Here is a 56810-nt window from a genome sequence, read left to right as displayed (position 1 = left end):
CACCTTGCGCGTATGCACGGCGAGAATCTGCCGGCGTCCGACCAGGTCGGGACGGTCGATCGCGATGTGGCGGTCGAAGCGCCCGGGACGCAGCAACGCCGGATCGAGCGTTTCGGGCCGGTTCGTCGCCGCGAGCAGGATGACGCCCGCATTGGCCTCGAAGCCGTCCATCTCGACGAGCAGTTGGTTGAGCGTCTGCTCGCGTTCGTCGTTGCCCGAAACGGGGCTTGCGCCGCGCACCTTGCCGAGCGCGTCGAGTTCGTCGATGAATACGATGCACGGGGCCTGGCGCTGCGCCTGCTCGAAGAGGTCGCGCACGCGCGCCGCCCCCACGCCCACGAACATTTCCACGAACGAGGAGCCGCTGATGGAGAAAAACGGCACGCCTGCCTCGCCCGCGAGCGCCTTCGCGAGCAGGGTCTTGCCGGTGCCCGGCGCGCCGACGATCAGGATGCCTTTGGGTATTTTTCCGCCGAGCCGGCGGTATCGCTCCGGATGGCACAGGAACGAGACGATTTGCTGAAGCTCTTTTTTGGCCTCGTCGATGCCGGCGATATCGTTGAACGTCGCGCTCGTCTCGCGCTGCACGTAGACTTGCGCGCGGCTTCTGCCGATGCCCATGAAATCGCGCGCGCCGCCGCCCCGGCGCATCATGAACTGCCACACCATCACGAACAGCACCAGCGGCGCGAGCCAGCCTAGCAGCGCGCCGCCCCAGTTGCTGTCGAGCGCGCCGCTATAGCGCACGCCGGCGGAGGCAAGACGGGACGGCAGCGCGTCGTCGGCGACACGCGTGGTCGCAAAGTAATAAGGCGCCGGCTCTGCGCCGAACGCCGCGGCCTCGGAAGCCGGCAGCATCGTTTTGGCCCGTTCCAGGCGCAGCTCGCCGGTAATGCGCGTGGGGCTGATCGCGAGGTTGTCGACCGCGTGCGCGTCGACGAGGCGCAGGAAATCGCTGTAAGCGAGCAGCGGCACGCCCGGCGCAGTCCAGAAGAGCTGTAGCGCCAACAGCAACAGTAGCCCGACCATGAACACGATGCCGCCGGAATCGAACTTCTTATCCATGCTGAACTCGCTCCTCGTCGCATTTCGACGGCCGGCTGCCCGGCGCACCCGTGCCGCGTCACGCGATCACGAGTTCGTCGATGACAGCGCGCACGCCAGGCTGCGACCACGCCGCGCCGCGTACCACGGCACGCTCGGCCTCCGAGCCCACCTTGCCCCGGAGCGTCACCACCCCTTCGCTCATCTCGGCATGGATTCGGCCCGCCTCATCTTCAACGTAGTACTGCAGCGCCTTGCGGATGCGCTCGCCAATCCTGTCCGGGTCGGTGCGCCGCCGGGCGGTGACGCGGCTCGTCACGCCGGTCACGCTGCGCAACTGCATCAGTGTCCGGATCGCAAGCTCGCGCTGCCATTCCCATTCGACGGTCCCCTGCAAGAAGAGATGCCCGCCCACCACCTCGACCTCCACGGCGCGTTGCGGCACCCCGGCCGTCCAGTGCAGGACCGCGCGCGCCATCGTCGCGATCTCGTCGTCGCTGTGCGGGTTGGTAGCCGGCCGCTCGGGCGCGGGTTCGTCCAGCATGTCCTGCTTTAGTTGTGGAGCGGCATTCATGGCGTGTTCCCCGGACGGTTTGGCAAATGCGCGGGGCACGCTCGATGTGCCCGCCCCGCGCCGCAACGATCACGCATCGGCGGATGCCGCGCAGTGTTGTGCGCGCCCGGGAGCCGCCTTGCCGTTCGGGCGCATGCCCATGAACGGCACCATCCATGTCATCCAGTTCACCGCCTGCGGCACGGTGCCGGCCTGCCGCGCCGTCTGCCTCATCTGCGCCGGCGCCGCCAGCCATCCGGCATTTCCGGCATTGAACACCGCGTCGCGAAACAGCGCCCCGTATGCCGCCTGGTTTCGCGCAGCCGAAACCAGGCCTTGCTCCCACAAGGCCACGCTCGTCGCAAGGTACTCGCGCGTCATCGACTGCCAGGCCTGCGCAATCGCCCCCGCATGGCTGGCGCGCGCGTGCATGAGCGCGTCGCCCAAGCGCTGCGCGGCGGCAAGATCGCGTTCAATGCACTTCGCTTGCAGCGCCAGCGCGGCCGTGAGTTGATCGAAGCCGATCTGCGCCATGCGCGTGCCGATGCTCGACGGGGAAGCAGGCTGGAGCGGCATGCGCCCGGGGGTATCGCTCATTGCATTCTCCTGACTATAAAAATCCCTCACAACGGCGCCCGCCCGGCCAGCGTCACAGGCATGCCGGCATGCGTCTCGCGCGCCGACTCGCTGGCCGCGACGCGCTGCTTGAGCGCGACGAAGCTGTCGGGTCCCACCGAGATCGAGTCGATGCCGCACTCGACCAGGAACGCCGCAAACTCGGGATGGTGCGCAGGCGCTTCGCCGCACAGGCCGACCTTCGCGCCGGCGCGGTGGGCCTCGGCAATCACCGTGCGCACCATCCACTTGAGCGCGTCGCTTTGCTCGTCGAAGAGCCCGGCGAGCTGCGCCGAGTCGCGATCGACGCCGAGCGTGAGCTGCGTGAGATCGTTGCTGCCGATCGAAAAGCCGTCGAAGCGACGCGCGAACTCGCGCGCCAGCACGACATTGGAGGGGATCTCGCACATCACGTAGATTTCGAGGCCATTGCGCCCGCGTTCGAGGCCGTTCTCGCGCATGACCGCGAGCACACGGTCGGCTTCCTCGGGCGTGCGGCAGAACGGGATCATCACGACGACGTTGGTGAAGCCCATCTCTTCGCGCAGCCGGCGAATCGCGCGGCATTCGAGCGCGAAGCCTTCGCGGTACAGCGGCGAGTAGTAGCGCGAGGCCCCGCGAAAGCCGAGCATCGGATTGGCCTCGTGCGGCTCGAACTGCGCGCCGCCCACGAGGTTCGCGTACTCGTTGGTCTTGAAGTCGCTCATGCGCACGATCACCGGATGCGGAAAGTGCGCGGCCGCGATGCGCCCGAGCGCACGCGAGAGCTGGTCCACGAAGTACTCGGTCTTGTCGGCATATCCGGCGCTCAGGTCGCGAATGATGCGCTTCGCCCGCTCGTCCTTGAGCTGGTCGTAGTGGACCAGCGCCATCGGATGCGCGCGAATCTGACTGCCGATCACGAACTCCATGCGCGCGAGCCCCACCCCGTCGGCGGGCATGCGCCACCAGCGAAACGCAGCCGCGGGGTTGGCGAGATTGAGCATGATGGCAGTGCGGGTGGGCGGCAGGTCCGAGAAGTCGATCTCCTGCGCGTGAAAGTCCGCGATGCCCTCGTACACCGCGCCTTGCTCGCCCTGCGCGCAACTCACCGTGACCTTCTGGCGGTTGCGCAGCACGCGCGTGGCATTGCCGGTCCCGACGATGGCCGGCAGGCCCAGCTCGCGGCTCACGATCGCCGCGTGCGAGGTGCGGCCGCCGTGATCCGTGACGATCGCGGCGGCGCGCCGCATGACCGGCACCCAGTCCGGGTCGGTGGTCTGCGCGACCAGCACCGCGCCGTCCACGAAGCGCGCCATGTCGCGGGGCTGCTCGATCACGCAGACGGGCCCCGCGCCGATCGCCTCGCCAACGCTCACGCCCGAGAGCAGCTTCGGCCCGGCTTTGTCGAGGTGCCAGGTTTTGAGCGCGCCCGCATCGCGGCGCGACTGGACCGTTTCCGGGCGCGCCTGCACGATGAAGATCTCGCCGGTCGCGCCGTCCTTCGCCCACTCCATGTCCATCGCGCAGCCGTAGTGCGCCTCGATCCGGCAGGCCCAGCGCGCGAGCTTGAGGATTTCTTCGTCTTGCAGCACGTAAGCGCGGCGCTCGGCCAGCGAGGTCCGCACGTTCCGGGTCGGATGCATGCGGCTGCGCACGCAGATCATCTTGAGGGTCTTGGCGCCGCGCTGCTTGCCGACGATGGGCGCCAGCGACGGGTCATCCAGCAGCGGCTTGAAGACCTCGTATTCGTCCGGATCGACGGCGCCCTGCACCACGTTCTCGCCGAGCCCCCAGGCCGCGTCGATCAGGACGACGCGCCCGAAGCCGGTCTCGGTATCGATCGAGAACATCACGCCCGCGCCGCCCAGGTCGGCGCGCACCATCTGCTGCACGCCCACCGACACCGCGACCTTCAGCGCGTCGAAGCCTTTGGCCTGCCGGTAGCTGATCGCGCGGTCGGTATAGAGCGACGCGTAGCAGCGCCGGCACGCGTCGAGCACCGCCGCGCCGCCCGACACGTTCAGGAAGGTCTCGAACTGCCCCGCGAAGCTCGCCTCGGGCAGATCCTCGGCGGTCGCGCTGGAGCGCACGGCGACGCTCAGCCTGTCTTGATCGCTCTGATCGCGCTGCCCGCTCTGGCGGCACAGGTCCGCATAGGCCGCGCGGATCGCGTCCGCAATCGCGGCGGGCCATTCGCCGCGCAGGATCGCCGCGCGGATCAGCGCGCCCGTTTCGGCGAGCGTGCGCCGCTTCGCATGCAGATCGTCCAGCGCGGCGGCGATCACGTCATCGAGGTGGTTCGCGGCGAGGAAGTCGCGATACGCCTGCGCCGTGGTCGCGAAGCCTGGCGGCACCTTGATGCCGTGCGGCGCGAGGTTCGCGATCAACTCGCCGAGCGAGGCGTTCTTGCCGCCGACGCGCGCGAGATCGGCGCGCGTGACCTGCGAAAGCCAGACGACTGGCGCGGACGCGGCGTTCATGCAACGCCCCGCACGAGCAGCACCGGACAGTCGGTCTCGCGCACGAATTCCTCCGCCACGCTGCCGAGCAGCGCGCGCCTCACGCCGCGCCGCCCATGCGTGCCGAGCACGACGAGCTGCGCGCCCACGCGCGCGGCGCAGCGGTTCAGGCAATCCGCTACGCTGTCGGTCACGCTTTGCAGTTGCAGCAGCTCCGTCTCGCAGTGCACGTCCGCCGCCTTCGCGTCGTCGCGCGCGGCTTCCAGCAGCTTTCTGGCGTCTTCCCGATACATCGCGATCAGGTCCGCCGGCACGTACGACAAGCCCATGCCGAACGGCGCCAGAATGTCGATCACATTCGCTACATAGAGTTGCGCGCCGCTCAGCCGCGCGAGGCGCAGCGCCTCGGCGAGCGCGTGCCTGGACGTCTCGCTGCCGTCGAACGCCACCAGAATCTTGTCGTACATGGTCGGCCTCCTTGCCGGGATATCCCGTGCCGCATTCCCTTGCCTGATGCCCATCTTCGATGTGGCCAGCGTTGCGCGATTGACTTGCATCAAGAGACAAACGCGGCCGGCACACCGCCATGGCTGCGTCGAGCCGCCGTTCAGCGCTGGCCGTCTGCCGCCTCGCCCCAGCCGCCGCCCAATGCCGCATAGAGCGCGACGGTGTCCTGGAGCCGCTGGGCGTCGGCTTCGAGCCAGGCGATCTGCGCCTGATGCAGCTGGGCATCGGCGACGAGGATCTGCAGGTAATCCACCGTTCCCGCGCGATAGTCGGCGCGCAGCAAGCGCAGCGCCTCGCGCGCCGCCGCCAGCGCGCGCGTCTGCGCCTCCAGTGCGCCGGCGTCGTGCTCGAGCGCATAGAGCACGTCCGCCACCTGCGCAAACGCGCTCAGCACGGTCTGCCGATACTGCGCGCGCGAGGCGTCGTAGGCGTCCTGCGCGGCCTTGCGCCCGTACCAGAGCGTGCCGCCCTCGAAGAGCGGCGCGGCCACGTCCGCGGCCAGCGCCCACGACTGGCCGGCACGCGCGCCCATCGACGCGAGCGACGTACCCGCAAGCGCGCCACCCGCCGAAAGCGTGAGGTTCGGCAGCATCGCCGCCGTGGCCACGCCCACCTGAGCGCTTGCCGCGTGCAGCAGCGCCTCGGCTTGCAGGACGTCGGGCCGTTGGCGCACGAGCTGCGACGGCACGGTCTCGGGCAAGTCCGCCGGCAGCGTGATCTCGTTCAGCGAAAGCTCGGGCGCGGACCATTGCGCCGGCAACATGCCGCTCAACGTAGCCAGCAGATCGGCGGCCTGGGCGCGCTTTTGCTCCAGCACCGGCAAGGTGGCTTCTAGCGCGGCCTGCTCATTCTGCAGCGTGAGCACCGCCGCGTAGGCGGCCGTGCCGGCGCGCGCGCGCACCTCGGCAATGCGGACCTGCTCGCGCAAGAGCCCGATCATCTCGCGCGTGGCGTCGATCTCGTCGCGCCAGCCGGCGCGCGCGATCATCGTGTTGACGACGTTCGATTCGATCGTCAGGTAGGCCGCCTCCAGCGCGTAGCGCTGCGCATCGCGCTGCGCCGCGAGTTCCTCGACGAAACGCCGGTTGCCGCCCCAGAGATCGACGGCATAGCTGATCGAGGCCGACAGCGTGAACAGATTGAAAATCGAGGGCGCCATGCCGGAGCCCACGCGCAGCGGAGCATAGCGCTGCCGGGAGGCGCCGGCCGCGGCGCTCGCCTGCGGATAGAACACGCCCGCGCCCGCGCGCAGCTGATGATCTGCATGCCGAAGCGAAGCCTCGGCCGCATCGAGCGTGGCGTTGCCGGTGAGCGCGTCGCTCACGGCCGCATCGATCCCGCGGCTGCCGAACTGTGTCCACCAGTCGTCGCGCACGGCCACGCCGGCGCGCAGGGTCTGCGTAACACCGGCCGCCGCGAAGGACGCGGGCGCGCCGTCGCGCACATACGCATCGACGCGCGGCTGCGCCGGCCGCGTGAAATCCGGCCCGACCGCGCAACCCGCCAGCCCGGTTGCGGCGAATGCGGCGATTGCGGCGAGCCACGCGCATACGAGCAGCGCGCTGCGCGCACGCGCGCGATGGGGTCCCCCTCGCGTCCCGCTCGAAGCGGTTCGCTTAGCGCGCGGCAATGTACACATCGACGATCTGCCCTGGATAGAGACGCAGGCCCGCCTGCGGCTCGATGCGGAAAATGACCGGCAGCACGCGCAGGTCCACGCGCTCGGTACGCTGGTCGGAAAGCTCGATCTTCGGTGTCACGTAGGGCTGGATGCGCTCGAAGGTGAGATTGGCCGCGACGTTCGCGCCGCGCACCGTCATGCGCGCCTTGAGCTGGTCCGGCTGCGGCAGCCGCGAGATCAGGATCTCGTCCACGTAGCAGCGCACCGCGAGGCGCTCGGGCGCGCTGCCCAGCACGATCGCGGGCGCCATGCCCCGCGTGTAGGTGTCGTAGACGCCCTGCTGCGAAAGGTATGAGCCCTGCGCCGTATTCACCGCGAGGACAATGCCGTCGGACGGCGCGCGCAACGTGTAGTGCGCGAGCAGCGCCTCTGCCGACGCAGCCGCCTTGCGCAACGCTTCCACCTGCCCCTGCTGGTTGCGCACGTCGTAGACCCACGCGCCCGCACGCGTGAGGCGGTCCTGGCGCGCGACGACCTCGAGGTTGGCGCGCGCGACGTGCATGGCGTTCTCCGCGCTGTCGAGCACGTCGCGGCTCACGGCTTTGGGGTCGATGTCCCACGCCTGCTTTTGCTTCGCATAGGTGTCCTGAGCCATTTTCAGGCTGGCCCGGGCCGCCTGCACCTGCGCGTCGGCAACGTCGCGCGTTTCCGGCCTGGGCTGGGCCTCGAGCTCGTCGAGCAGCGCCTGCGCGGCGCTCGCCTGGGCCGCGAGCTGCTCGCCATTCGCGCGCTGCACTGAATCGTCGATCGTGAGCAGCACGTCGCCCGCCTTCACGCGGTCGCCGTCGCGCACGAGCAGCCGCGTGACCGTTCCGTTCACCTCCGGGTAGAGATTGACGTTCGCGCCGGCGCTCTGGTCGCTTTCGACAATGCCCGTGGCATAGACGCCGTGCGCGTAAGGATTGGCCGCCGGCTGGAACACCGGCGGCTGCGGCGGCTGCTTGATGCCGAACACCCAGGCCGCGACAACGCTCGCGAGAAAGCCGATCAACGCCGCGGCGAACACAAGCCGATGCTTCATTGCGCGCCTCCGGCGACGATGTCCTTGAGCTTGCCGTCCTCCATATGCAGGATGTGGTCGGCGTACTCGAAGATGCGGGCATCGTGGGTGACAATGACGATGCAGCGCCGCTCGTTGAGCACCTGATGCTTGACGAACTCGATGATGGTTCGCCCGGTGTCGCCGTCGAGCGAGGCGGTGGGCTCGTCGAGCACGAGAATGTCGGGCTGGCTCACGATCGCGCGGGCGATCGCCACGCGCTGCTGCTCGCCGCCCGAGAGCTTCACGGGCGGCAAGGCGGCACGGTTCCCGAGACCCACGACCTCCAGATAGCGCTGCGCCTCGGCGAGCGCGTCGTCCCAGGGCCGCCGCTTGAGGATCAGCGGCACGGCCACGTTCTCGGCGGTGGTGAGCCGCGGAAACAGATGGTAGTCCTGAAAGACGAAGCCGATGCGGTTTAGCCGGAACTCCGCGAGCCGGTCGTCGGGCTGGGCCCACAAATCGACGCCGTCCACCGAGACGGTTCCGCCATCGGGCCGCAGAATTCCGGAGATGACGCTCAGCAGCGTGGTCTTGCCGCTGCCCGAGGGCCCGACGATCAGCACCATCTCGCCAAAACGCGCCTGCATGGAGACGTCTTTCAGCGCCTGGGTGCGCGCCGCGCCCTCGCCGAACCACTTGTCGAGCCCGCGCGCCTCGATGGCAATCGAATCGGCCATTGCCTCAGCCCCGGAAGATGTCGAACGGCTCGATGCGCAGCACGCGGCGCACGCCGAGATAGCTGGAGAGCGCGGCGATCACCACCACCATCGCGAACGCGAGCGCGAGGTTGCCGAAGGTGATCATGGCCGCGTAGTCGCGGATGCGCAGCCGCGCGAGGCTGATCGACGCCGCGCACAGGCCAACGCCGAGGCCATAGCCGGTGAGTGCCGTGAAGGCCGCCTGGAACAGGATCATCGCGACCAGCTCGCGCCGCTTCGCGCCGATGGCCTTGAGCGCGCCGAATTTTTCGAGGTTTTCGAGAATGAACGTGTAGAAGGTCTGCCCGGAGATCGACAGGCCGACCACGAAGCTGATCACCGTCATCAGCAGAATGTTGGTGCCGAGGCTGGTCTGGTACTTGTAGAAGTCGGCGATGTGCTGCATGAACTCGTCTTTGGTGTAGGCGACATAGCCGAGCGCGGCCACCTGCGCCTTGATGTGCGCGATGTCGGCGGCCGACTTCGGCTCGACGAGAATGTACGAGGTCGTGTAGCGGGTAGACGGAACGTCCTGGATGGCGCGGCGATACGTCGTGTAAAGCGTAGGGGTGCCAAACAGGCTGCCGCTCGCCACCGCCGCAATGCCGACCACCACGGCGCGATGGTCGTTCAGCTCGAAGTCGGTGCCGGGCGCGGGGCTGCCGAGCTTGTAGAACTCGGCGTCCTGCACGGCAATGAAACCGTCCTCCGCAAAGATGTCTTCGATGCGCCCGGTCTTCATCCTCGGCCAGCCATAGAGCGTCGTGTCGTCCAGCCCGATCACGGTGGCCGCCTGGTAGGCGCCGTTGCGCAGCTTCACGAGCGCCATGCCCGAGTAGAGCGGCACGGCGTACTTCACGCCGTCGATGCTGCGCACGGCGTCAAGCACGTAATCGGGCATGCCGATGCTGCTCGCGATCGTCTGCACCGCCGGGTCCATCACCCAGACTTTCGCGCCCACGTTGATGACGGTGGACGAAGAGCGGTTGAGGATGCCCGCGAACATGGACGTCATCTCGACCATCAGGAACACTGCGAACGTGATGCCGATCAGCAGCGCCGTGAACTTGGCGCTGTCGTTGACCAGCAGCTTGAACGCCAGGCGCAGGATGCACCGCATGGCCGCCCTCCGGTTTGGCCGGCCCCGCTCCCCACACACGAGGCGCATGCATGGTCCGGGCCGGTTGAGCCGATTCTGCGGCGCGCGACCCTCTCCCGATTGACGTGTGTCAAACAAGCGGTGCCGGCCCATGTTTGACTTGCATCAAGACTCGACGCGGGCACGGCGACAACACTCGAAGCAAGGGTGATTGCCCGTCCGCCCGCGTCCTGCGGCAAAACGAGACGCACGGCCCCAGGAGACGCAGCCATGCCATACAAGACCCTGCTCGCTTATCTCGACCCGGGCGAGCGCGCGCAAGCGCGGCTCGACTTCGCGCTGACGCTCGCGGGCCGCTTCGACGCGCACCTCATCGGCCTTTACTCGCCGTTCGCGCCGGAAGCGCGCGCGTACTTCACCGTCGCCGGCTGCGCGCCCTACTACAGCGACTACTGCGACGCGCGGCGCGGCCAGCAGGCCGCGACGGAAGAGTCGTTTCGCCACGAATTGAGGCGGGTGGGCATGGAAGGCGAGTGGATCGCATTCGACGACTACGCCGAAGAACCGATCATCCGCCGCAGCCGCCACGCCGATCTGCTGGTCGCGGGCCAGGCTAGTCCCGACGACGACGCCCGAGCGCTGCGCGCGCGCTTTCTGGAAAGCGTGGTCATGACGTCCGGCAGGCCGGTGCTGGTGCTGCCTTACGCGGGCGCGCTGCGCGCCGCGTGCGAGTCGATCGTGATCGCGTGGGACGGCAGCCGCGAAGCCGCGCGCGCGGTGCACGACGCGATGCCCCTGCTGCAAGCCGCGAAGCGCGTGACGGTGCTGCATATCGGCACGCCCGCAGCGTCGCGCGCCGCGGCAGCGGACGACGACGGAATCGCGAATATCGACCTGATGCTGGCGAGGCATTCGGTCAATGTGGACTTTGCGCAAAGCTTCAGCGACGCGGACGAGACGGTGGGCGACACCCTGATTTCGTGGGTCGCGACAAGCGGCTGCGATTGCGTCGTGGCGGGCGCCTACAGTCATCCGCAATGGCGCGAGCACTTGCTTGGCGGCGTCTCGCGCGCGCTGCTCGAATCGGCCACCGTGCCGGTGCTGATGTCGCATTGAACGCGCTGTGCGCGGTGCGCGATCGGCTGATACAGGTCAATTGGGCGAGGTGGACGGGATCTAAGCTGAAGCAATATTCCTGGCTTTCTCGCGAGATTCAACCATGTACAAGCGACTGATCTTCCTTGCCGTTCTTGCGCTGCCCGGGTCGTTCCTGATCATCGCGGCGTGCGGCCTCCATCCTCGCGGCCGTGCGCTGCTCGCGGACATGGCGGGATTCGCCGTGCCGCATGCCTGGTACGCGCCCGCCCGCAATGGCGCGGCGCGCTGAAATCCGGAAACCCCGCGAAGCGCGTTTGCCCCGGCGGCGATGCTGCTGCGATATTCACGCACTCAGCACACGGTGCTGCCGGCGTCATAGAACCGTCTCACCTGCGCAGCGTCGCAAAGCGCCGTCCCGCTCGTCAGCAGGGTTGCCGAGGCCGCCGCTTGTGCAAGACGCGCCGCCGCCGCGAGCCCCTCGCCCCTGCGCAACGCCACCACCAGTCCCGCAAGAAAGCTGTCGCCCGCGCCGGTCGCACTCGATACCGATACCGGCAGGGCCTTCACGCGTATCGTTTCTTGAGCCGATACCAGCAGCGCGCCGCGTTCGCCGAGTGTGAGCGCAACGATTTCCGCGCGCCGCCGCGCCACGATCTCGCGCGCGGCGGCCAGTTGCGCCGCCTCGTCGGCGAGCGGCCGCCCCGCCAGCCCCGCCAGTTCGCCAAGGCTGGGCTTCACGAGGTAGACGCCCGCCTCCAGCGCCAGCGCGAGCGGCGCGCCCGAGGTGTCGAGCACCACGCGCGTGCCGCGCGCGCGGGCCCGCTGCGCGAGATCCGCATAGGCACGCTCCGTCAGCCCCGGCGGCAGGCTGCCGCTCATCACGAGGTAACGCGGCGCGGGCGCGAACGCCTCGCAAGCCGCCATTGCGCCCGCCCATTCGGCAGCCTCCACCGGCGCGCCCGGCAGCACGAAACGGAACTCGCGCCCCGTCGAGCGCTCCTTCACCGAGAAGTTTTCCCGCGTCTCGCCCGCGATATGCAGCCTTCGGCTATTCACGCACTCGGCTGCAAGCAGTCGATCCAGCAAGTCGCCCGCCACGCCGCCCGCGAGATACAGCGCGAGGCAGCGGGCCTGCGCGCCGTCGAGACGCTGGATCACGCGCGCGACATTGATGCCCCCGCCGCCCGGATAGCGGCATGCCGCCTCGCAGCGCAGCTTGTGCGTGTCGATCACGCGCTCCACCGCCGTCGACACATCGACGGCGGGATTGGCCGTCAGCGTCAAGATCTCGATCACGTCATCGACTCCGATTCGGTGCCAGCCCCTGTAGGCCGACGCCTACAGGCTCCAAAAAACCACCTACATCACTTTCAGCGCCGGCTCATTGGGGTGCCCGGCCACGCCGTCCATACTGAAGGCGTAGCGAAAACCGCTCGAACGTTCACCCCAAGGAGCGTCGCCATGACCACCGCCGAAAACCGCACGCCGTCCACCGCTCCGCTTGCCGGCGCCACTGCCGTCGACGACGCCGATGCGCTGCTCGCGCTCGCGCGCTCCGCCGGCATGCTCGTCACGCTCGACGGCCAGATCGGCCGCGAAAAATACCAGAGCGTCGCGGGCTCGCTGCGGGCGTTCCAATGTTTTGCCGCCGCGCTGCGGGACGCGCTCAGCGCCGGCACCCCACGCTGAGAAGCGGCCGCACAGTGCGGCCGCCATTGCCTCACCACCGCCTCACTCCACGCTCAAATCGTCCACCACGGCGCGCACGCCCGGCGCGGCCCAGGCCGCGCCTCGCGCCACGGCGCGCTCGGCAAACGAATGAACCTTGCCGGACAGCCGCACCGTGCCTTCGTTGACCGTCACCTGAATATGCCGCGCCTCGCGGTCCGCATGGCGGCGCATCGCTTCGAGAATGTCCTTGCTGATCTTGTCCGGCGCCACCGCATGCCGGACTTCGATGTGGTTCACCACGCCCGCGACCCCGCGCAACTGGGCGACGGCGCGCGCAGCCGCCTGGCTCTGCCATGCCGAGTCCACCGCGCCCTTGAGCACCACGTGGCCGTGCTCGACCTGCACCTGCACCGCGTCCTCGCTGAGCCCGGCGGTCCAGTTCAGCACCGAGCGCGCGATGTGGGCGATGTCCTCGTCGGTGCGCATGTCGTCGCCCGGCAAACGCACATCCAGCTCGACCACCAGCGCGCGCACGCCGCCCACGCGCTGGGCCGCCTGCTCGGCCGCGATCTTTTCTCTCAGGCTCGCGAGATGGCCAGCAAGCGTAACGACGCCGTCCTTCACCTCCACGCCGATATTCGAAGCCGTGACCGCCGGCTCCCACTCCAGTTCCGCTTCCACGTCGTGCTTGAGTTGCAAATCGGTTTTCATCGCCGTCTCCATCGAAGCCGGTCCCGAACGGACCGTCGCTGCGAGCTTCGCATGGGGCACAGCCTTGCGACTGATCTGCATCAACTGGCGGATTGGGCGCGTGCTTGTCGTCACTGTGTCGATCCCGCGCGTCGCGCCTGATCTTCAGACGTTTGCGGTCAATGCATGTGCATGCCGCCGTTGACGGCGAAGTTGGCGCCCGTGGCGAATGCGCCATCGTCGGAGCAAAGCCAGGCGATCAGCGACGCCACCTCTTCCGGACGCCCAAGCCGGCCCACCGGAATCTGCGGCAGGATGCGGTTTTCCATGATGTCCTGCGGCACGGCCTCCACCATCGCGGTCGCGAGATAGCCGGGCGAGACGGTGTTCACCGTGACGCCGTGCCTCGCGACTTCGAGCGCCAGCGACATCGTGAAGCCGTGGATGCCGGCCTTGGACGCCGCGTAATTGGTCTGACCAAACGCGCCGCGCGAACCGTTCACCGAGCTGATGTTCACGACGCGGCCAAAGCGCCGCTCCACCATGCCGGGAAGGAATTGCCGGGTGAGATTGAAGACGCTGTCGAGATTCGTGTGCATCACCTCATCCCATGCGCGCTTGGTGAGCTTCAAGAAGCTAGCGTCGCGCGTGATGCCGGCGTTGTTGATCAGGACGTCGACCGTGCCCAGTTGCGACAGGACCCGCTGCGCGCACTCGGCGCACGAATCGTAGCTCGCCACGTCGATCCCGAAGGCGTGGAACGTGCGGCCCGCTGCGCGCTCGCGATCGAGCCAATGGATCACGTGATCGTTGTGCTCCGAATGCGAAACCGCGACCGTCAGGCCCGCATCGTGCAGCCTCCGGCTGATCGCCTCGCCCAGACCGCCCATCCCGCCGCTCACAAAAGCAACGCGTTCGCTACGCATGATCCGTCCTCCTCGCTGATTGGTGGCGACCGGCCGCGATTCGGCGCGGCCGGAACAAGGCCCCACTGTAGGTTTCGCCTCCCGCTCACGATTGACTCAAGTCAATTGCGACCGGGCTTCGACGCCTAGACTGAGCCGCACGAGACACCGCTTCGGTGTTGCATCCACCGTGGAGCGCCGATCATGGAGTACCGCAACATCCTCGTTCATCTGGACGAAAGCGATAGCGCGCGAACGCGCCTCGATGTCGCGCTGCGCGTTGCAAAGCGGCACGGCGCCCATCTCAGCGCATTGTTCGCGCCCGCCGTGCCGGAGCACGAGGTGGCCTACGCGTTCATTCTGGACGCCGAATATTGGTCTCGATGCCGGCAAGAGCACGAAGCGTGCCGCCGCTCGCTCGAACATCACTTCTTCGCGCGCCTCGCCGAGGCGGAGGTGAAAGGCAGCTGGCGCACCGCGAATTACGCGCAGCACGAGCTGCTGATGCGCGCCCGCTTCGCAGACCTGATCGTTCTGGGCCAAAGCTCCCCCGAGGACCCCGACGCGTCGCTCGCCAACCGGCTGCAGGTGCGCGTGACGCTGAGCGCGGGACGGCCGGTCCTGTGGGTGCCCTATTCCGGTGGAGGCCCCACGGTGGGCGAGCGCGTGATGGTCGCGTGGGACGCGGGCCAGTCGGCCACGCGCGCGCTGTATGACGCGCTGCCGTTCATGCGCCTTGCCGGGCGCACCGAGATCGTGACCTTCACGCCCTCGCGCAAGGAACGCGATCGCATTCCGGGCGCCGACATCGGCCTCGTTCTCGCGCGTCACGGACTCGAGGTGCAAGTCACGGAATTGCGTCCGCCGCCGACCATCACGGTGGGCGACGCGCTGCTCGCGCACGCCAGCAAGACCGGCTGCGATCTGATCGTGATGGGCGCCTATGGCCACGCGCGCTGGAAAGAACTCCTGCTCGGCGGCGTGACGCAGACGGTGCTCGGCTCGATGCCGGTGCCGGTGCTGATGTCGCATTGAGCGGACCGTTGCACCGGATTGCGTGTGAGCCTCGCCATTGACATTCAGGGACATCGCCATGGGCTACAAGACACTGCTCGTCCACCTCGACGATTCGGCGCGGCGCGACACGCGTCTTGCGCTCGCGCTCGATCTTGCAGGCCGCTTCGAGGCGCACCTCATCGGGCTGTATCTGCCGATGCCGTATCCGAACGCGCCGGTAACGGGCGGCGCGCCTGCGCTGGAGCGCCGCGAGCAAGCGCAAGCCGCGTTTCTCGAAGCGGGCATGCATGCGGGCTGCAGGGTCGAATGGCGCGCGCCGCAACCCGGCGACACCGCGACCGCGGTGCTGCACGCCCGTCACGCCGACCTGCTCGTGCTCGGGCAGCACGAGCGCGGCGACCACCCGATCGACCTGTCCAGCGGCTTCGTCACCGATCTGCTGATGACGGCCGCGCGGCCCGCCATCGTGGTGCCGCATTCCGGCGCGTTCCCGACCATCGCGGAAAACATCCTGATCGCCTGGGACGGCGGCCGCGAAGCGGCGCGCGCGGCCTCGGATGCCTTGCCGCTCTTGCGCCGCGCCAATTGCGTCTCGATCGAGGTGGTCGCCGCGCGCGACGGCGCGAAACGGCTGCGCGCCGAAGAAGAAGCGGCCGATGCCGCGGCATGGCTGGATCTGCACGATGTCAGCGCTTCGTTTCACGAAAGCGCCCGCGAGCCGGGCGTCAGGACGAGCACGGCGTTGCTCGGCCGCGCGAGCGATCTGCGCGCCGACCTGATCGTGGCGGGCGCTTACGCGCATTCGCGCATTCACGAGCGCGTGCTGGGCGGCGTGACGCGCAACCTGCTCGAAGCCATGACGGTGCCGGTCCTGATGTCCCATTGACGAAGTCTCACTGAGTCACGTTTGCGCGGCGGCGCGTCTTGCGCGGTGCCGCGCGTCTACCCGACGGGAGCCGACCATGCCCGACCATCCAGCCGCCATCGCTGCCCTCGCTGCCAGAGACAGCGCCCGCCAGCAGGCCCCCGAGGACGCTCCCGAGGACACGCACGCCTTCGCCATGCGATTCGCCACGCGTCATGCGACGCTTGCACCGTCGAGCCACAACAGCCAGCCATGGCGCTTCGTGCTCGGCACGGACCGCGTGATGCTATGCGCGGACCGGCTGCGCGCGCTGCCCGTGGTGGATCCGTACGACCGCGAACTCATCATCAGTTGCGGCGCTGCGCTCTTCAATCTGCGCGTGGCGATCGCGAGCCTCGGCATGGGCTACGCGATCACCCTGTTCCCGTCGAGCACCGACCCCGATCTGCTCGCAGAGGTGCGTCTGCTGCGCGAGCGCGCCACCGCGCCGGAGCTGGCTGCGCTCGTGGGCGCGATTTACGAGCGGGTCACCACGCGCCATCCGTTCGCGGCCGAGCCCGTCGACGCCGCCGTCGAACAGCACCTGATGGACGCCGCGCGCGCCGAAGGTGTCGAAGTCGCCTGCGTGAGCGAGAGCGAGCCGCGCAACGCGGTCGCCGGCCTCGTCGCCGAGGCCGACCGGCAGCAGTTCGCCGATCCGCGCTTCAGGCGCGAACTCGCGAAGTGGATCCACCCGCGCCGCACCGATGACGGCATGCCGGCCTACGCGGCCGGACTCGGCGGCCTGCTCGATTTCGCGACGCCGCTCGTGGCCTCGGCGATCCGGACGTTCGATCTCGGCGGCGGCGTGGCCGCCACGCACCGCGATCTGGCGGCGGGCTCGCCTCTGCTGCTATGTCTCGCGACCGGCGTGGACAATGCGCAGGCCTGGCTCGCCACGGGCCAGGCCCTCGAACGGGTGTTGTTGCTGGCGACCGTCCACGGCCTGTGCGCTTCGTATCTGAACCAGCCCATCGAAGTCCCGGAGCTGCGGCCGCGACTCGGCGCCATGATGGGGCTGCAGGGTGCGTACTTTCCGCAACTGCTGTTGCGCATCGGTCACGGAACGCCCGACGCGGCGACGCCGCGGCGGCCGCTCGAGGCGGTCTTGTCCTGAGAGGAGAGCGCCCGGGCATTCGCGGCTTTGCCCGCCGCCGAACCCGGCGCGCGCCCCGGGGTTCGTTCATTGCGCGCCGCCCACCTCGCGCGCGAATTCGAGCTGGGCGTCGCGCAACTGCGCCGCGCAGGACCGGTAGAGCCACCCCGGCCCGTTGTTGGTGCTGTACATGCCCCGGCACATGCCCTTCAGGCGAACGGTCGCCGTTCCATCGGCCGCTGTCTCGCGTACCGCCCAGAAATACGCCACGCCGAATTCGTGCGGCATGCGCGTTTCGATCGCCTCGTCGCTGATCCGCGCGATCCGCGTGGGCGAATGCAACTGGACGAACACCCGCGCCCGGCTCCATGCCCGCGCACAATCGACGGGCGCCGCGCAATGGACTGCCGCCTGCTCGCGTACCGCCTGCAGGCCGGTTTCCGTTTGACGGAAGGCCTCGCGGCTCGCATCGGTCGCGCACGCCGCAAGCAGCGACGCAAGCAGCGCCGCGAGCCAAACCGGGGCCCGCCGCAAACTCGATCCATGAAACATCGCTGGGGCTCCCACCCGAAAACCGGCTCGCGACGGCGAGCCGCATGCCCCAATGTATGGATCGTCCGGTCCCGCCCGATTGATCTGGCTCAATCCACGCTGTCGCCCGCCAAAGGTTTCCCGCCTGATCCAGGTCAATTGTGTGGTAGCGAAGCGCGCTCCAATGGACACCAGACGCACCCTGCGGTGCATGGCGAGGAGAGCATGATGAAGCTGACTTTTCTGGGCGCGGCGCAAACGGTCACGGGCTCGCGCTACCTGCTGGAAGCGCAAGGCAAGCGGGTGTTGATCGACTGCGGGCTGTTCCAGGGCACGAAGAACCTGCGGCTGCGCAACTGGGAGCCGCTGCCGTTTCCGGCCGATACGCTCGACGCCGTCATCCTCACGCATGCGCATATCGATCACTGCGGCTATCTGCCGGTGCTGGCGCGCAATGGATTCCGCGGACCGGTCTATTGCACGCCGGGCACCGCCGCCCTGTGCGAAATCATGCTGCGCGACAGCGCGCGCCTGCAGGAGGAGGACGCCGCGTTCGCGAACCGCCACGGCTTTTCGAAGCACCATCCCGCCCTGCCGCTCTACACGCTCGAAAACGCCGAAGCGGCGCTGCGGCTCATCGGCCCGAGCGAATTCGATGTGCCGGTCTCGCTCGGCGAGCATCTGACTTTCCGCTTCCTGCCTGCCGGGCATATCCTCGGCGCCGCGAGCGTCGTGCTGTGCAGCGGGCATACGGTGCTCGCGTTTTCCGGCGACCTCGGACGCCCCGACGATCCGCTCATGCGCGCGCCGTCGCCGCCCGTGCACGCCGACTATCTCGTGGTCGAGTCGACCTACGGCGACCGGCTGCACGCCGCCCTCAATCCCGAAGACGAACTGGCCGACATGTTCGCGCGCACCTTCGCGCGCGGCGGGATCGTGGTGATACCCTGCTTCGCGGTGGGCCGCGCGCAGGAGGTGCTTTACTACATCGCGCACCTCAAGGAGGCGGGGCGCATGGCGAACGTTCCGGTCTATCTGGACAGCCCGATGGCGATCAGCGTCACCGAGCTCTACCGGCACCATATGCGCGAGCACAAGCTGACCATCTCGCAGCTGCACGCCATCGACCACGCGGCGGTCATGACGCGCAGCGTCGACGACTCGAAGGCCATCGCTTCGCGCCACGGGCCGATGGTCATCATCGCGGGCAGCGGCATGGCCACGGGCGGGCGCGTGCTGCATCACCTGAACCTCTATGCGCCCGACCAGCGCAACACCATCGCGCTGGTGGGCTTCCAGGCGCCCGGCACGCGCGGCGCGGCGCTGGAAGCGCACGCGCCAACCATCAAGCTGCACGGCGATTACGTGCGCGTGCGCGCCGAAGTCGCCTCGATCTCGTCGCTGTCGGCGCATGCGGACTACCGGGAGACGTTGCGCTGGCTGGCCGGCATGACGTGCCCGCCCACCCGCACGTTCGTGACGCACGGCGAGCCCGCCGCGGCCGACGCGCTGCGCCGCCGCATCGCGGAAACGCTGCATTGGGACTGCTGCGTGCCGGAGCAAGGCCAGACGATCGAGCTTCCCGAGAACCCGGTTCGCGCCCAGCCGTGCCCGCCCCGCGAAGCGACGGACGCCGCGCGGCCGATGGCATAAGCGGACTGCGCCGGAGCGGCGCGCGCCCGCCCCTCGGGGCGGGATTGCGCGCCGCACCGCAAAACGTGCAAGTTTTTCCGGACACGCGCGTGCGTGGCACGTAAAATTCTGTCAGGCAGTCCATGCGATGTCGGGCATCGGGCTTTCTCCCACCAAGCCGCTACTTTATTTGTGAATGGCGCACGCACCCGCTCCATACAGGCGTCATTGCGTCCTGGACCGTTGCCATGAGCTCAGGCGCTAAACCGCAGGAGAGCGCCGCGCACGGCGCGGCGAGCGGGCTCGTTGTGCGGATTCGCCAGCCGGCCGTGGCATCGGCGCTGGCATTCGTGGTCGTTTTGACGCTCGCGCTCGCGGTCGCCGTGTTTGTCGCGCAGCAATGGCAGACCGCCGCCGGGCAGCGTTTTGCCCGCCGCACGTCCGCGCTGCGCGCGACCGTCGAGCAGGCGCTCATCGCCGACGAAACCATGCTGCGCGGCGCGCGCGGATGGCTCGCGCAAACCCCCGCCCCCAATGCCGACGACTGGCAACGCAAGGTCGGCGCCGCCGATCTGGAAAACGCGCGCCTCGCCGTCGTCGCGCTGGGCTATATTCCGCAGCCTTCCGCGCAACCCTCCGCACAACTTTCCACGCAATCCTCCGGCGCTCAACACGCAGCGCCCGCGCAGCCCGATGCCGCGCCGCTGTGGGCCGGGCCCGCCGCCGAACCCGGCAATACGCGGGTCCGGAGCGTCGCCAGCGTGGTGGCGCGCCGCTACGCCGTGCAAACCGGCAAGGCCGGGCTCACCGCCGAACCGGCCTCGGACGCCGCCCCGCCTCGCCTGGTGCTTTATCTGCCCGTCTACGCCGCGCACGACGCGCAGCGGCCGCTCGCGGGATTCGCCGTGGCCGCGCTCGACGCGCGGCGGCTCTTCGAGCCGATACTCGCCGCCCAGCCGGATCTCGCGCTAGCCGTCCACGCCGGGCAGCCGGCCGTCGAGGTATTCCGCAGCGCCCCGACCGAAGGCGCCGAAGTCACGCCCGGCGCGCGCTTCGAGCATCGCGACACGCTCGCGTTCGGCGGCGCCACCCTCACGCTCGATGCGAGCACGGACGGCAGCCCGCTCGTCACAGGCGCGGCCGCCTGCGCCGCGGCCGTTCTGCTCGCCGGCGCCGCCGCAGCCGCGCTCTGCGCCTGGCTCGCCTACCGCCTCGCCCGCGCGGCCGCGGCTCCCGCTCTCGCGCCCGCCCCGGCCGGCACCGACGCCCGCCTGAACGAAGCGCGCATGATGGGCATCATCCGCTCGTCGATGGAGGCCATCATCACCGTGGACGAAATGCAGCGCGTGGTGATCTTCAATCCGGCCGCCGAGTTCATCTTCGGGCTCTCCGCCATGGAAGCGATCGGCGCCCCGCTAGCGCGCTTCATTCCCGAACGCTTTCGTTCGGCCCACGAGCACCACGTCGACCAGTTCGGCGCCACGGGCGTCACCGAGCGCCAGATGGGCCGCCAGCAGCGCGTGCTGTTCGGCCTGCGCGCCAACGGCGAGGAATTTCCCATCGAAGCATCGATTTCGCAGATCCGCGACGCCTCCGGCAAGCTCTACACGGTCATGTTGCGTGACATCACGGAGCGGCTGCGCGCGGAGAATTCGCTCAAGCGCTCGCGCGAAGAGCTGCGCGAACTCTCGGCCAACCTGCAGAACGTGCGCGAAGCCGAAAAAACGCGGATCGCCCGCGAGCTTCACGACGATCTCGGCCAGCGGCTCACGGCGCTCAAAATCGATCTTTCCTCGCTCGCGCACCGGCTCGCCGGGTCCATCAACGACGACATCGCCGCGCGCCTCGACGGCATGAGCAAGCTGATCGACTCGACCGTGCGGGCGGTACGGCGCATCGCCGCCGACCTGCGCCCGGTCATGCTCGACGACCTCGGGCTCGTGCCGGCCATCGAATGGCTCGCGAACGATTTCACGAGCCGCTATGGCATCGAGGTGCAGCGGCACATCCACACCGGCGGCGCAGCGTTTTCGAGCGCAGCGGCTTCGTCGCTCTTTCGCATCATCCAGGAAGCGCTCACCAACGTCGCGCGACACGCGGAGGCCAGCATCGTCATCCTGACACTCGAAGTCGATGGCCAGCGCTGCACCCTGCGCATCACCGACAACGGCCGCGGCGCGCAGGACGCCGCCGGCGACCCGCTGCGCCGCGCCAGCCACGACAAGTCGTTCGGTTTGCTTGGCATCCGCGAGCGCGCGCATATGTTCAATGGAGTCGTCGAGATCGATACGGCTCCCGGCGAAGGCTTTGCCATTACCATCACCTTCGAGCTCGACGCCCTTTTATCCGAGGAGATCGCTTCATGATCCAGGTGATCCTCGCCGACGACCACGCGCTCGTGCGCGACGGTCTGCGCCGCATCCTCGAGGACGCGCACGATTTCGAAGTCGTGGGCGAAGGCTGCGACGGCGCCACCACGCTCGCGCTCGTGCGCGAGCGCGCCGCCAAGGTGCTGGTGCTCGATCTTTCCATGCCGGGACGCAGCGGCGTGGATCTCATCAAGCAGATCAAGGACGAACGGCCCGCGCTGCGCATTCTCGTGCTGACCATGCACGCCGAGCAGCAATACGCGGTGCGCGCGTTCAAGGCCGGCGCCTCGGGCTATCTCACCAAGGAAAGCGCCAGCGCGGAACTCGTGAACGCCGTTACGAAAGTCGCGACAGGCGGCGTCTACGTGAGCATGGCCATGGCCGAGCGCTTCGCACAAAGCCTGAACGAGCCCTCCGACACGCTGCCGCATCAGCGGCTCTCCGACCGCGAGTTCGAGGTGTTCCGGCGTCTCGCCAACGGGGAAACCATCGGCGAAATCGCTCACGCGCTCTGCGTGAGCGCGAAGACCGTCAGCACCTACAAGGTGCGCATTCTCGAAAAGATGGAGATGCCGCACGAGGCCGCCCTCGTGCGCTATGCCCTGCGCCACAAGCTGCTCGACGATCAGGACGAGCCCTGAACCCTGAGCCCCGAGCCCTGCCAGCGGTGCGTCGCCGCAGGGCTCAGCGTCGCATTGCCGCACGCCTGTAGGAATTGCCCTACATCACTTCTATCCTGCGTACGCTGCTTTCCATCGCCGCCGATTTATTTCCGAGATGGCGTCGCCGATACTGCCTGCATGGAAACCAAACTGATTCGCCCGATGCAGCGTGAATCCCACGCGCACCTCGCGCGATGAACTGGAGACTGTCATGTATGCCGAGCCCGTCTGCGAGTCCTCCGTGCCTGCCCCCTCTGAGCTGCCCTGGCCAGTGATCATGCTGCAGCCCGCGGTACGGGAAGCGGCCCCGCGCCGCCCGGCCTCGCGCTGCTCCACCTGCTCGCTGCGCGCGGTCTGCATGCCCGCGGATCTCACCTCCGACGAACTTCAGCAACTGGATACCGTGGTCCTCACGACCCGCAACGTGCGGCGCGGCGAAGCGCTGTTTCGCACCCACGATGCATTCCAGAGCCTGTATGCCGTGCGCACTGGCTCATTCAAGACGGTCGTCATGCATCGCGATGGCCGCGAGCAGGTCACGGGCTTCCAGATTCCGGGCGAGCCGCTCGGCCTCGACGGCGTATGCGCCGGCACGCACAACTGCGATGCGATCGCACTCGAGGACAGCACGGTCTGCATCATTCCGTTCGGCCAGTTCGAGACGCTCTGCCGCGAGAGCCGGCGCATGCAACGCCATTTCTACCAGTTGATGAGCGGCGAAATCGTGCGCGAATCGAGCCTCATGATGCTGCTGGGCACGATGACCGCGGAGCAGCGGCTAGCGACCTTTCTGCTCGATCTCGCCGCGCGCTTTCGCACGCGGGGCTACTCCGGCGCGCAGTTCAATCTGAAGATGAGCCGTGAGGAAATCGGCTGCTTCCTCGGCATGAAGCTCGAAACCGTGAGCCGGATGTTTTCGCGCTTTCACCGGGACGGGCTGGTCGAGCCGAGCGGCAAGCAGATCCGCATCGTCGATTCGGAAGGTCTTTCCCGCGTGTGATCCGCGCCGCTCTTATCCCGCTCTTATCCGATCGACGCAGCGATAGATCCGGCGATTGACTCAGGTCAACGGCATGGCGCCCTCCAATGAGAGCATGGGCCGAGACAGCCAGCCTTTGCGGCCTGAGCGCCGCGCCAGGAGACCCGCCATGCCTTATCAACGCATTCCAGCCGCTATCCCAGCCGCTACGCCGGCCGCCATTGCGCGGCGGCGCATGCCGGGCCGCCTTCCGGTACGCGCCATCCTCGTGCGCGCGGCTGCGGCGCTGGCGGTTTCCCTGCCGGCGGCCAGCGCGTTCGCCCAGGTCGCGGAGCCGACCGATCTGGTCGATCAGCAGCACTGCATGTTCTGCCATACGTCGGACGAACCCTTTCTCGCCCCTTCGTTCCACCAGATCGCGGAGCGCTACCGCGACAAGCCCAACGCAACCACGATGCTGGTGGAAAAGCTCAGGCATGGCGGCAAGGCTCACTGGGGCGACATGGCCATGCCATTGCCCGAGGATCGGGGCGGACCGCTTTCGGCCGAGGACGCGCGCAAGCTCGTCCAGTGGGTGCTGAGCCAGTAGCCAAATAACCAGTCAGTAGCCAGCAGGCCAGCCCGGCCGCGTCCTCGCGGCCGGAAACGCTTGGGCAACGCTTTCGGATCGCCCGATCCGCTCTCAATCTCAATGATCGCGCCGCATGCGGCCGTCCTGCGCCGCGCCCGCGCTTCGGACTGCGCGGCGCAGTTCGTACTCGGCGGCATCGAAGGCTTCGCGCATGGCGGCGATCGGATCGGCGCCGGTGCAATGAACGATAGGTTTGAGCTCGCTCGCGGCGGAAAGGAGATCGAGCCGCACATCGTAGACATCGGCATGATCCGCCTTGCGCACCGACTCGATGGCGAGATGACAGGCTTTGAGCAAGCCGCTGAACCGTTCGAGACGCAATAGCTGCACGCCGGCTTCAGCCTCGATGGCAGCGGTGCCCGCAAAGCCCAGATACACAATTTGCATTCCCAGTCCCATCGCACTGGCTCCCTGCCTTGTCCTGCTCTTCAACTTCCAGCCCTGCGCGCGGCCTATACGCGAAACACATGCAGGTTCTTGAGATCGACCCACAGCATGCCCTCGCGCAAACCATCCAGCACTGCGGCGGCCTCCGTGTCGAAGGTCCGATGATGTGCGAACGCATGGCCAAACGGCTGTTCCGGCTCGCTCTGCGTAATGCTGATATGGCAGGTAAAACCGCCCTGCGGTGCGGGCGACGTGATCGCTTCGACGATCCACGTGCCCGAGTTGACTGTGCCCTTGAGTGTCATGACCCGATCTCCGTCTCGTGGCGGGTGGCGCAAGCGATGGCGTACAAAGCGGCGTACATGGCGGCGCGCATCATCGGCCACAAACGCGGAACACGCCGCTGTGCAGCAGGACCGGCACGCCGTGGGTGGCTTCGATCAGCGTGGCCGCGGCGTCCTCGATGGCGCCGCGATGCGCGCAAAATGCCGCGACGAGATCCGGCTCGCGAATCGACGCCGCGCCGAAATGGTCTTCGAGCGCCTCGGCGGTGATGCCGCACTGAATCCGCTTGCCGTCCACCTGAACGGGGAACACCAGGGTGTAGCACTCCGAATCGTACTGGGGCGCCATCTGTGGGAACGAAATTTCCATGACCCGATCTCCTCACCGCGTCGGCGACAAGCCATTCACGCCGGCGATTAAATTCAGGATACGGTTCGGCGTGCCGCACCCGTTGACGCATATCAATTCAATGGATGCCGCTCGCGCCCGCGAGCGACGCCGGTCCCGAAAGCTGCGGCACGAGCAGCAGCGGCAATACGGTACGTTGCGCGACCTCGGCCGCGACGCTCCCGAAGCGCCACCGCCCGCCCTCATGGCCGCCGCGCGTGCCCAGCACGAGCAGGTCGGCGCGCCATTGCAGCGCGGCCTCGACGATCGCGTGCGCGGCGGCGTCGCCATCGTGCCGCGCCGGCAGAACGACCGCTTCGAAGTCTTCGGGATGCCGCGCCGACGCCGGGTCGCAGGCCAGATAGCCCACCCGCAGCGCCGCGCCCGCGGGCGCGACGCGCGCGGCTTGCCGAACCGCGACCGCCGACGCGGCGCTCCCGTCGCTCGCGACGAAAATGCGCTGCGGCGGCACCCGGGATCGGCGCGCGAAAGGCTGCGGCAGCACCAGCACGGAACACCGCGACGCGCCCGCGAGCGCGACCGGGTCCGAGGGCGCGCCAATCGCGAGATCCGCCTGCCAGGCGCGCATGGCGCGCGCGAACGCTTCTGTCTGCCCCTCGCCCTCGTTCCGTTCGAGGATCTCAGAATGGGCTTCGATGCCGCACCGCGCGAGCGTCTCGCAGGCCGCATCGACGGTTGCGCTCAGCGGAATCCGCTTGACGGCGTCCTGCGCGGGACGGGCTCCCGCCTCCGCATCCGCAGGCCCGGACGCCGTTGCCGCGATGCACACGTGCACGCGCGCGCCATGCAGTGCCCAGCCGGCCACGCAGTCGAGCAGCGAAGCCATGTGTTCACGTCCAGTCATCAGGGCAACTACGCGCGAGAACGGCGCAACGACTGGCATGCCGATCGATAGAGTGGCGGAACGCTTCATTTTTTGACTCCCCCGGCATAAGCGCGCACCGTCTCGCGCCGGCACGCGCCTTGTGTGTCTTGCGGATGGCCCGCACGCGCAAGGAAGAAAAAAGCGCAGAGCGTAACCCCTGCGCCACCCCGGCGCGCGCCGTGCGCGCCCCGCACAGGTCGACGCGCCGACCTCCCCTTCAAGCCTTGCAGCGCTTACTCGACCTGCAGGCGCTTATGCTCCGTCGGGGCCTTCTTCGGCAGCGTCAGCGACAGCACGCCATCCTGATACTGGGCGCTCGCCGTGCTCTCGTCGATATCGCCCGCCAGCGAGAACGAACGCGCAAACGCACCGCTATAACGCTCGCGGCGGATGACCCGCTCGCCTTCCTTCTGTTCGGTGTTGCGTTCGACCTTCGCGTGGATCGACACCACATTGCCGTCGATCTTCACGTCGATGTCCTGCTTGTTCACGCCCGGCAATTCCGCCTTGACCGTGTAGGCCTTATCGCTCTCGGTCACGTCGATCTTCATCGCCGCCAGATCGTTGTCCTCCGCCGCGAGCAGTCCACGCATCGGGCGGAAAAGCCCTTGAAACAAGTCGGAAACCGGCTCGATCGAAAACGGGTCGTAACGTGTCAGATTGCTCATCGCCATTTCTCCTTTGAGCTGTGAGTTGCCGCACGGCCCGCTCATCGAACCGTCCGGCCGACTGGGCTTGTGCCCACACCTTGCGCACCGCACGCTGCGGCGCGCTCCGTCTTCAATCTAAGAACACGCGGCTTTTCTCAATTGATCTGGCTCAATGCTCGGGCTCTTGCCAGGCGCATTGGCGCCGTGCTGTCGCGCGGTCGCGTGCCACGAGCAGACGCTTGATTTAAATCAAGGGCGATGGGGCGCCCATTCTTAGACTCGAATCAATTCGTCGCCCGCTTCGGGGCGGGCCGCGATTGCCGCTCCCCCGATTGCCGCTTCCCCTTCCCGGAGCCCTGCCATGACCTACAAGACCTTGACGGTTCATCTGGATACGAGCGCGCGCGCCAGCGCACGGCTCTCGCTCGCGTTGAAGCTCGCGCGCACGTATGGCTCGCATCTGAACGGCCTGTTCGCCGTCTTCGAGCCGAGCCCGCGCGAATTCCATGTCATGGCGGGCACGGCCGACTACTACGACGCGCACCGCAAACTCCGGGCGGAGCAGCGCGCCGCGATCGAGCGGCTGTTTCATGCGGAGCTGGCACGCGCGCAGGTCGAGGGCGCGTGGCTGGCCGCCGGGGACGCACCGATCGCCGCCGTCACGCAGCGCAGCCGCACCTCCGACCTGACGATCATCGGACAAACCGATCTGAGCGAACCGGAAGCCTACGTGGCCGATCATTTCGCCGAATCCGTCGTGCTGGGCGCCGGCGGCCCCGTGCTCGTGATGCCATACACCGGCTACTTCGAATCGACCGGCGAGCGCGTGCTGATCGCGTGGAACGGCAGCCGCGAGGCGACGCGCGCGGTTCACGATGCGATTCCGTTCATCGCGCGCGCCGCGCACGTCACGATTGCCGCCACATCGAGCACCTTCAAGTCCGCGGCTTCTCCGGCTTCGTGCACGGATCTGGCGGCCATGCTCGCACGCCATGGCGCGAACACGGTGGACATCGCCCACATCGACCGAGGCGCCTCGGAATCCACCGGCGACGCGCTGCTCAGCCACGCCGCGGATGGCGGATTCGACCTGCTCGTGATGGGGGCGTACGGCCACGCGCGGCTGCAGGAAACCGTGCTGGGCGGCGCGACGCGCTCGATCCTGAGCACGATGACGCTGCCCGTGCTCATGTCCCACTGAACGGCCGCGAGCCCCTGTTCCCGAGTCCCCTGACGCGCCTGGAGGCACACCATGTATTCACGCATTCTCGTTGCACTCGACGGCAGCCGGACCGCTTCCACGGCGCTCGATGCCGCGATCCAGCTCGCGCGCGACAGTGGCGCGGAGCTGCAGCCCCTTTACGTGATCGACATGCCGATGCTCGCTTACGACGTGCCGGGCTTCGATCCGTCGATCGTCCGCGATGCATACGTCGAAGAGAGCCGGCTGATCAGCACCGACGCCCAGGCGCGCATGACAGCCGCGGGCGTGAAAGGCGCGCCGCGCACGGCCGAAGTCGAACTGGGCGTGGAAGACATCGCGCAATGCATCGAACGCACCGCCGCCAACTGGGGCGCGGATCTGATCGTCATGGGCACGCACGGGCGCCGCGGCGTGCAGCGGCTGATGCTCGGCAGCGTCGCGGAGCGCGTGCTGCGCAGTGCGTGCCGCCCCGTGCTGCTGGTGCCCGCGCGGGCGGCAGCGCCCGAGGCCAAAACAGCCGATGACCGCCCGGCAAGCGTGACGGCATGAGTCTCTCGCGGGCAAACGCCACCATCGCCCCACTGCCACATTGCCCGGCTGCGACGCCTGCAACGTCCCCTGGCTAGCGCATCGTCAGCACCGCGGCGCCCGTAAAGCGGCCCGCGCGCAGGTCCGCAAGCGCCTCGTTCGCGCGCGCGAGCGGCCAGACCGTGGTCTCGATCTCGATCTTGTGCCTTGCGGCGATGGCCATGAACGCCGCGCCGTCCTCGCGCGTGAGATTCGCCACGGAGACGATCCTGCGCTCCTCCCACAGCCATGCATACGGAAACGACGGAATGTCGCTCATGTGGATGCCACCGCAGACAACCGTGCCGCCCTTGGCCACGGCGCGCAGCGCGGCGGGCACCAGCGCGCCCACGGGCGCGAACAGCAGCGCGGCATCGAGCGGCTCGGGCGGCGTTTCGTCGCTGCCGCCCGCCCACGCTGCGCCAAGACGCCGCGCGAAACGCTGCGCGTCGTGGTCGCCGGGACGCGTGAACGCATACACCGTGCGCCCCTGATGCCGCGCGACCTGCGCGACGATATGCGCCGCCGCGCCGAACCCGTAGATGCCGATACAGGGCGCGTCGCCCGCCATCGCCAGCGTGCGGTAGCCAATCAGCCCGGCGCACAGCAGCGGCGCGGCTTCGATATCGCTGTACTGGCGCGGCAAGTGGAAGCAATAACGCGCGTCGGCGACCGTGCGCTCGGCATAGCCGCCGTCAATCGTGTAGCCCGTGAAGCCGGGCGCGTCGCAAAGGTTTTCGCGCCCGCGCTGGCAGAAGCGGCACTGTCCGCAGGTGTGGCCGAGCCACGGCACGCCCACGCGGTCGCCGGGCGCGAAGCCCGTGACGCCCGCGCCGAGCGCGGCCACGGTGCCGACGATTTCATGCCCCGGAATCAACGGGCGCCTCGGGTGCCGCAGATCGCCGTCGACCACATGGAGGTCGGTGCGGCACACGCCGCAGGCATGAACGTCGATCAGCAACTGGCCCGCTGAGGGCACCGGGTCCGGCACATCCGCCTCCCGCAACTGCGGACTGGTACCGTCGAACAGCATGGCTCGCATCGTCGATCTCCCGTCGGTCTGAAGTGGGTGCCCGGACACTGGCACCCCATTCTCCCTCTTCCACTTACTCCCAATTCGATATCAGCATCACACGCTTCCAGCGTAGGCAATTTCCGACAATGACACTACACATCACACGCCAGTTTCAGCTAGCGCTGATTGTTGACGCCCGCCCCAAAACCAATACTTAAGGCGTGACGAGAGCAGAACTGCGCATCGGTCGTGCGGCAAAACGCTGTTTCAGCCGCGTCCGGATCGCCACAGTGTTCGGGAGCAAGCCATGGACCAGCGCGAAGAACCAGAATGCACAGATGTCCTGTGCACCTGCGATTTGTGCGTCGGCGCCCACCTCGCCACACAGCGGCCCGGCTACGTGCATCACGGCATCTACATCGGAAACGGCCGCGTCATTCACTACGCCGGGTTCTCCCGCCATCTTGGCAGCGGCCCAGTCGAAGCCATCTCGATCGAGGAGTTTTCGGCGGGTTTCGGTCTCCAGCTCGTCCAGCATCCACACGCGCAATACACCGGTCGCGAAATCGCGCGCCGCGCGGCATCCCGCCTTGGCGAGCACAACTACAAGCTGCTCACCAACAATTGCGAGCACCTGTGCCTCTGGTGTGTGCTTGGGCAAGGACGCAGCCATCAGGTCGATGCGTGCATGCGCAATCCCGCGCGCGCCGTGCGCGTGCTGTTCACGCTGCTTCTCTGCAAGGTGGTTCGCGACTGGATGCAGGCTTCATCGGGCAGGACCGTCGAAGTGCCCGTCCCGGAGATGAGCTGACCCACATTGATGACTGGCGTGCATCGAACTGGGCGCGAGCCGGCGCAAGGCGAGCACCACCCCGATGAGATGGCCGCTTGCCCCGCCGCCCCGCTCGCCTGCTCTGTTCACATAGGCGTGAAGTACGTGGGATAGCCGAGGTGGTCCTCGATGCCCTTCACGCCGGCGACGCGTTCGGCGCACACGGAGATGGCCTTGCGCTCTTCCTCGGAGGTCACGGTGCCCCAGAGATGGACCACGCCGTCCTTCACCACGATGTTTTCCGCCGGCATCCCCCAGCGATGCCCATCGAGCGCATGCAGCACGCCCTGGCGTATCGCCTCGTCGGAAGCGAGCACTTCGGGGGCGGCCTGCGCCGCGCGCGCGAGCGCCGCGACCAGGTTCGAGCGGCTCACTATGCCGAGCAACTTGCCGTCCGCCACCACCGGCACCCGCTTGATGCGATGCCGCTCGAGCAAGTCCGCGACTTCGGCAAGCGGCGTGGCCGGCAGCACCGAAATTACGTTCTCCGTCATGATGTCGCTGACCTTGACGGCATGCTCCTTCAGGTACTCCGCCGCGAGCTTGCGGGTCGAATACAGGAACTCCGCGAGCCACGAACGCTGCGGCTTGCCGGTTCCCGTCTCCACGCGGCGCAGCAGATCGCCCTCGCTCACGAGACCGATGATCGTCCCGGCCTCGTCGACGACCGGCAAACCGCTGATGTGATGCTTCGCCATGAGTTCGGCCGCCTCGAAAACGGTCGCCGTGGACACGACGGACACGACGTCCGTGGTCATGATGTCCGATGCTTGCATGAGTGTTCTCCTCGATGTAGGTCAGCACTTCGACCACACTCAATGTAGGCTTCGACGGCTAGTTTCTCTTGATGCTGATCAATTGATCGGGGCCGGCCAAGTTGGGTCCACGTATCGCTGGGCAGTCCCTTCAGCGGCGTGAACGTCTGGCCCGAGATCGAACGACCGCACTCCCGCCACGGTTTGCAGTCGTTCCGGTCTGCCCTGCGTGTATGGCAGCCCAGGTTGCTGTTTATCAGCCGAGCCAGGCCTTGATAGCAGAGGACATCGAGTTCACCGAGATGCCGTAGCGATCATGAAGCGTCGGCAGCGCGCCCGCGGCGAGAAACTCGTCTGGCAATGCGATCTGTCTGAACGGCGGCGTGACGCCCGCGCCGAGCAGAGTGCGGGCCACCGCTTCGCCGAGTCCGCCGATCACCGTATGGTTCTCCGCGACGATCACCATGCGGCCAGCCTTGCTCGCTTCGCGCACGATCGTCGCCGTATCGAGCGGCTTGATGGTCGGCACATGCAGCACGCCCACGCCAACGTTATCCGCTTCTAGCGCCTTCGCGACTTCGAGCGAGCGCATCGTCATGATCCCGGACGAGATCAGCAGCACGTCGTTGCCGTCGCGCAGCAGCTTCGCCTTGCCGAGCTCGAAGCGGTAGTCGTATTCGTCGAGCACGGCGGGCACGTTGCCGCGCAACAGGCGCGCATAGACAGGGCCTTTGTGCGCAGCGATGGCCGGCACCATCTGCTCGATATCGAGCGCATCGCAAGGATCGATCACCGTCATGTTCGGCATTGCCCGCATCAACGCGAGGTCTTCGGCCGCCTGGTGGCTCGGGCCGTAGCCCGTGGTGAGCCCCGGCAGCGCGCAGACGATCTTCACGTCGAGATTGTCTTCGGCAATGGTCTGATGGATGAAGTCGTAGGCGCGGCGCGTCGCGAACACGGCATAGGTCGTGACGAACGGCTGCGCACCTTCGTGCGCGAAGCCCGAGGCTGCGCCCATCAGCAATTGCTCGGCCATGCCCATCTGGAAGTAGCGCTCGGGAAATTCCTTCGCGAAAATGTGCAGGTCCGTGTATTTGCCAAGGTCGGCTGTCATGCCGATCACGTTGGCCTTCGTGCGCGCGAGTTCGCAAAGCGCGTGTCCGAACGGCGCGGAACGCGTGACCTGGCCTTCGCCCGCGATCGACGCGATCATCGCGGAGGTCTTCAGGCGCGGCTTCTTTTCGATGGTGCTCATGCTTGTCTCCCGGCTTCGAGTGCCTCGAGCGCGAGCTTCCACTCGTGCGCATCGACGCGGATAAAGTGATTCTTTTCGCGCTGCTCGAGAAACGGCACGCCGCAGCCCATTTTTGTGTCGCAGACGATGATGCGCGGCTGCGCCTTGTCATGCCCGCGTGCGTTGTCGAAGGCGCGCTTCACCGCCTCGATGTCGTTGCCGTCCACGCGCTGCGTGTACCAGCCGAAAGCTTCGAGCTTCTCGACGAGCGGCTCGAACGCCATGATTTGCATGGAAGGTCCGTCGGCCTGCTGGTTGTTCACGTCGACGATGGCGATCAGGTTGTCGAGCTTCCAGTGCGCGGCGGACATGAGGCCTTCCCAGATCGCGCCCTCGTCGAGTTCGCCATCGGAGAAGAGCGTGTAGACGAACGCGTCCGAGCCCTTGCGCTTGAGGCCGAGGCAGCGTCCCACCGCAATCGTGAGGCCCTGGCCCAGCGAGCCGCCCGACATTTCCATGCCCGGCGTGTAGCTCGCCATGCCCGACATCGGCAGGCGGCTGTCGTCGCTGCCATAGGTTTCGAGTTCCTCGGCGGGCAGGATGCCGGCTTCGAGCAGCGCCGCGTACAGCGCGATCGCGTAGTGCCCGTTCGACAGCAGGAAGCGGTCGCGCTCTTCCCAATCGGGGTCGTGCGCGCGGTAGCGCATTGCGCCGAAATACGCGACGGCGAGCACGTCCGCGATGTCGAGCGCCTGGCCGATATAGCCCTGGCCCTGCACTTCGCCCATCAGCAGGGCGTTTCTTCGGATGCGGTACGCGCGCTCGACGAGCGTCACGTCCTCGGTAATGACTTCGCTGTCCATTTAGGGCTCCTTCGGAGGTCAGCGGTTGACAGAGCGGGCGGGAACGAGGAACACGAGCAAGGCGCCCAGCGTCACCGCCAGTGAGATGAATACGAGGCCGGCAGTCGATTTCCCGGTGAGATCGTTGAGCCAGCCGACGATCGCGGGCGAAAAGAACCCGGCGAGATTGGCAAAGCAGTTCACGGCGGCAATGCCCGCGGCGGCCGATACCCCGCCGAGCAGCGCCGTGGGCAGCGACCAGAACTGCGAGGACGACACGAGAATGCCGGCCGATGCGATGCTCAGGCAGACGATCGATGCCCCCACGCCGCCGAGCATGGGCAAGGTCGCGAAGCCGGCGGCCGATACGAGCATCGGAATCGCGAGGTGCAGCCGGCGCTCGCGGCGGCGGTCCGCGCTCATGCCGACCAGCGGCAGCGCAACGATGGCGCAGAGATACGGAATCGCCGTGAAAATCCCCACCCAGAGCGGATCGGCAACGCCCGCCTTGCGGATGATGGTGGGCAGCCAGAACGTCAGGCCGTACTGACCCAGCACCACGCAGAAGTAGATCGCGGCCATGAGCCACAAGCGCCGGTCGCCCACGAACGCGCGGATCGAGAGGTGGGCGGTGCGGTGCGCGTCGTCGCCCGCCACGTTGCGCGCGAGCAGCGCCTTTTCGGCATCCGTGAGCCACTTCGCGCTGGCGATGCCGTCATCGAGAAACAGCAGGATGGCGATGCCGAGCACGAGCGACGGCAAGGCTTCGAGCAGGAACAGCCACTTCCAGCCTGCCATTGCCATCGTGCCGTGCAACCCATGCAGGATCGCCCCGGAGAGCGGCCCGCCCACGATGCCCGCCAGCGGAATCGCCATGAAGAAGAGCGAGAGCGCCTTGGCGCGGCGCGCCGACGGGTACCAGTAAGTCAGATAGAGGATCACGCCGGGCGCGAAGCCCGCTTCGGCAACGCCGAGCAAAAAGCGCAGCGCGTAAAAAACGACCGGCGATTTGACGAACACGAAGCTCGCCGAAATGACCGCCCACGTCAGCATGATCCGCGCCAGCCATTTGCGCGCGCCAACCTTGTGAAGCACGAGATTGCTTGGCACTTCGAACAGAAAGTAGCCGAGAAAGAAAATGCCTGCACCCATGCCGTACACGGTTTCGCTAAAGCGCAGATCATTGAGCATCTGCAGCTTCGCGAAGCCGACGTTGACGCGATCCAGATACGCGCCCAGGTAGCAGAGCATCAGGAACGGAATCAGCCTGCGGCTCACCTTTGCGTAGGTTCTGGCTTCGAAACTCGGCGCATCGCTGCGCGCGGGGGCATCGGGCGCCTCGTCAGCGATGAGCGGCGCACTGTATCGGGACTTCATGGTTGTCTCCTGCCACGGCCCCGGGTGGTCCCGGGTGCCTGTCAATACCTGCCGCGCGAGCGCGGCGCTTTGGTTCAGCGCATCGCAGCGTCAGTGAATGAGCATGCCGCCGTTGACGTCCAGCGTAATGCCCGTCAGGTAGCTCGACAGGTGGCTCACGAGGAAAAGGCACGCGTTGGCAACGTCGGCTGCGTCGCCGAGCCGGCCGAGCGGAATGCCCTTGATGATGTCGGCGCGCATCTCGGGCGTGAGCTTGTCGCCCGTGATATCGGTCTGGATCAGTCCAGGCGTGATCGAATTCACGCGGATGCGGTTCGGACCGAACTCGCGCGCCATTGCCTTGGCAAGGCCGAGCACGCCCGCCTTCGCAGCGCTATAGTGCGGGCCGCCGAAAATGCCGCCGCCGCGCTGCGCGGAAACCGACGACATGCAGACGATGCTGCCGCCGTTCTGGTCCTTCATGACGGGGATCACGGCCTGGGACATATAGAGCGTACCGCGCAGATTCACGTCGACGATCGCGTCGAAGTCCTTGCCGCCGATTTCCAGCGTGCGCACCGGTTGCGTAATGCCCGCGTTGTTGATGAGGCCGTCGATGCGGCCGAAGTGTTCGAACGTCGCGCGCGCGGCCTCGACACACGCGGCCTTGTCGGTCACGTCGCAGGCGAGCCCCAGGTGCCCCGCGCCGAGATCGGCGGCAGCGGCCTGAGCGTCTTCCTTGCGCAGATCGAGAATCGCAATGCGTGCGCCTTGTGCAGCCAGCGCCTTCGCCGTGGCCTTGCCGATTCCGCGGGGCGAGGCCGCGCCCGTCACGATGACGATCCGGTTCTCGAGCAACATGAGATGTCTCCTGAGTGTTGATTGGTGACTCAAGTGTCGGCGCACAGAGCCCCCGCATCAACGCGGAAACGTTCAACGATAGCTGAGAAAAATTCAGATGGACCCGGCGCCCCCGGCGCACACGGGCGCGCGCCGCGCGTTCAGCGCCGCGCCGGCTTGCCGGCTGCCGCCTCGCGCTCCATCCAGGCGAGGAAGCGCTGGACGCGCGGCAGATCGGCGTTCTGCGTCGGGTAAACCAGATGATGCGCGCCCACTTCGACGGCATGGCTCTCGTCGAAAACCGGCACGAGCAGTCCGTCCCGGATTTTTACCGAGGCGAGCATGAGGCTTTCGAGCGCGATGCCCAGACCCAGCACGGCGGTCTCCAGCGACATATACGAGCGGTCGAACGAAAAGTCGAATGTTTTACGCGCCGCCGGCACGCCTGCCCTGCCGAACCATTGTTTCCACTGAACGAGCGGCGACTCCGAATAAATGAGGCGATGGTCCAGCAAATCCTCGGGCGTGCGCACCGGATGCTGTGCGAGATACGCGGGAGAAGCCAGCGGCGCGATGAATTCGCCGCGCACGGTCTTCACTTCGAGGTTGTCCCAGTTGCCGTAACCGTGGCGGATGTCGATGTCGTAAAAGCCGTTCGAGAACGAAACGTTTTCATACGAGCAGGCCACATTGAGCTGGATGTCGTCATTCGCCTGCTGAAACGACGAAAGCCGTGGCAGCAGCCACATGAGGCCGAAACTCGGGCTCGAGTGCACGCGCAGGATATCGAGTTCCGCGGGGCTCGACGCGCGCTCGGTCGCGCGGCTCAGGTCCGCGAGCGACCCTGTCACATCGGAGAGATAGCGCTGGCCCGTTGGCGTGAGAACGAGGCCTCGCCCCGAACGCTGGAACAAGGGCTGGCCGATGATCGACTCGAGATTGCTGAGTTGATGGCTCACCGCCGAAGCGGTGAGTCCGAGTTCCTCGGCCGCGCGGTTCACGCTTTTCGTCCTGGCCACGCTTTCGAACGCGATGATTGCCTTGAGCGGCGGAATACGCATGGTGAAATTTCTTTCAGTTGCAGTTCGTCCGGCCACGCATACCGCCAGGGTGCAGCACACGACTGAACAGGAGATAGCCATGCATTATCCGCATTTCCATGCAGCAGTGCGAGACGATCCGCGCGCATGCAACCAGATAGTCGATGAAGTCTGCATCTCGAGGTTTACAATCGGCGCGATGGCGACGCGTCGACAGAAATTAAGCTGCTTTGTGGCCAGATGAAGGCGTCCGCTCAATCGCATCACGCTCGATGCGCGCGAACCGGTCTTCCGGGACCGCAAACTCTGAGGCTTTCGATGGAACTCCGGCAGTTGCGATATTTCGTCAGCGTCGTCGAACACGGCAGCATGGGCAGGGCCGCGCTCGAGCTGGGCGTCGTCACGTCGGCGCTCAGCCAGCAGATCAGCAGGCTCGAAAGCGAGCTCTCCACGCGGCTGCTGCAGCGAACCTCGAGCGGCGTCGTGCCCACCGATGCAGGTCTCGCCTTCTGGCGTCAGGCGCAACTCGCGCTGCGCCACATCGACGACGCCGCCCATGCCGCCCGCCAGGCGCGCCTCTCGGGCCATGTCAGCGTGGGTCTCGCGCCCAGCACGACAGGCGTGGTCGGTCTCGCTTTCATGCAGGCGATGCGCGAGCGCTATCCCGATGTGCGGCTGCGCATGGTCGAAAGCCTCTCCGGTTATCTGGGCGCAATGCTCGGCGCACGGCAAATCGACCTGGCGATCCTGTTCCGCGAAGAGCCCGCGCAACGCTGGAGCGTCATGCCGCTGCTCGACGAGCGCCTGTTCGTGATCGGTTCCGCGGCGCTGCCCGGCATGCCCGAGCGGCCGAGAACCTCCATCGCGAAGCTGGGCGCCCTGCCGCTGATCCTGCCAAGCGGCGCACACGGCCTTCGCGCCCTGCTCGACGCCGCCTTCAAACGCGCCGGCTACGCGCCGCGCATCGCCGCCGAGATCGACGGCCTCGCCATGCTCATGGACGCCGTGCGCGGCGGACTCGGTGCAACGATTCAACCCGGAGCGGCACTCGCACGCGCCGAGAACGCGTCGCTGGCGAGCGTGCCGCTCGTCGAAAAATACGCGACGAGGCCGAACCTGATCGCGAGCGTCTCGGACGACGAGCTTTCGCCCGCCGGGCTGGCCGCGCGCGTCGTGCTCGCCGACGTCGCGCGCGAGACCGTCGCCGCTGGCCGCTGGCCCGGCGCAACGCTGCGCCGGCCCACCCTTCACGAAACCTGAAGACCTGTTGCCGGCTCGCTGATGGCGGCGCCGCCCCCTGCTTCTTATAGTTGTCTCAAAGGAGACAACTCAGATGGTCGACGTTCTTGTAATCGGCGGAGGCAACGCCGCGCTGTGCGCCGCTTTGATGGCGCGAGAAGCCGGCGCCTCGGTCCTGCTTCTCGAATCGGCGCCGCGCGAATGGCGGGGCGGAAATTCCCAGCACACTCGCAACCTGCGCTGCATGCACGACGCGCCGCAGGACGTGCTCGTCGATGCATATCCTGAAGAGGAGTACTGGCAAGACTTGCTCAAGGTGACCGGCGGCATCACGAACGAGGCGCTCGCACGGCTCGTGATCCGGGCATCGTCGACGTGCCGTCCGTGGATGCACAAGCACGGCGTGCGCTTTCAGCCGCCGCTTTCCGGCGCCCTGCACGTCGCGCGAACCAATGCCTTCTTCATGGGCGGCGGCAAGGCGCTCGTGAACGCCTACTACCGCAGCGCCGAAGCGCTCGGCGTGCAGATCCGCTACGACACGCCTGTCGACGCAATCGAGCTCGACGCGGGCCGCTTCGTCGCGGCGCGCAGCGGCGCGCAACGTTTCGAGGCGCGCGCCTGCGTGCTCGCGGCCGGCGGATTCGAATCGAATCGCGAATGGCTGCGAGAAGCGTGGGGCCAAAACGAGCGCGGCGAATGGCCCGCCGACAACTTTCTGATTCGCGGCACGCGCTTCAATCAGGGCGTGCTGCTCAAGCACATGATCGACTCGGGGGCCGATGCGATTGGCGATCCGTCGCAGTCGCACTGCGTCGCCATCGACGCCCGCGCGCCGCTCTACGATGGCGGCATCTGCACGCGTATCGACTGCGTATCGCTCGGCGTCGTCGTCAACCGCGACGCGCAGCGTTTTTACGACGAGGGCGAAGACTTCTGGCCAAAGCGCTATGCGATCTGGGGGCGGCTCGTCGCGCAGCAGCCGGGCCAGATCGGCTATTCGATCATCGACGCGAAGGCCGTTGGCCGTTTCATGCCGCCGGTCTTCCCGGGCGCGAAAGCCGATTCGCTGAACGAACTGGCGCGTCAATTGAATCTTCCCGAAGCGGCGTTCGTCGAGACGATTCGTAGCTACAACGCAGCGTGCCGCGCTGGCGCCTTCGATCACACGGCACTCGACGACTGCCGCACCGAAGGCCTCACGCCAGCGAAAACCCACTGGGCGCGGCCACTCGATACTCCGCCCTTCTTCGGCTATGCATTGCGGCCGGGCATCACGTTCACCTACCTGGGACTCAAGGTCAATGACCGCGCCCAGGTGCATTTCGGCGGGCGCCCTAGCGCAAACCTTTTCGTCGCTGGCGAAATGATGGCCGGCAACGTGCTCGGCAAGGGTTATACCGCAGGCGTCGGCATGTCGATCGGCACCGCATTCGGACGCATTGCCGGCACGCAGGCCGCGATGGCTGCTGCTCATCACACTGGAGTTCAACGTGCAAAAGCTTGAAGCGCTTGCCCGCGAAGCGCGGGAACTCGCCTCGCCTTCCGTCATCACCCGCCGCACCGCCATGAGCGAACCCGCGACGCCGATTATCCGCGTGCTCCCTCTCACGCAAAACGAAGCCGAAGTCGCACGGCAGATGCAGATCTGCAATGCATGCCGTTACTGCGAAGGCTTCTGCGCGGTCTTTCCCGCGATGACACGGCGCCTCGAATTCGCCAAGGCGGACGTCAACTATCTCGCCAACCTGTGCCACAACTGCGGCGCGTGCTATCACGCATGCCAGTACGCCCCGCCCCATGAATTCGCCGTGAACGTGCCGAAGGCAATGGCCAAAGTCCGCGTCGAAACCTATGCCGAATATGCGTGGCCCGCATCGATGGGCGCGCTCTACAAGCGCAACGGATTGACTGTCGCGCTTGCGCTCGCGATCGGGCTCGCCCTCTTTCTGGCGCTTGGCACCGGGTTCAAGGGCTCGCTGTTCGCAGGCGCATTGGGCGGATTCGGCGGCAACTTCTACGCAATCTTCCCGCATAACCTGCTCGCGGCGATGTTCGGCGCGGTCTTCGGCTTCGCGATTCTCGCGCTCGGCATCGGCGTGTCGAAATTCTGGCGCGACGTGTCGGCGGGACCGGCCAGCGCGCCGGCCGTCGCCGAGGCCGCGAAGCACGCGCTCACGCTGAAGTATCTCGACGGGGGCCATGGCGAAGGCTGCAACGAGTCCGATGATGCGTTCACGCTCGCGCGGCGGCGTTTTCATCATTTGACTTTCTATGGCTTCATGCTCTGCTTCGCAGCCACGGTGGTGGCCACCTTCTATCACTACGCGCTCGGCCTTCACGCGCCCTACCCGGTGCTCAGCCTGCCCGTGCTGCTCGGCACGACCGGCGGAATCGGCTTGCTCGCCGGACCGGCGGGCCTGCTCTGGCTGAACCTGCGTCGCGACCCGGCCCGCAGCGATCCGAACCAGCGTCCGATGGACCGCGGCTTCATTGCGCTGCTGCTGCTCACCAGCGCCTCGGGCCTCGCGCTCCTCGCGTGGCGCGATAGCGCCGCGATGGCCTGGCTCCTGGCCCTTCACCTCGGCGTCGTGATGGCGCTCTTCGCCACGCTGCCCTACGGCAAATTCGCCCACGGGATCTATCGCAGCGCAGCGCTTCTCAAGTCATCGATCGAAAAGCGGCAAGCCAGCCGTCTGCAGCTCGGCTCGGATTGATGGCGCCCCCACGGCAATGCTTTCGATGGGCAGGCGCAGTCGCATAACACATCCATGGAGACAACTCATGCATCCCTCATCGCTCAATGCCGGGGACAACGCGCAGGTTCGAACGTCGAAATTCGGCGCGGTCCTGCGCGTGACCAGCGGCAATTTTCTGGAGCAGTTCGACTTCTTTCTTTTCGGCTTCTATGCGACCACCATTTCGCACATCTTTTTCCCGTCGAAGAGCGAGTTCGCCTCGCTGATGCTCACCTTCAGCGTGTTCGGCGCGGGCTTTCTGATGCGTCCGCTGGGTGCGATCGTGCTCGGCGCGTACATCGATGAAGCAGGCCGCCGCAAAGGGTTGATCGTCACGCTTTCGATCATGGCATGCGGCACGATCCTGATCGCGTGCGTGCCCGGATACGCGACGATCGGCTTGCTGGCGCCGGCCCTCGTGCTGCTCGGACGCCTGTTGCAAGGCTTTTCCGCGGGCGCCGAACTGGGCGGCGTCTCGGTCTATCTGGCGGAAATGGCGACGCCGGGCCGCAAAGGCTTCTATACGAGCTGGCAATCCGCGAGCCAGCAAGTCGCCATCGTGGCCGCAGCCGCGCTCGGCTATCTGCTCAATCATTTGATGACGGCCAGCGAAATCGGCGCATGGGGATGGCGCATTCCGTTCTTCGTCGGCTGCGCGATCGTGCCGATTATCTTTGTGCTGCGACGCACGTTGCAGGAAACCGACGAGTTCAAGGCGCGCACGCATCATCCGCGCGCCCGCGAAGTATTCGCGACCATGCTGCAAAACTGGCGGACGGTGCTCGCCGGCATGCTGCTCGTGGCCATGACGACCACCACCTTCTACCTCATCACCGTCTATACGCCGACCTTCGGCAAAGCCGTTCTGAAACTCACTACCGGGGATAGCCTGATCGTTACGCTGTGCGTGGGCCTTTCGAACTTCTTCTGGCTGCCGGTGGGCGGGGCGCTCTCGGACCGCATCGGCCGCAAGCCGATTCTCATTGCCATCACGGTGCTCGCCATCTGCACGGCGTATCCGTCGCTCTCCTGGCTTGCGTCGGCGCCGAGCTTCGGCCGCATGCTCGCCGTGCTGCTGTGGTTCTCGTTCTTCTTCGGCATGTATAACGGCGCGGCGGTCGCAGCGCTTACGGAAGTCATGCCGGCCGAGGTTCGCGTGGCCGGTTTCTCGCTCGCGTTCAGTCTCGCCACCGCGGTTTTCGGCGGCTTCACACCGGCCGTATCGACGTATCTCATCGACATCACGGGCGACAAGGCCGCGCCGGGCTACTGGCTGTGTTTCGCCGCTGCATGCGGGCTCGTCGCGACCCTCGCGCTGTATCGCCGCGGCGGCGCCGCCCTTGCATTGCGGCATTGATCAGCTTTTGACATCAATACTTCGAAAAATTGCAATTTTCGTTTAGGGCGTCCTGAGTCAATATTCCCTGCATACAAGCGCGGACCACGCTTATTCCGCGATTTCAGGAGACACATTGATGCATCCTTCGCCCTCTACCCTTTCGGCCGGACGTTCAAAAGCCGCGGCGGTATTCCGCGTAACGGCCGGGAATTTCCTCGAGCAGTTCGACTTCTTTCTGTTCGGCTTCTACGCGACGCAAATCGCCAGCGTCTTCTTTCCTGCGACGAGCGAATTTGCCTCGCTGATGATGACGTTCGCAGTCTTCGGCGCCGGCTTTCTGATGCGCCCGCTGGGCGCGATCGTGCTGGGCGCGTACATCGACGACGTGGGCCGCCGCAAGGGCCTCATCGTCACGCTCTCCATCATGGCGAGCGGCACGATCCTGATCGCGTTCGTACCGGGCTACGCGACTATCGGGCTGCTGGCGCCCGCGCTGGTGCTCGTTGGCCGGCTCCTGCAGGGGTTTTCGGCAGGCGCTGAATTGGGGGGCGTATCCGTGTATCTCGCCGAGATGGCCACGCCAGGCCGCAAGGGCTTCTTCACGAGCTGGCAGTCCGCCAGCCAGCAAGTCGCCATCGTCGTGGCGGCGGCGCTCGGCTTTGCCCTCAACCAGGCGCTGAGCGCAACGGCCATTGCGGCGTGGGGATGGCGAGTGCCCTTCCTGGTCGGCTGCATGATCGTGCCGTTCATTTTCATGCTGCGCCGCAATCTGGAAGAAACGCAGGAGTTCAAGGCGCGCCAGCATCGTCCCACGATGAACGAAGTGTTCCGCACGCTGGCCCAGAACTGGGCGGTCGTGGTCGCCGGCATGATGCTGGTGGCGATGACCACCGCGAGCTTCTATCTGATCACGGTCTATGCGCCGACTTTCGGCAAGACGGTCCTGCATCTGAGCACCGCAGACAGCTTGCTCGTGACGCTGTGTGTCGCCGTGTCGAACTTCATATGGCTTCCGATAGGCGGCGCCCTCTCCGACAAGATCGGCCGCCGGCCGCTCCTCGTCGGCATGACGATGCTCGCCATCGCAACCGCCTACCCCACGCTGTCGCTGCTCGCCCATGCGCCGAGCTTCCAGAACATGCTGCTCGCCCTCCTTTGGCTCTCGTTCATGTACGGCATCTATAACGGCGCGATGGTCGTCGCACTGACCGAAGTGATGCCGGCGCAAGTGCGCGTTGCGGGTTTCTCGCTCGCCTATAGCCTCGCGACGGCGGTTTTCGGCGGTTTCACGCCAGCGATTTCGACGGCGCTCATCCACATGACCAACGATAAGGCCGCACCCGGCTACTGGATGAGCTTCGCCGCGGCCTGCGCGCTTTGCGCGACGTTCGCGCTCTATCGCCGGCGCGCGGTAACTTTGACGCCGGCGCATTAATGCGCTTCTAGTTGCGCACACAACTATTATCCGCTATCTGACACGACTCCGATCATGAAGAATCTGCTTCTGAAACTCTGCGCGGCAACGCTCGTCGCAACCTCGGCCGCCGGGGCGAACGTGCAGGCCGCCGACCTGCACGTCATGAGCTCGGGCGGCTTTACCGCGGCGTACAAGCTCCTGGGTCCCAAGTTCGCAGCCGAGACGGGCAACACGCTCGATACCGCGCTGGGTCCGTCGATGGGCAAATCGCCCGAAGCGATCCCCAACAGGCTCGCGCGCGGCGAACCTGCGGACGCTGTCATCATGGTGGGCTACGCACTCGACGAACTGATCAAGGAAGGCAAGGTCATCCCCGGATCGCGGGTCGAACTGGCCGATTCGCGCATCGGCATGGTCGTGCGTGAAGGCGCGGCGAAACCCGATATCAGCTCGGCAGATGGTCTCCGGCAGGCGCTGCTGCATGCGAAGTCGATCGCCTACTCGGACAGCGCGAGCGGTGTCTATATCGAGCGGGAGTTGTTCGAGAAGCTCGGCGTCGAAGAACAGGTCAAGCCGAAGGCGAAGATGATCCCGCGCATTCCGGTGGCTTCGGTGGTGGCGAACGGCGACTACGAAATCGGCTTTCAGCAGGTGAGCGAGCTGTTACCCGTCAAGGGGGCGAGCTTCGTCGGAAAAATCCCGGAGTCTCTGCAGTCCGTCACGCGTTTTGCCGCCGGCATTCCCGTCAACGCGCAGCATCCAAAGGAAGCGAAAGCCCTGCTCGACTATCTGGCGTCCCCTGGCGTACAAGCTGAAGTGAAAGCGACGGGGCTCGATTCGGTCTCCACTCACTGAGGCCCGAGCATGCGGGCGAGACGCGTGCGATCGCACGCGCCTTGCCACATCGAAACGAAGATCACCGCGCACGCGTTGCTGATTACGCTCGTCAGGGCGCGCGCCTCGGACATGAAGCGGTCGATGCCCACCAGCAGCGCCACCCCGGCGACAGGCAAATCGGGAATCACCGTGAGCGTCGCGACAAGAGCAACCAGTCCGCTGCCCGACACGCCGGCCGCGCCCTTCGACGTAAGCAGCATGACTGCGAGCATCATCGCGATCTGCGGCGCGGACAGCGGCACGTCGCACGCCTGCGCAATGAACATCGAGGCGAGCGTCAGATAGATCGCGGTGCCGTCGAGATTGAACGAATAGCCCGCGGGCAGCACGAGCCCGACTACCCCCTTGTCGCAGCCGAGCGCCTCCAGCTTCGCGATCAGGCGCGGCAGCACCGGCTCCGTCGACGACGTCGCCAGAACGATGAGCAACTCCTCGCGAAGGTATCGCAAGAGCCGCCAAAGCGCGAAACCGTGAAGCCGCGCAAGCACGCCAGGCACCAGCGCAATGAACAGCAGGCACGCCACGTAGAAGGAAACCATCAGCATGCCGAGCGAGCCAACCGAGCGGATGCCGAAGCGGCCCACCGTAAAAGCCATCGCGCCGAACGCACCGAGCGGCGCGAGTCGCATGATCATCGTCAGAATGCGGAACAGGATCTGCGCCAATCCGTCGATGAGCGCTAGCACCGGCCTGCCCGCGTCCGGAACCGAATTTAGCGCAAAGCCGAATAGCAGCGAAATCAGCAACACGGGCAGCACCTCGCCATTTTCGAAGGCGCCGGGCAAGGTATCGGGAATGACGCTCAGCGCGAACGCGACAAGGCCGTGTGGCTGCGCGTGCCTCGCATATTGCGCGAGGACGGACACGTCCAGATGTTGAGCGTCGATGTGCATGCCCGCGCCAGGCCGCAGCACGATAGCGGTGGCAAGCCCCAGCGCGAGCGCCACGGCAGTCAGCGCATAAAAGAGCGCCAGCGCCCACAAGATGGTGCGCCCGATCGCCTTCCCGTTCGCAAGCGAAGTGATGCCGGAGACGATGGTGCAAAAGACAATCGGCGCAATCATCATCCTCATGAGGCTAACAAAGCCGTCGCTCAAGGGCTTGAGCAGCGCGCCGGCCTGCGGCCACAAGTGACCGACTGCCATGCCGAACACCATGCCCAGCAGGACTTGCACATAGAGCAAACGAAGCGGTCTTGCCAGCATCACAAGGGGAGTTTCCTGTCTAGCTGCTTTTTCAGGGATGCGCGGTGTCCGAGGCATCGGGGTTTGCCACCGCACTACGCTTCATTTCGACAATCGTTCTGTGAAACTCCTGCGCAGCCGGGGTGAGCGGGCGTCCTCTGCGTCTCACGATGCCGACGCGCCGCTTTACCACCGGTTCGACGAGCGGCACGCTAGTGAGGATGGGGTGGTTGTGCCCGGGCATGGCCATTGACGGCACCGCCGCGACACCGAGGCCCGCTTCGACCAGACCCAGCATGGTCGTGACATGGCGCGTCTCGCAGACACTCGGCAAACGCGGCGTCACGGCCGAAAGCGCCTGATCGAGCAAGAGCCGGTTGCCGGAAGTCTTGTCCACCGAGACATACTCATGCTCGTAAAGCTCGTTCCAGGTCACGCGCTTCTTGCGCGCGAGCGGGTGATCGCGACGGCAGGCGGCAACGAAGCGCTCCTGCAGCAGCACTTTAAACTCGACCTCGGACTCCTGGCTGCCCACGAAGCTCACGCCGAAATCAGCCTCTCCGCTGATGACGGCCGAGAGCACCTCGTTGGCGCTCACATCGAGCAATTTGACCCGAATGCGGGGAAAGCGGCGATGATAGCTCGCGATAGCGCCCGGCAGGAAGTAGTAGGCCACCGAGGGCACGCAGGCGACGGTGACGTGCCCCAATCGGCTCGATGAAACATCGCGGATGCCGAGCAACGCGACATCGAGATCGTCGAGCAGTTGTTCGGCGCTCCGCGCGAACACGCGGCCGACCGTGGTGAGCGCGACGCTGCGCGTGGTGCGCTCGAACAGCCGTACGCCGAGCGCTTCCTCGAGCTTGTCGATCCTGCGGCTCAAGGCCGGCTGCGAGATGCTCACCGCCTCGGCGGCCTTGCGGAAGCTTCCGAGCTCCACCACTGCCCGGAATGCCTGCAAGTCATTCAAGTCGAAGTTGATGCCCACCGGCCAATCTCCGCGTTCTGGATGCGGATATTTTGCACGATGGCGCTCAAAGCGCCCATTGGGAACAATGCGCGGTTGCGGATCTTCGTTGATCAGACGAGTCCATGACTCGTCAGCACGCCACGCAAGCGCGGCTGAGCGTTTCGCATCGACAGGGCGTTCGCGAGCTCGATCAGCGGCAACACCCGCCTCTTGACCTTCGCTACGTGGTTTTGCGCGATGTCTGCAATTCGATGCTCGAGGTACGGATTGCAGAACCGCTCGCGCACGCTGATCAGGTAGTCCTCGGCCTGGTTGCCCATGCCCAGCGCATCGAAGACAGGCATGACCTCCTCGCGCCATACGGCTTCGATTTCAGCACGCATACGCGAATCGTTCATTGCATCGAGCACCGTCTCGGCCAGCGGCCGCCCTTCGATAAGCCACTGCTGCGCCAGCCAGCTGTGGCCAAGATTGAGAACAAACAGCTTCAACCTTTCGTGGCTGCGCAAGTCGTCAGTCAGAACAAGGTTCTCGTGGAAGCACGGTAACTCCATTCCCGCACGTCGCTCGACCGCCCACAATGCATAGGGCTCAGCCACCGCGCCCACCGGATCAATCGGTTCGGAGACGATCCGGTCAACGAGCGAGTTCACCCAGACGCAGCGCTGCCGTACGTAGTCGATGAAAGGCTCGGGCAATGACCATTGCGTTGCCAGCCCGAGCACGATCTCGCGCAGGGTATCGCCGTTGTTCTCCACCAATTCGCACGGGAAAATCGACAGGCCGTCGCCGGGGCGCTCCTGCCAACGCACATGAAGCAAGGCGAGCAGCTTCGCGGGGTAGCTGCGAGGCACGCCGCCGCCAGTCGAAAGCAGATCGGGCGTATCTCGCTCGTCGAGGCGGTAGCCCGTGTCGCCGGTGTTCGACACGATGACGCGCACGTCTTCGATCGTTGCGCGGCGAACCGTCGTCCAGTCGCGATCGGCAATCCACGCGGAGCGAATGCCGTCGCAGACGACGACTTTGTCCACCACCGCGCCGTGCTCCCTGCCGCGGATCCGGACGGGATAGCCGCCATGCCGCGACAGCGCAGCGACACGCGCCTGACTGACGGGATTGCTGGTGGTCTGCACGACGCCGATGCCGCCAATCGCATCGCCGCGATCCAGTGCCTGGGACACAAATAACGCAACATGCGCGAGAAGAAATCGGCTCGTGCCGAACTGAAGTATCGGTTCACTCATGCGGCCCGCCCCGAACGTTGCACAGCATTCGGTCAGCACTCTACCAACGCTTTCACCACGGTCTGCCCGGTCTCGAGCAAACGCGGCAGCGCCTCCGGGACATCGGCGAGCCGCATTCGGTGCGTGTTCAGGGCTTGATCCGGAATGCGCCCCGCGCGCATGGCTTCCAGCACGGTCTCGAAGTCGGCGGCGGTTGCGTTCCGGCTGGCGAGCAAGGTCATCTCGCGCTTGTGAAACTCCGGGTCGGAGAACGTTACCTGCCCCGGCACAATGGAGATCAGCGTGTATTTGCCGCCGTGGGCTACAAATCCGAATCCGCGGTTCATCGCATCGATATTGCCTGTCGCGTCAAAAACGACATCGAAGAATTCGTCGTGCGTGAGCGACGCAAGTTGTTCAGCGTCCGTGGGGCCGACAGCAACCGCAGCGTCGACATTCAACTGAGACTTGCAAAGCGCCAGACGATCGGAACGCGTATCGAGGCAGGTCACGTTGGCGCCCCGCAGTTTCGCAAAGATCATTGCGGCCATGCCAATCGGACCGGCCCCGACCACCAGCACACGTTGGCCGGCCGATACCTCCGCGCGTCGCACCGCATGCGCCCCGATCGCCAAAAATTCGAGCATCGCGGCCTGATCGAGCGTAACGCCTTCCGCTTTATGAACGAACTGCGCGGGTATGCTGAGGTACTCGGCAAGTGCGCCGTCTCGATGCACACCCAACACCTTGATGTCGACGCAACAGTTGGTCTTGCCTTGCCGGCACGCGACGCAATGCCCGCACGACAGATACGGCATGACGTAGACGCCGTCGCCTGGAGCCAATCCCGAGTCGTGATCAGCCTCGACAACCACACCGGAAAACTCGTGTCCCATCACGCGCGGGTACTGCAGATAAGGCTGATTGCCCGTGAAGATATGCAGGTCGGTGCCGCAAATTCCAACGCGAGATACACGCAGCAGTACTTCGCCGCCTGCTCGAACGGGCGTGTCGGAATGCTGTGCGCGCAGCACTCCCGGCGATTCGCAAATCACGCTAAGCATGGGAATGTCCTTTCGGTTAGCTAAACATCGGCATCGTCAGTAAAGGACGTTCTTTGCCGTGGACGAGTCGAGATTTTGCTTGTCGACCATCACCACGCCCGTATCGATATCCTTCGCGACGCTCTTGTGTTCGATGACGTTCACGACCGTCTGAATTCCCTTGTATCCCATCTGGTATGACCCTTGGACCGCGATCCCCTGGATTGTCCCGTCGCGCACGAAATTTTGCAGGTCCTGATTGCCATCGAACCCGATTGCCACCACTTTGCCCGCCTTTCCGGTCTGCTTGAGCGCGCGTCCCACCCCGACTGCCGTCGGCTCGTTAGCACCGAAAATCCCCTTCAAATCGGGATTCGCGGAGAGTACATCGGTGGTCTGGTTGAGGGCCGTCGCCATCTGGGACTGCGAGTAGTACGGGCCGACGATCTGCAGTTTCGAATGCGCCGCGAGATACTTCTTGAAGCCGCCGACACGCCCGATTTCCGATCCAGCACCCGGAACGTAGGACATGAGCGCGATCTTTCCCGACTGACCGACGCGGTCGATCAGCGCCTGTGCGCAAAGCTCGCCGGCCTTCTCGTTGTCGGTGGAGAGAAACGACTGGTAGTACTGCTTGCCGGCATCGGACAGCGCGGAGTCGATCAGCACAACGGGAATGTGCGCCTCCCACGCTTTCTTGATGGCCGGCACGAGCGCATCGGGATCGGACGGCGCAAGCACAATGCCCGCGACGTGCCGGTTGACTGCATTCTCGACCATGTTCACTTCAGCCGTGATATCGGATTCCGCGGCCGGGCCCTGGAAGGTCATCGTGTATCCCTTCGCGCCGTCGAGTGCGGCGTTCGCGCCTTTCTGCACGTTTTGCCAGTAGTTCGAATTAACCGTCTTGACGATTACGGCGATCTCGCCGCCTGCCGCATGCGCGCCCGTGCTGAAAGCCGCGCACAACAACGCCGATACCGCAAAAATCGAAAGCTTCTGCATGTCTCGCTCCTCTTTTTTCGTGGTTGAACAACGTTTGATTAACGCTTCCTGCTTCGCAGCTGATCGACCCAGACGGTGCCCAGAATCACGACGCCGATGATGATCTGCTGAATGAAACTCGACACACCGTTCATGTTCAGGCCGTTGCGCAGCACGCCAATGACGAATGCGCCGATGGCGGTGCCCGAAATCGTGCCCACGCCGCCCATCAGCGACGTTCCGCCGATCACGGCGCTGGCGATCGCGTCGAGCTCGTACATGACGCCTTCGTTGGGCTGACCCGTCACGAGACGCGACATCAGCACGCAACCTGTGACGCCGGCCAATGCGCCGGAAAGCACGTAGGCGAACATCGTTACGCCTCGAACGTCGACGCCGGACAGACGAGCCGCTTCGGGGTTGGAGCCGACCGCGTAGATATGCCGGCCGAGCGAAGTCTTCGACAGGAGGATGGCGCCTGCGATGAAGAACACGATCATGATGACGACGGGATAGGGAATGCCCGGAAACGTCGTATCCGGAAATCCATCCGCGCCGATATGGGAAACCCGGAACAAGGCCCCGTTACCGAGGACTCCGAACGCATTGCCGAGGTCCGAGACCGGCCGGGCTCCGGTAATTTGCAGAGCGAGACCGCGAGCGACCAGCATCATGCCGAGCGTCGCAATGAAAGGCGGCAACCCCATGCGCGTGACACAGATCCCGTTGACGTATCCGCACAGCGCACCTACGAGCACGCCGCAAAGCATGGCGAGGGGCACCGGAATGCCGGCCTTCGTGAGCAACGCGGCCGATACGCCCGCGAGCGCCAGCACCGAGCCGACCGACAGGTCGATACCGCCTGTGATGATGACGCACGTCGCGGCCACGCCCAGGTAGGCGATCGATGTCACCTGCAAGCTGACGGTCATCATGTTGCCGACAGAAAAGAAGGCCGAACTGGTGACCGAGAACGCAATGACAAGGGCAACGAGGCTGCCCAGAGCCGCGAACTTCTGAATGAGGTCGCGGCGCCGCTGTCGAGCCGGGCGGTCCGCCGGCTGGCTACGATCCGAAGTCATTTCAAGCATGTGCGCGCCCCGAAGCAAAGTGCATGATCTCCTCCTGACTGGTGTGTTTCGTTTCCAGAACGGCCGTTATCCGCCCCTCGTGAAAAACAGCGATCCGATCGGTCATTCCAAGCAACTCGGGCAACTCGGAGCTGATCAATACGACGCCCACTCCGTCCGCGGCAAGCCGATCCATCAGGCCGTAAATGGCGAACTTCGCGCCTACGTCGATGCCGCGCGTGGGCTCGTCGAAGAACAAAATCTTCGACCCTCTGTACAACCATTTGCCGATCACCACCTTTTGCTGATTGCCGCCTGAAAGGTTGCGAACGATCTGCGCAACCGAAGGCGTGCGAATGGCCAGGTCATGCACATAGCGATGCGCGATTGCGGCTTCTTCATCGAAGCGCAGGAAGCCCGCGCGAGACGAGATGCCGCCAACGTTCGAAAGCGTGATATTCGCGGCGACAGACATCCCGAGCGCGAGGCCCTCCTGCTTGCGGTCTTCCGAGAGGTAAGCAATGCCATGGCGAATCGCTTCGCGCGGCGAGCGAATCGTCACGCGATTGCCGAGCAACTCGAGCGTCCCTTCGTCCAGCCTGTCCGCGCCAAAGATCGCTCTGGCGACCTCCGTGCGGCCCGCCCCCATGAGACCTGCGAAACCAAGGATTTCGCCTTTACGCAACTCGAATGACACGGGGCCAAATACGCCATTGCGGCGCAGTTCCCGCGCGCTCAGCAGCACCTCCTTCGTGGGTGTGGATTGCCGCGCAGGGTATGCATCATCGAGGGATCGCCCCACCATGCGCGCGACAATGTCATTCACCGTCAACGCTGCGAAATCGTCAGTCGAAATATGCCGGCCGTCGCGCAGGATCGTTACGCGATCTACGATCTGTGCCATCTCGTCGAGGCGATGCGAGATGTAAAGGATCGCCACGCCAGCCGCGCGGAGTTCCTGAATGATTCGAAAGAGCTGTGCCGTTTCCGATTCGGTCAAGGAAGACGTCGGCTCGTCCATGATCACCACGTTCGAATCGAACGAAAGCGCTTTTGCAATTTCAACCATCTGCTGCTGGGCAATCGACAGGGTGCCCACCAGCGTCGCAGGCGGCACGTCGAGGCCGATTCGTTGCAGGCAGCGCACGGCATCCGCGTTGAGCTTGCGGGTATCGACGAACGGACCGCGCTTCGGCTCGCGGGCAAGGTAGAGATTCTCCGCCACGCTCAAATGCGGAATGAGGTTCAGTTCCTGATGAATGATCGCGATGCCGGCGGCCTGCGCCTCCCGCGTCGAACCGAACCGGACCGACGCGCCGCGAAAACGCATGGTGCCTTCGTCAGGCGGGTACTGGCCGCTGATGATTTTCATCAGCGTCGATTTGCCGGCGCCGTTCTCGCCGCAAACCGCGTGAACCTCGCCCTCCCGAAGGTCCAGACGAATGCCATCGAGGGCCACTACGCCGGGAAATCGCTTCACGACGCCTTCGAGGCGCAGGATCTCTCGTCCCGGCTCAGCGACAGCAAGGCTTGATGGACTGCGGGGCTGCGTCATTGCGTCTCCATGTCCGGCCAACCGCAGGCCTGCATGCGGTCAGTCCAATTTGAGTGAATTAAAGCCAAATTCACCCGTTTGGTCAAGCCAACATTGATTTATATATACAGATCTTACCAATAGTAGAAACCCCACTGGCTCCTTCGATCGCTTGCGAAGCAATGGCTGTGAGCCATCGTGCTAGACTTTGACGCAGGCTCCAGGGCCCTTCGCGGCGCCCATTTCACCCCCCACGATGAAATCAACAGAACCCAAGCGGCTTTACCAATCCATCGCCACCCAGATCCTCGCGTTGATCCGTCAAGGTGAATTTCCGCCAGGAGAACGTTTGCCGCCCGAACGCGAGCTGGCGCTGCAGTTGGGCGTGTCGCGACCGTCGCTACGCGAGGCCTTGATCGCGCTCGAGATCGGCGGCCAGGTCGAGATACGAATGGGATCGGGCGTCTATGTTTGCGAGGCGGGCGAGGACGCCGCAGGCACTGTGGGAGCGCTGGGCGACAGTCCATCGGAATTGATGCAGGCGCGAGCCACTATCGAAGGCAGTGTGGTCGTGCTCGCCACGGCGCATATGACCGCAGCCATGCTGGATCGGTTACGCCGCACAGTCGAGCGGATGCGCCGACTCGCGGCGGCGGGCAAATCGCCCGTTGAGGCGGACCGGCAATTTCACATGTTGATCGCGGAAGCCGCAGGCAATTCGGTGCTCAGCCGCTATATGGGAGAGTTATTCGACAGCCGCCACGACCCGATCGCAGCGGCCATGCGAGGTCATGCGGAAAGCCCCCAAACCTGGACGGCAGCCGTTCGCGAACATGAGGCTGTGCTCAAGGCTTTGCAGGCCGGCGACCCGATCGCAGCGCAAACAGCGATGCGCGCGCACCTCATGGCTTCCGAAGAGCGGTGGATTAGCGGAGCGTTGAAACAGGGTATGGATTAGCGACCCATATTGATTGACAGGGCTGGGCAAATTTCCGGCGGAATCGACCATGAATCGTTCCGCGCTGCGGGTATAGTGGCATGCAACACCTCAAGCACCCAGGATACTTTGCCTATGTTTTCCGCTGCAATCTTCGACATGGACGGGTTACTGATCGATTCGGAGCGAACGATCATGAACACGTGGATATCCGTCGGACAAGAACTTGGCGTTCATATCCGGCCTGTCGACTACGCCGAGATCATCGGGAGATCGCTGCCCGAGTGCCACGCGATGCTGGCGAAAATGTTCGGAGCGGAGCCGCTCTTTCAGGAAGCGCTTACGCGCGCCCGGCAGCGGCTGCACTCTCCGGCGAATCCACCGGTCTTTCCACTGAAGCCAGGAGTACGTGGCCTGCTCACTGCATTGGCCAATGCTGGAGTCCCATGCGCCGTCGCGTCGTCATCAGGCGGACAAGAGATTCGAGCCCGGCTTGCACGGGTCGACGTGCTCGACTTCTTCGATGCGATCGCGGGTGGGGATGAAGTCGCTCGTGGTAAACCCGATCCGGCCGTGTATGAGCTTGCGGCTTCCCGGCTGGGGAAATCGCCGGGCGATTGCCTGGCGTTTGAGGATAGCGAGAACGGTGTGCTTGCCGCACATCGCGCAGGGATACGGGTCGTGATAGTGCCGGATGTGAAGCAGCCACCGGCTGAAGCCATCGGGGTTAGCATGGCAATGCTTGGGAGTCTCGATCAGGCTATCGGGCACGCTTCGACGTGGTTCGGCATAGAAGACCTGACCGCGTAAATCCCGTCGCGCATAAATTTTCCTGGCGTCGTGCTGGCGTCGTTTACAGGCAGATTTACGGCGCGAATGCGGCAGTCCGATTTTGAGCAGCGCAATAGACTCAATTAAAACAGCATCGCCACGCCGCTGGCTTCTCAAGTCGTCCGCCTTCGCAACGCCATGGCGCGCAAAGCATTCGCTAGCGCCATCAAAACCGGGTAGCGCACCTGTGACGAAGCTTCGCGCCTGGCCCACCTTCATCCTTAATGAATCGGACATGGCTCCGTTTTGGCGTCCGCCAGAGCGGGCCGGTGCGGCATGCCGGCTCTGATGCATGCCGCAAAGAAAGGAGACACGCATGACCGCGCTGGAAAAGAAAGCTGCCGTTTCTGCCATGGCGTCTGGGGATGAAACATCCGCAGCGTTCAAACGACGCTTCATGATAAGAATGATCACGGTGATTACCGGCGGCACGTTTCTGGACGGCTATATCCTTGGCATCGTTGGCCCGGTGTCCAGCAAGATGACCGCCGAACTCGGCATATCGACCGTCTGGGAGGGGCTGATCGCGGCCGGCGCATTGTTCGGGATCCTGATCGGATCGCCGCTGGGCGGGTGGGCCGGCGACAAGTTCGGCCGCAAACCGCTTTTCATGCTCGACATGGCGTTGTTCGTAATCGCGTCGGTCATGCAGTTCTTCGTCGGATCCGCGCAGTTATTTATCCCGTTACCGCTGCAACTGTTTGTGGTGCGCCTGCTCATGGGCATTGCGATCGGCGCGGAATACTCGGTGGGTTGGCCGCTGTTATCGGAATTCTCTCCGGCCAGGATTCGCGGGCGGCTCATGGGGTTGACCCTCATCGCCTGGTATGCCGGCTTCATGTTCGCCTTCGTCGTGGGCTATCTTCTGGACCGCTATACGGACCTCGGGTGGCGCAACATCCTCGGCACCAGCACCTTCATCGCGGTGGCGTTGTTTCTGGGCCGGCTTGGCATGCCCGAGTCGCCTCGCTGGCTGTGGAGCAAGAATCGTCTCAACCAGGCACGCGCCGTCGCTTATCGGTATATGGAAAGCGCCTCGGACATGGCCGACATGGAGCGGGAGGCGACTCACTCGGGCGGCGGCTTTGCGATGCTGTTCTCCCGTCAGTATTGGCGGGTCACGCTGTTTGTGTCGCTGTTCTTTTTCTGTGTGGTCACGCCGTACTTCGCCATCGCCACATTCGCCGACAGCGTGCTGCAGAAGTTCGGTCTCGGTGGCGGTCTCGCCGGAGGGGTCGGACTGTCTGCGGTCGCGTTGGCCGGGAGCGTGGCCACGGTCTTGCTGATCGACAAGGCCGGCCGCCGTGTGCTGACCGTCCCGCCGCAATGGATCATTACGGTGATCCTCGTGATTCTCGGCATGTGGTCGGGTGCGCCTGGCGTGGTCGTGCTGGGCCTGTTCCTCGCATTCTCGTTCTTCAACGCAGGCTGCGGCACGCTCACCTGCATCTACCCGGGCGAGGTATTTCCGACCGAGATCCGCGGGATCGGAACGGGTTTCGCGGCCGCCTTCAGCCGGATAGGAGCAGGCCTCGGTACGTTCCTGATGCCCTGGTCCATCGCCAATCTCGGCCCCTCGGTGACCATACTCATCGCTGCGGGCATCGCTGCTGTCGGTGCTGGCGTGTCGCAATGGCTCGCGCCCGAAACCAAAGGCAAGAGCCTCAGCGAAACGGCCTCCGGGTTTTCACACTAGCCGCAGACCCTGTGGATCGATCTGACCGGTCGACCGTCCGAAGCGCGAACGATTGACGCAGACGGGAATACGGTTCACGACCAGAAAAAAGACGGTGCGACTCGACGAGTCGCACCCAAAACGCGCCTCTCTCAGCAGCGTCAAAAACGGTTCGGCGGGTGTCCTCGGACGAGAGGCTGCATGCCCACGAACGCACCCGTCTGGCCGTGTCCCGGCAGCGGATTTTCGTTGCAGGATCTGCCGGACTGAACCCCACCCGCGCCCTCGCTGTTTGCATCAAGCCCGAAGTTGGCCGTTGAACTGTTAGCGCGCCATCTCCTCGGCAATTAATTAATTCATGTTGGTTTATTTAAACATGTGACCGGGGCATGTCAGCCTTCGGAAATCCCTTTTCGAACTGAGAGAGCCTCCGGAATGCCTGCGTGCTCGCCGCGCACGGCGGCGGTTCATAGCCTGTCGTGCCTTCCCGCGCCCAGACCCGCACCTGACGATGGCCGGGATTTCCCCAGGCTGACAAGCGAGTGGGTTCCGATATTAAATAAATCAACTTGATTTATTTAGTCGCCAGCACCGTTGCATCGAACCGCTGGCGTCACTGGAGGAGACCCGTGAGAAGTCCGCATGTCGGCCAGGGCAGCAACTCGGCCAATGTCCGCCGCTTCAACGAGCGCCTGCTGCTGCAGGCGCTGCGGCGCGCCGGCGAGGCCTCGAAGGCCGATCTCGCCCGCCTCGCCAATCTCACCAGCACGGCGGTGGGCAGCATCATCACCTCGCTCACGGAGAACGGCCTGATCGAGATGAGCGGCCGGCGTCTGGACGGCGGCCGCGGCCAGCCCGCCTCGCTGCTGCGCCTCGCGCCGCGCGGCGCGTTCGCCATCGGCGTGCGCCTGGACCGGACCAACATCGAAACCGTGCTCGTGGACTTCGCGGGCCGGATGATCGGGCGCCGCTCGCACGACATGCTGCTCCCCGCACCGCCGCTCGCGCAGGAAATCGTCCAGCGGGATATTCGCGAACTCTCAGGATTGCTTGACAAATCCGAACGCAACCGTCTTGCCGGCATTGGCGTGGCGCAGCCGTACAACCTCGGCAGCTGGCTGAGCGAGCTGGGCCTGCCCGCTGAAGCATTCCGCGTCTGGAACGACGTCGATTTCGCGAGCGATCTGGGCCGCGCGCTCGGGCTGCCCGTGTTCAGCGAAAACGACGGCAACGCCGCCGCCATCGCCGAGATCTTCTACGGCTGCGGGCGCCAGCGCGACGACTTCCTTTATCTCTTTCTCGGCGCGGCCATCGGCGGCGGCATTGCGATTGACGGCGACTGCGTGCGCGGCCTCAACGGCAACGCGGGCGACTTCGCCGTGATGCCCGTGCCGCCGAGCGCCCTGCCCTCGGCGCACAAGCCCGCCGGCAAATGGGACATCCTGCTTTCGCGCGCCTCGCTCATCGCGCTGCGCCGCCATCTGCAGTACCACGGCGAGAAAGTCGACAACCGCGCCGATCTCGAAGCGTGTATCGCGCGCGGCCATCGGGCCGTCGAGGAATGGCTCGACGACTGCATCGACGCGC

General features: G+C 65.7%; 56 protein-coding genes (1 of these 56 running past the window's edge). 24 read left to right on the top strand and 32 right to left on the bottom strand.

The window, feature by feature from the left end:
• From ftsH to NH14_RS26160, 9 genes are all read right to left on the bottom strand, one after another.
• On the bottom strand, positions 1–1065 hold the 5' portion of the coding sequence (gene ftsH / locus NH14_RS26200; RefSeq protein WP_084225694.1) for an ATP-dependent zinc metalloprotease FtsH. It extends 852 nt beyond the left edge of the window; only the first 1065 of its 1917 coding nucleotides appear in the window; the start codon lies at positions 1063–1065; the stop codon falls past the left edge of the window.
• A 58-nt stretch (positions 1066–1123) separates the two neighbouring features.
• On the bottom strand, positions 1124–1618 hold the full coding sequence (locus NH14_RS26195; protein WP_084225696.1) for a BON domain-containing protein: 495 nt from the start codon (positions 1616–1618) through the stop codon (positions 1124–1126).
• Positions 1619–1687: 69 nt separating this feature from the next.
• Positions 1688–2194 carry a hypothetical protein gene (locus NH14_RS26190; protein ID WP_035529857.1) on the bottom strand — a complete coding sequence of 169 codons (507 nt, stop codon included), beginning with the start codon at positions 2192–2194 and terminating at the stop codon, positions 1688–1690.
• Positions 2195–2220: 26 nt separating this feature from the next.
• Positions 2221–4674, bottom strand: a complete 2454-nt coding sequence (gene ppsA / locus NH14_RS26185; RefSeq protein ID WP_052148245.1) for a phosphoenolpyruvate synthase — start codon at positions 4672–4674, stop codon at positions 2221–2223.
• Positions 4671–5120 (bottom strand): universal stress protein, encoded by a 450-nt coding sequence (locus NH14_RS26180; RefSeq protein ID WP_035529859.1) that lies wholly within the window; start codon positions 5118–5120, stop codon positions 4671–4673. Before NH14_RS26180 ends, ppsA begins: the two co-directional genes overlap by 4 nt.
• A gap of 140 nt (positions 5121–5260) precedes the next feature.
• Complete coding sequence (locus tag NH14_RS26175; protein ID WP_084225698.1) at positions 5261–6799, bottom strand: efflux transporter outer membrane subunit; 1539 nt, start codon at positions 6797–6799, stop codon at positions 5261–5263.
• Positions 6777–7862 carry an HlyD family secretion protein gene (locus tag NH14_RS26170; RefSeq protein ID WP_035529861.1) on the bottom strand — a complete coding sequence of 362 codons (1086 nt, stop codon included), beginning with the start codon at positions 7860–7862 and terminating at the stop codon, positions 6777–6779. Before NH14_RS26170 ends, NH14_RS26175 begins: the two co-directional genes overlap by 23 nt.
• Positions 7859–8560, bottom strand: coding sequence for an ABC transporter ATP-binding protein (locus NH14_RS26165; protein ID WP_035529864.1), 702 nt, complete (start codon positions 8558–8560; stop codon positions 7859–7861). Before NH14_RS26165 ends, NH14_RS26170 begins: the two co-directional genes overlap by 4 nt.
• Before the next feature lie 4 nt (positions 8561–8564).
• Positions 8565–9701: an ABC transporter permease gene (locus NH14_RS26160; RefSeq protein ID WP_035529866.1), complete on the bottom strand. Its 1137-nt coding sequence runs from the start codon at positions 9699–9701 to the stop codon at positions 8565–8567.
• A 249-nt stretch (positions 9702–9950) separates the two neighbouring features.
• Between NH14_RS26160 and NH14_RS26155 the strand changes: the two genes are divergently transcribed.
• Both NH14_RS26155 and NH14_RS26150 read left to right on the top strand, forming a co-directional pair.
• Entirely contained in the window at positions 9951–10796 is an 846-nt protein-coding gene (locus NH14_RS26155) for a universal stress protein (RefSeq protein WP_035529869.1), read from the top strand.
• 103 nt (positions 10797–10899) lie between these two features.
• Positions 10900–11067 carry a hypothetical protein gene (locus NH14_RS26150; RefSeq protein WP_161790863.1) on the top strand — a complete coding sequence of 56 codons (168 nt, stop codon included), beginning with the start codon at positions 10900–10902 and terminating at the stop codon, positions 11065–11067.
• A gap of 62 nt (positions 11068–11129) precedes the next feature.
• Here NH14_RS26150 and NH14_RS26145 read toward each other — a convergent pair whose 3' ends face one another.
• Positions 11130–12074, bottom strand: a complete 945-nt coding sequence (locus tag NH14_RS26145; RefSeq protein WP_035529872.1) for a 1-phosphofructokinase family hexose kinase — start codon at positions 12072–12074, stop codon at positions 11130–11132.
• A 165-nt stretch (positions 12075–12239) separates the two neighbouring features.
• Between NH14_RS26145 and NH14_RS26140 the strand changes: the two genes are divergently transcribed.
• Complete coding sequence (locus NH14_RS26140) at positions 12240–12467, top strand: hypothetical protein (protein WP_052148246.1); 228 nt, start codon at positions 12240–12242, stop codon at positions 12465–12467.
• Positions 12468–12509: 42 nt separating this feature from the next.
• Here the strand turns inward: NH14_RS26140 and NH14_RS26135 are convergent, their stop codons facing one another.
• Both NH14_RS26135 and phbB read right to left on the bottom strand, forming a co-directional pair.
• Positions 12510–13160, bottom strand: coding sequence for a BON domain-containing protein (locus NH14_RS26135; protein ID WP_035530000.1), 651 nt, complete (start codon positions 13158–13160; stop codon positions 12510–12512).
• A gap of 158 nt (positions 13161–13318) precedes the next feature.
• Positions 13319–14065, bottom strand: coding sequence for an acetoacetyl-CoA reductase (phbB, locus tag NH14_RS26130; protein WP_035529875.1), 747 nt, complete (start codon positions 14063–14065; stop codon positions 13319–13321).
• Positions 14066–14248: 183 nt separating this feature from the next.
• Between phbB and NH14_RS26125 the strand changes: the two genes are divergently transcribed.
• From NH14_RS26125 to NH14_RS26115, 3 genes are all read left to right on the top strand, one after another.
• Positions 14249–15079, top strand: a complete 831-nt coding sequence (locus NH14_RS26125) for a universal stress protein (protein WP_035529876.1) — start codon at positions 14249–14251, stop codon at positions 15077–15079.
• Between the two features lie 58 nt (positions 15080–15137).
• On the top strand, positions 15138–15947 hold the full coding sequence (locus NH14_RS26120; RefSeq protein WP_035529879.1) for a universal stress protein: 810 nt from the start codon (positions 15138–15140) through the stop codon (positions 15945–15947).
• A gap of 175 nt (positions 15948–16122) precedes the next feature.
• Complete coding sequence (locus tag NH14_RS26115) at positions 16123–17082, top strand: Acg family FMN-binding oxidoreductase (protein WP_035529882.1); 960 nt, start codon at positions 16123–16125, stop codon at positions 17080–17082.
• A 66-nt stretch (positions 17083–17148) separates the two neighbouring features.
• On the opposite strand, the gene NH14_RS26110 is transcribed toward NH14_RS26115, so the two are convergent.
• On the bottom strand, positions 17149–17613 hold the full coding sequence (locus NH14_RS26110; RefSeq protein ID WP_152617203.1) for a hypothetical protein: 465 nt from the start codon (positions 17611–17613) through the stop codon (positions 17149–17151).
• 207 nt (positions 17614–17820) lie between these two features.
• Here NH14_RS26110 and NH14_RS26105 point away from each other — a divergent pair, with 207 nt between their 5' ends.
• The 5 genes from NH14_RS26105 (at position 17821) to NH14_RS26085 (ending at position 23823) form a co-directional block, all read left to right on the top strand.
• Complete coding sequence (locus tag NH14_RS26105; RefSeq protein ID WP_052148253.1) at positions 17821–19245, top strand: MBL fold/beta-CASP domain-containing RNA metallo-hydrolase; 1425 nt, start codon at positions 17821–17823, stop codon at positions 19243–19245.
• 227 nt (positions 19246–19472) lie between these two features.
• Positions 19473–21590, top strand: a complete 2118-nt coding sequence (locus NH14_RS26100; RefSeq protein WP_084225700.1) for a PAS domain-containing sensor histidine kinase — start codon at positions 19473–19475, stop codon at positions 21588–21590.
• Positions 21587–22234: a response regulator gene (locus NH14_RS26095; RefSeq protein WP_035529885.1), complete on the top strand. Its 648-nt coding sequence runs from the start codon at positions 21587–21589 to the stop codon at positions 22232–22234. Before NH14_RS26100 ends, NH14_RS26095 begins: the two co-directional genes overlap by 4 nt.
• A gap of 232 nt (positions 22235–22466) precedes the next feature.
• On the top strand, positions 22467–23255 hold the full coding sequence (locus tag NH14_RS26090; protein ID WP_035530007.1) for a helix-turn-helix domain-containing protein: 789 nt from the start codon (positions 22467–22469) through the stop codon (positions 23253–23255).
• Between the two features lie 214 nt (positions 23256–23469).
• Positions 23470–23823, top strand: a complete 354-nt coding sequence (locus NH14_RS26085; RefSeq protein WP_035529886.1) for a c-type cytochrome — start codon at positions 23470–23472, stop codon at positions 23821–23823.
• A 99-nt stretch (positions 23824–23922) separates the two neighbouring features.
• Here NH14_RS26085 and NH14_RS26080 read toward each other — a convergent pair whose 3' ends face one another.
• The 5 genes from NH14_RS26080 to NH14_RS26060 form a co-directional block, all read right to left on the bottom strand.
• A complete protein-coding gene (locus NH14_RS26080; RefSeq protein WP_035529887.1) occupies positions 23923–24264 on the bottom strand; it encodes a hypothetical protein in 342 nt (113 codons plus the stop codon).
• Between the two features lie 53 nt (positions 24265–24317).
• Positions 24318–24557 carry a hypothetical protein gene (locus NH14_RS26075; RefSeq protein WP_035529888.1) on the bottom strand — a complete coding sequence of 80 codons (240 nt, stop codon included), beginning with the start codon at positions 24555–24557 and terminating at the stop codon, positions 24318–24320.
• 70 nt (positions 24558–24627) lie between these two features.
• Entirely contained in the window at positions 24628–24906 is a 279-nt protein-coding gene (locus NH14_RS26070) for a DUF1488 family protein (protein ID WP_035529890.1), read from the bottom strand.
• 97 nt (positions 24907–25003) lie between these two features.
• The gene (locus NH14_RS26065) at positions 25004–25858 is read right to left on the bottom strand and encodes a universal stress protein (protein ID WP_084225702.1); all 855 of its coding nucleotides are present in this window, start codon (positions 25856–25858) and stop codon (positions 25004–25006) included.
• A gap of 185 nt (positions 25859–26043) precedes the next feature.
• The gene (locus tag NH14_RS26060; protein ID WP_035530010.1) at positions 26044–26478 is read right to left on the bottom strand and encodes an Hsp20/alpha crystallin family protein; all 435 of its coding nucleotides are present in this window, start codon (positions 26476–26478) and stop codon (positions 26044–26046) included.
• Between the two features lie 343 nt (positions 26479–26821).
• Between NH14_RS26060 and NH14_RS26055 the strand changes: the two genes are divergently transcribed.
• Positions 26822–27661, top strand: coding sequence for a universal stress protein (locus NH14_RS26055; protein WP_035529893.1), 840 nt, complete (start codon positions 26822–26824; stop codon positions 27659–27661).
• Positions 27662–27712: 51 nt separating this feature from the next.
• Entirely contained in the window at positions 27713–28213 is a 501-nt protein-coding gene (locus NH14_RS26050; RefSeq protein WP_035529894.1) for a universal stress protein, read from the top strand.
• 73 nt (positions 28214–28286) lie between these two features.
• On the opposite strand, the gene NH14_RS26045 is transcribed toward NH14_RS26050, so the two are convergent.
• On the bottom strand, positions 28287–29273 hold the full coding sequence (locus NH14_RS26045) for a zinc-dependent alcohol dehydrogenase family protein (RefSeq protein WP_035529895.1): 987 nt from the start codon (positions 29271–29273) through the stop codon (positions 28287–28289).
• A 280-nt stretch (positions 29274–29553) separates the two neighbouring features.
• Between NH14_RS26045 and NH14_RS26040 the strand changes: the two genes are divergently transcribed.
• On the top strand, positions 29554–30057 hold the full coding sequence (locus NH14_RS26040; RefSeq protein WP_052148247.1) for a lecithin retinol acyltransferase family protein: 504 nt from the start codon (positions 29554–29556) through the stop codon (positions 30055–30057).
• 107 nt (positions 30058–30164) lie between these two features.
• Here the strand turns inward: NH14_RS26040 and NH14_RS26035 are convergent, their stop codons facing one another.
• The 6 genes from NH14_RS26035 to NH14_RS26010 all read right to left on the bottom strand — a co-directional run bounded on the left by NH14_RS26035 (position 30165) and on the right by NH14_RS26010 (position 36166).
• The gene (locus tag NH14_RS26035; RefSeq protein ID WP_035529896.1) at positions 30165–30854 is read right to left on the bottom strand and encodes a CBS domain-containing protein; all 690 of its coding nucleotides are present in this window, start codon (positions 30852–30854) and stop codon (positions 30165–30167) included.
• A 235-nt stretch (positions 30855–31089) separates the two neighbouring features.
• The gene (locus NH14_RS26030) at positions 31090–32088 is read right to left on the bottom strand and encodes a transketolase family protein (RefSeq protein WP_035529897.1); all 999 of its coding nucleotides are present in this window, start codon (positions 32086–32088) and stop codon (positions 31090–31092) included.
• Positions 32085–32930 (bottom strand): transketolase, encoded by an 846-nt coding sequence (locus NH14_RS26025; protein WP_035529898.1) that lies wholly within the window; start codon positions 32928–32930, stop codon positions 32085–32087. The genes NH14_RS26030 and NH14_RS26025 overlap by 4 nt, the downstream gene beginning before the upstream one ends.
• Before the next feature lie 18 nt (positions 32931–32948).
• Positions 32949–34286, bottom strand: a complete 1338-nt coding sequence (locus NH14_RS26020; RefSeq protein WP_035529899.1) for an MFS transporter — start codon at positions 34284–34286, stop codon at positions 32949–32951.
• Between the two features lie 90 nt (positions 34287–34376).
• On the bottom strand, positions 34377–35126 hold the full coding sequence (locus NH14_RS26015) for an SDR family NAD(P)-dependent oxidoreductase (protein ID WP_035529902.1): 750 nt from the start codon (positions 35124–35126) through the stop codon (positions 34377–34379).
• Positions 35127–35266: 140 nt separating this feature from the next.
• A complete protein-coding gene (locus tag NH14_RS26010) occupies positions 35267–36166 on the bottom strand; it encodes a LysR substrate-binding domain-containing protein (RefSeq protein ID WP_035529904.1) in 900 nt (299 codons plus the stop codon).
• A gap of 297 nt (positions 36167–36463) precedes the next feature.
• On the opposite strand from NH14_RS26010, the gene NH14_RS26005 reads away from it, so the two are divergent.
• From NH14_RS26005 to NH14_RS25980, 6 genes are all read left to right on the top strand, one after another.
• Positions 36464–37405 carry a LysR family transcriptional regulator gene (locus tag NH14_RS26005; protein WP_035529905.1) on the top strand — a complete coding sequence of 314 codons (942 nt, stop codon included), beginning with the start codon at positions 36464–36466 and terminating at the stop codon, positions 37403–37405.
• A 73-nt stretch (positions 37406–37478) separates the two neighbouring features.
• Complete coding sequence (gene tcuA, locus NH14_RS26000) at positions 37479–38888, top strand: FAD-dependent tricarballylate dehydrogenase TcuA (RefSeq protein ID WP_035529906.1); 1410 nt, start codon at positions 37479–37481, stop codon at positions 38886–38888.
• Complete coding sequence (gene tcuB, locus NH14_RS25995; protein WP_035529908.1) at positions 38875–40098, top strand: tricarballylate utilization 4Fe-4S protein TcuB; 1224 nt, start codon at positions 38875–38877, stop codon at positions 40096–40098. Before tcuA ends, tcuB begins: the two co-directional genes overlap by 14 nt.
• 67 nt (positions 40099–40165) lie before the next feature.
• The gene (locus NH14_RS25990; RefSeq protein ID WP_035529909.1) at positions 40166–41476 is read left to right on the top strand and encodes an MFS transporter; all 1311 of its coding nucleotides are present in this window, start codon (positions 40166–40168) and stop codon (positions 41474–41476) included.
• Between the two features lie 118 nt (positions 41477–41594).
• Complete coding sequence (locus NH14_RS25985) at positions 41595–42893, top strand: MFS transporter (RefSeq protein ID WP_035529912.1); 1299 nt, start codon at positions 41595–41597, stop codon at positions 42891–42893.
• Positions 42894–42947: 54 nt separating this feature from the next.
• Positions 42948–43730: a substrate-binding domain-containing protein gene (locus NH14_RS25980; RefSeq protein ID WP_035529914.1), complete on the top strand. Its 783-nt coding sequence runs from the start codon at positions 42948–42950 to the stop codon at positions 43728–43730.
• On the opposite strand, the gene dctA is transcribed toward NH14_RS25980, so the two are convergent.
• The 7 genes from dctA to NH14_RS25945 all read right to left on the bottom strand — a co-directional run bounded on the left by dctA (position 43724) and on the right by NH14_RS25945 (position 51801).
• The gene (dctA, locus tag NH14_RS25975) at positions 43724–44980 is read right to left on the bottom strand and encodes a C4-dicarboxylate transporter DctA (protein WP_052148248.1); all 1257 of its coding nucleotides are present in this window, start codon (positions 44978–44980) and stop codon (positions 43724–43726) included. The genes NH14_RS25980 and dctA overlap by 7 nt on opposite strands.
• A gap of 28 nt (positions 44981–45008) precedes the next feature.
• Entirely contained in the window at positions 45009–45944 is a 936-nt protein-coding gene (locus tag NH14_RS25970) for a LysR family transcriptional regulator (protein WP_035529916.1), read from the bottom strand.
• A 92-nt stretch (positions 45945–46036) separates the two neighbouring features.
• Positions 46037–47170, bottom strand: a complete 1134-nt coding sequence (locus NH14_RS25965) for a mannitol dehydrogenase family protein (RefSeq protein ID WP_035530018.1) — start codon at positions 47168–47170, stop codon at positions 46037–46039.
• A gap of 32 nt (positions 47171–47202) precedes the next feature.
• Positions 47203–48213 (bottom strand): zinc-binding alcohol dehydrogenase family protein, encoded by a 1011-nt coding sequence (locus NH14_RS25960; RefSeq protein ID WP_035529918.1) that lies wholly within the window; start codon positions 48211–48213, stop codon positions 47203–47205.
• Positions 48214–48249: 36 nt separating this feature from the next.
• Positions 48250–49197 (bottom strand): ABC transporter substrate-binding protein, encoded by a 948-nt coding sequence (locus NH14_RS25955; RefSeq protein ID WP_035529920.1) that lies wholly within the window; start codon positions 49195–49197, stop codon positions 48250–48252.
• 38 nt (positions 49198–49235) lie between these two features.
• Positions 49236–50267 carry an ABC transporter permease gene (locus NH14_RS25950; RefSeq protein WP_035529922.1) on the bottom strand — a complete coding sequence of 344 codons (1032 nt, stop codon included), beginning with the start codon at positions 50265–50267 and terminating at the stop codon, positions 49236–49238.
• Entirely contained in the window at positions 50260–51801 is a 1542-nt protein-coding gene (locus NH14_RS25945; RefSeq protein WP_035529924.1) for a sugar ABC transporter ATP-binding protein, read from the bottom strand. The genes NH14_RS25950 and NH14_RS25945 overlap by 8 nt, the downstream gene beginning before the upstream one ends.
• Positions 51802–52036: 235 nt before the next feature.
• Here NH14_RS25945 and NH14_RS25940 point away from each other — a divergent pair, with 235 nt between their 5' ends.
• The 4 genes from NH14_RS25940 to NH14_RS25925 form a co-directional block, all read left to right on the top strand.
• Positions 52037–52738, top strand: a complete 702-nt coding sequence (locus tag NH14_RS25940; protein ID WP_035529926.1) for a FadR/GntR family transcriptional regulator — start codon at positions 52037–52039, stop codon at positions 52736–52738.
• 114 nt (positions 52739–52852) lie between these two features.
• Positions 52853–53527: an HAD family hydrolase gene (locus tag NH14_RS25935; protein WP_035529929.1), complete on the top strand. Its 675-nt coding sequence runs from the start codon at positions 52853–52855 to the stop codon at positions 53525–53527.
• 337 nt (positions 53528–53864) lie between these two features.
• Positions 53865–55244, top strand: coding sequence for an MFS transporter (locus NH14_RS25930; protein WP_035529931.1), 1380 nt, complete (start codon positions 53865–53867; stop codon positions 55242–55244).
• Positions 55245–55852: 608 nt separating this feature from the next.
• Positions 55853–56810 (top strand): ROK family transcriptional regulator (locus NH14_RS25925; protein WP_168727160.1); only part of this gene is annotated, 958 nt, incomplete at its 3' end.

Source organism: Paraburkholderia sacchari (assembly GCF_000785435.2).
GTDB lineage: Bacteria > Pseudomonadota > Gammaproteobacteria > Burkholderiales > Burkholderiaceae > Paraburkholderia > Paraburkholderia sacchari.
The sequence above is the reverse complement of the archived record's forward strand: the minus strand, read 5'-3'. Positions and strand labels throughout refer to the sequence as shown.

Coding starts and splice junctions, on each gene's coding strand:
- NH14_RS26195 (WP_084225696.1), bottom strand. CDS start 1,618: ATGAATGCCGCTCCACAACTAAAGCAGGACATGCTGGACGAACCCGCG.
- NH14_RS26190 (WP_035529857.1), bottom strand. CDS start 2,194: ATGAGCGATACCCCCGGGCGCATGCCGCTCCAGCCTGCTTCCCCGTCG.
- ppsA (WP_052148245.1), bottom strand. CDS start 4,674: ATGAACGCCGCGTCCGCGCCAGTCGTCTGGCTTTCGCAGGTCACGCGC.
- NH14_RS26180 (WP_035529859.1), bottom strand. CDS start 5,120: ATGTACGACAAGATTCTGGTGGCGTTCGACGGCAGCGAGACGTCCAGG.
- NH14_RS26175 (WP_084225698.1), bottom strand. CDS start 6,799: ATGTGTACATTGCCGCGCGCTAAGCGAACCGCTTCGAGCGGGACGCGA.
- NH14_RS26170 (WP_035529861.1), bottom strand. CDS start 7,862: ATGAAGCATCGGCTTGTGTTCGCCGCGGCGTTGATCGGCTTTCTCGCG.
- NH14_RS26165 (WP_035529864.1), bottom strand. CDS start 8,560: ATGGCCGATTCGATTGCCATCGAGGCGCGCGGGCTCGACAAGTGGTTC.
- NH14_RS26160 (WP_035529866.1), bottom strand. CDS start 9,701: ATGCGGTGCATCCTGCGCCTGGCGTTCAAGCTGCTGGTCAACGACAGC.
- NH14_RS26155 (WP_035529869.1), top strand. CDS start 9,951: ATGCCATACAAGACCCTGCTCGCTTATCTCGACCCGGGCGAGCGCGCG.
- NH14_RS26150 (WP_161790863.1), top strand. CDS start 10,900: ATGTACAAGCGACTGATCTTCCTTGCCGTTCTTGCGCTGCCCGGGTCG.
- NH14_RS26140 (WP_052148246.1), top strand. CDS start 12,240: ATGACCACCGCCGAAAACCGCACGCCGTCCACCGCTCCGCTTGCCGGC.
- NH14_RS26135 (WP_035530000.1), bottom strand. CDS start 13,160: ATGAAAACCGATTTGCAACTCAAGCACGACGTGGAAGCGGAACTGGAG.
- phbB (WP_035529875.1), bottom strand. CDS start 14,065: ATGCGTAGCGAACGCGTTGCTTTTGTGAGCGGCGGGATGGGCGGTCTG.
- NH14_RS26125 (WP_035529876.1), top strand. CDS start 14,249: ATGGAGTACCGCAACATCCTCGTTCATCTGGACGAAAGCGATAGCGCG.
- NH14_RS26120 (WP_035529879.1), top strand. CDS start 15,138: ATGGGCTACAAGACACTGCTCGTCCACCTCGACGATTCGGCGCGGCGC.
- NH14_RS26115 (WP_035529882.1), top strand. CDS start 16,123: ATGCGATTCGCCACGCGTCATGCGACGCTTGCACCGTCGAGCCACAAC.
- NH14_RS26110 (WP_152617203.1), bottom strand. CDS start 17,613: ATGTTTCATGGATCGAGTTTGCGGCGGGCCCCGGTTTGGCTCGCGGCG.
- NH14_RS26105 (WP_052148253.1), top strand. CDS start 17,821: ATGAAGCTGACTTTTCTGGGCGCGGCGCAAACGGTCACGGGCTCGCGC.
- NH14_RS26100 (WP_084225700.1), top strand. CDS start 19,473: ATGAGCTCAGGCGCTAAACCGCAGGAGAGCGCCGCGCACGGCGCGGCG.
- NH14_RS26095 (WP_035529885.1), top strand. CDS start 21,587: ATGATCCAGGTGATCCTCGCCGACGACCACGCGCTCGTGCGCGACGGT.
- NH14_RS26090 (WP_035530007.1), top strand. CDS start 22,467: ATGTATGCCGAGCCCGTCTGCGAGTCCTCCGTGCCTGCCCCCTCTGAG.
- NH14_RS26085 (WP_035529886.1), top strand. CDS start 23,470: ATGCCGGGCCGCCTTCCGGTACGCGCCATCCTCGTGCGCGCGGCTGCG.
- NH14_RS26080 (WP_035529887.1), bottom strand. CDS start 24,264: ATGGGACTGGGAATGCAAATTGTGTATCTGGGCTTTGCGGGCACCGCT.
- NH14_RS26075 (WP_035529888.1), bottom strand. CDS start 24,557: ATGACACTCAAGGGCACAGTCAACTCGGGCACGTGGATCGTCGAAGCG.
- NH14_RS26070 (WP_035529890.1), bottom strand. CDS start 24,906: ATGGAAATTTCGTTCCCACAGATGGCGCCCCAGTACGATTCGGAGTGC.
- NH14_RS26065 (WP_084225702.1), bottom strand. CDS start 25,858: ATGAAGCGTTCCGCCACTCTATCGATCGGCATGCCAGTCGTTGCGCCG.
- NH14_RS26060 (WP_035530010.1), bottom strand. CDS start 26,478: ATGAGCAATCTGACACGTTACGACCCGTTTTCGATCGAGCCGGTTTCC.
- NH14_RS26055 (WP_035529893.1), top strand. CDS start 26,822: ATGACCTACAAGACCTTGACGGTTCATCTGGATACGAGCGCGCGCGCC.
- NH14_RS26050 (WP_035529894.1), top strand. CDS start 27,713: ATGTATTCACGCATTCTCGTTGCACTCGACGGCAGCCGGACCGCTTCC.
- NH14_RS26045 (WP_035529895.1), bottom strand. CDS start 29,273: ATGCGAGCCATGCTGTTCGACGGTACCAGTCCGCAGTTGCGGGAGGCG.
- NH14_RS26040 (WP_052148247.1), top strand. CDS start 29,554: ATGGACCAGCGCGAAGAACCAGAATGCACAGATGTCCTGTGCACCTGC.
- NH14_RS26035 (WP_035529896.1), bottom strand. CDS start 30,854: ATGCAAGCATCGGACATCATGACCACGGACGTCGTGTCCGTCGTGTCC.
- NH14_RS26030 (WP_035529897.1), bottom strand. CDS start 32,088: ATGAGCACCATCGAAAAGAAGCCGCGCCTGAAGACCTCCGCGATGATC.
- NH14_RS26025 (WP_035529898.1), bottom strand. CDS start 32,930: ATGGACAGCGAAGTCATTACCGAGGACGTGACGCTCGTCGAGCGCGCG.
- NH14_RS26020 (WP_035529899.1), bottom strand. CDS start 34,286: ATGAAGTCCCGATACAGTGCGCCGCTCATCGCTGACGAGGCGCCCGAT.
- NH14_RS26015 (WP_035529902.1), bottom strand. CDS start 35,126: ATGTTGCTCGAGAACCGGATCGTCATCGTGACGGGCGCGGCCTCGCCC.
- NH14_RS26010 (WP_035529904.1), bottom strand. CDS start 36,166: ATGCGTATTCCGCCGCTCAAGGCAATCATCGCGTTCGAAAGCGTGGCC.
- NH14_RS26005 (WP_035529905.1), top strand. CDS start 36,464: ATGGAACTCCGGCAGTTGCGATATTTCGTCAGCGTCGTCGAACACGGC.
- tcuA (WP_035529906.1), top strand. CDS start 37,479: ATGGTCGACGTTCTTGTAATCGGCGGAGGCAACGCCGCGCTGTGCGCC.
- NH14_RS25990 (WP_035529909.1), top strand. CDS start 40,166: ATGCATCCCTCATCGCTCAATGCCGGGGACAACGCGCAGGTTCGAACG.
- NH14_RS25985 (WP_035529912.1), top strand. CDS start 41,595: ATGCATCCTTCGCCCTCTACCCTTTCGGCCGGACGTTCAAAAGCCGCG.
- NH14_RS25980 (WP_035529914.1), top strand. CDS start 42,948: ATGAAGAATCTGCTTCTGAAACTCTGCGCGGCAACGCTCGTCGCAACC.
- NH14_RS25965 (WP_035530018.1), bottom strand. CDS start 47,170: ATGAGTGAACCGATACTTCAGTTCGGCACGAGCCGATTTCTTCTCGCG.
- NH14_RS25960 (WP_035529918.1), bottom strand. CDS start 48,213: ATGCTTAGCGTGATTTGCGAATCGCCGGGAGTGCTGCGCGCACAGCAT.
- NH14_RS25955 (WP_035529920.1), bottom strand. CDS start 49,197: ATGCAGAAGCTTTCGATTTTTGCGGTATCGGCGTTGTTGTGCGCGGCT.
- NH14_RS25950 (WP_035529922.1), bottom strand. CDS start 50,267: ATGCTTGAAATGACTTCGGATCGTAGCCAGCCGGCGGACCGCCCGGCT.
- NH14_RS25945 (WP_035529924.1), bottom strand. CDS start 51,801: ATGACGCAGCCCCGCAGTCCATCAAGCCTTGCTGTCGCTGAGCCGGGA.
- NH14_RS25940 (WP_035529926.1), top strand. CDS start 52,037: ATGAAATCAACAGAACCCAAGCGGCTTTACCAATCCATCGCCACCCAG.
- NH14_RS25935 (WP_035529929.1), top strand. CDS start 52,853: ATGTTTTCCGCTGCAATCTTCGACATGGACGGGTTACTGATCGATTCG.
- NH14_RS25930 (WP_035529931.1), top strand. CDS start 53,865: ATGACCGCGCTGGAAAAGAAAGCTGCCGTTTCTGCCATGGCGTCTGGG.